The 57,183-nt window shown below is 59.9% G+C and carries 54 protein-coding genes and 8 pseudogenes (2 of these 62 cut by a window edge); 37 read left to right on the forward strand and 25 right to left on the reverse strand.

Annotated features, from left to right (window positions below; translation table 11 throughout):
- On the reverse strand, positions 1–1,964 hold the 5' portion of the coding sequence (locus GR212_RS22940; RefSeq protein WP_163989833.1) for a TonB-dependent siderophore receptor. The gene continues 505 nt to the left of window position 1, outside the view; only the first 1,964 of its 2,469 coding nucleotides appear in the window; its start codon is at positions 1,962–1,964; its stop codon lies off the left edge, out of view.
- A 709-nt stretch (positions 1,965–2,673) separates the two neighbouring features.
- Here GR212_RS22940 and GR212_RS37770 point away from each other — a divergent pair.
- On the forward strand, positions 2,674–2,991 hold the full coding sequence (locus GR212_RS37770) for a transglutaminase N-terminal domain-containing protein (protein WP_163989836.1): 318 nt from the start codon (positions 2,674–2,676) through the stop codon (positions 2,989–2,991).
- Between the two features lie 28 nt (positions 2,992–3,019).
- Here GR212_RS37770 and GR212_RS22950 read toward each other — a convergent pair whose 3' ends face one another.
- The 4 genes from GR212_RS22950 to GR212_RS22965 form a co-directional block, all read right to left on the reverse strand.
- On the reverse strand, positions 3,020–4,630 hold the full coding sequence (locus tag GR212_RS22950; protein ID WP_163989839.1) for a GMC family oxidoreductase: 1,611 nt from the start codon (positions 4,628–4,630) through the stop codon (positions 3,020–3,022).
- Positions 4,631–4,678: 48 nt separating this feature from the next.
- Positions 4,679–5,671: a Gfo/Idh/MocA family protein gene (locus GR212_RS22955; RefSeq protein ID WP_163989842.1), complete on the reverse strand. Its 993-nt coding sequence runs from the start codon at positions 5,669–5,671 to the stop codon at positions 4,679–4,681.
- Positions 5,672–5,740: 69 nt separating this feature from the next.
- Complete coding sequence (locus GR212_RS22960; protein ID WP_163989844.1) at positions 5,741–6,493, reverse strand: alpha/beta fold hydrolase; 753 nt, start codon at positions 6,491–6,493, stop codon at positions 5,741–5,743.
- 66 nt (positions 6,494–6,559) lie between these two features.
- The gene (locus GR212_RS22965) at positions 6,560–7,624 is read right to left on the reverse strand and encodes an aminopeptidase (protein WP_163989846.1); all 1,065 of its coding nucleotides are present in this window, start codon (positions 7,622–7,624) and stop codon (positions 6,560–6,562) included.
- A 498-nt stretch (positions 7,625–8,122) separates the two neighbouring features.
- On the opposite strand from GR212_RS22965, the gene GR212_RS22970 reads away from it, so the two are divergent.
- From GR212_RS22970 to GR212_RS23025, 12 genes are all read left to right on the forward strand, one after another.
- The gene (locus GR212_RS22970; RefSeq protein ID WP_163989849.1) at positions 8,123–8,878 is read left to right on the forward strand and encodes a glucose 1-dehydrogenase; all 756 of its coding nucleotides are present in this window, start codon (positions 8,123–8,125) and stop codon (positions 8,876–8,878) included.
- 17 nt (positions 8,879–8,895) lie between these two features.
- Positions 8,896–9,315 carry a GlcG/HbpS family heme-binding protein gene (locus GR212_RS22975; protein ID WP_163989852.1) on the forward strand — a complete coding sequence of 140 codons (420 nt, stop codon included), beginning with the start codon at positions 8,896–8,898 and terminating at the stop codon, positions 9,313–9,315.
- Between the two features lie 68 nt (positions 9,316–9,383).
- The gene (torT, locus tag GR212_RS22980) at positions 9,384–10,463 is read left to right on the forward strand and encodes a TMAO reductase system periplasmic protein TorT (RefSeq protein WP_163989854.1); all 1,080 of its coding nucleotides are present in this window, start codon (positions 9,384–9,386) and stop codon (positions 10,461–10,463) included.
- 151 nt (positions 10,464–10,614) lie between these two features.
- Complete coding sequence (locus GR212_RS22985) at positions 10,615–10,932, forward strand: DUF4286 family protein (RefSeq protein WP_163989857.1); 318 nt, start codon at positions 10,615–10,617, stop codon at positions 10,930–10,932.
- Positions 10,933–11,043: 111 nt separating this feature from the next.
- Positions 11,044–12,549 (forward strand): sugar ABC transporter ATP-binding protein, encoded by a 1,506-nt coding sequence (locus tag GR212_RS22990; RefSeq protein WP_163989860.1) that lies wholly within the window; start codon positions 11,044–11,046, stop codon positions 12,547–12,549.
- Between the two features lie 16 nt (positions 12,550–12,565).
- A complete protein-coding gene (locus GR212_RS22995) occupies positions 12,566–13,579 on the forward strand; it encodes an ABC transporter permease subunit (protein WP_163989862.1) in 1,014 nt (337 codons plus the stop codon).
- A gap of 11 nt (positions 13,580–13,590) precedes the next feature.
- A complete protein-coding gene (locus tag GR212_RS23000) occupies positions 13,591–14,592 on the forward strand; it encodes an ABC transporter permease (RefSeq protein WP_163989865.1) in 1,002 nt (333 codons plus the stop codon).
- A 14-nt stretch (positions 14,593–14,606) separates the two neighbouring features.
- On the forward strand, positions 14,607–15,926 hold the full coding sequence (gene larA, locus GR212_RS23005; RefSeq protein WP_163989868.1) for a nickel-dependent lactate racemase: 1,320 nt from the start codon (positions 14,607–14,609) through the stop codon (positions 15,924–15,926).
- The gene (locus tag GR212_RS23010; protein WP_163989870.1) at positions 15,919–17,223 is read left to right on the forward strand and encodes a LarC family nickel insertion protein; all 1,305 of its coding nucleotides are present in this window, start codon (positions 15,919–15,921) and stop codon (positions 17,221–17,223) included. The genes larA and GR212_RS23010 overlap by 8 nt, the downstream gene beginning before the upstream one ends.
- The gene (locus tag GR212_RS23015) at positions 17,220–18,014 is read left to right on the forward strand and encodes an adenine nucleotide alpha hydrolase (RefSeq protein WP_163989873.1); all 795 of its coding nucleotides are present in this window, start codon (positions 17,220–17,222) and stop codon (positions 18,012–18,014) included. Before GR212_RS23010 ends, GR212_RS23015 begins: the two co-directional genes overlap by 4 nt.
- Positions 18,011–18,724 (forward strand): nickel pincer cofactor biosynthesis protein LarB, encoded by a 714-nt coding sequence (gene larB / locus GR212_RS23020; RefSeq protein ID WP_163989876.1) that lies wholly within the window; start codon positions 18,011–18,013, stop codon positions 18,722–18,724. The genes GR212_RS23015 and larB overlap by 4 nt, the downstream gene beginning before the upstream one ends.
- A complete protein-coding gene (locus GR212_RS23025) occupies positions 18,688–19,956 on the forward strand; it encodes a glycerate kinase type-2 family protein (protein ID WP_163989879.1) in 1,269 nt (422 codons plus the stop codon). The genes larB and GR212_RS23025 overlap by 37 nt, the downstream gene beginning before the upstream one ends.
- 126 nt (positions 19,957–20,082) lie before the next feature.
- Here the strand turns inward: GR212_RS23025 and GR212_RS23030 are convergent, their stop codons facing one another.
- The 5 genes from GR212_RS23030 to GR212_RS23050 all read right to left on the reverse strand — a co-directional run bounded on the left by GR212_RS23030 (position 20,083) and on the right by GR212_RS23050 (position 24,606).
- Positions 20,083–21,213, reverse strand: a complete 1,131-nt coding sequence (locus GR212_RS23030) for a sugar ABC transporter substrate-binding protein (RefSeq protein ID WP_163989881.1) — start codon at positions 21,211–21,213, stop codon at positions 20,083–20,085.
- A 447-nt stretch (positions 21,214–21,660) separates the two neighbouring features.
- On the reverse strand, positions 21,661–22,074 hold the full coding sequence (locus GR212_RS23035) for a GlcG/HbpS family heme-binding protein (protein WP_163989884.1): 414 nt from the start codon (positions 22,072–22,074) through the stop codon (positions 21,661–21,663).
- 105 nt (positions 22,075–22,179) lie between these two features.
- Positions 22,180–22,908, reverse strand: coding sequence for a GntR family transcriptional regulator (locus tag GR212_RS23040; RefSeq protein WP_163989887.1), 729 nt, complete (start codon positions 22,906–22,908; stop codon positions 22,180–22,182).
- A 100-nt stretch (positions 22,909–23,008) separates the two neighbouring features.
- Positions 23,009–23,788 carry an alpha/beta fold hydrolase gene (locus GR212_RS23045; RefSeq protein ID WP_246725903.1) on the reverse strand — a complete coding sequence of 260 codons (780 nt, stop codon included), beginning with the start codon at positions 23,786–23,788 and terminating at the stop codon, positions 23,009–23,011.
- Positions 23,789–24,015: 227 nt separating this feature from the next.
- Positions 24,016–24,606, reverse strand: coding sequence for a hypothetical protein (locus GR212_RS23050; protein WP_163989891.1), 591 nt, complete (start codon positions 24,604–24,606; stop codon positions 24,016–24,018).
- 457 nt (positions 24,607–25,063) lie between these two features.
- Here GR212_RS23050 and GR212_RS23055 point away from each other — a divergent pair, with 457 nt between their 5' ends.
- The 5 genes and pseudogenes from GR212_RS23055 to GR212_RS23075 all read left to right on the forward strand — a co-directional run.
- Positions 25,064–26,617 (forward strand): sugar ABC transporter ATP-binding protein, encoded by a 1,554-nt coding sequence (locus tag GR212_RS23055; RefSeq protein ID WP_163989894.1) that lies wholly within the window; start codon positions 25,064–25,066, stop codon positions 26,615–26,617.
- Positions 26,617–28,650, forward strand: coding sequence for an ABC transporter permease (locus GR212_RS23060; protein WP_163989896.1), 2,034 nt, complete (start codon positions 26,617–26,619; stop codon positions 28,648–28,650). The genes GR212_RS23055 and GR212_RS23060 overlap by 1 nt, the downstream gene beginning before the upstream one ends.
- A 66-nt stretch (positions 28,651–28,716) precedes the next feature.
- Positions 28,717–30,345, forward strand: coding sequence for a GMC family oxidoreductase N-terminal domain-containing protein (locus GR212_RS23065; protein WP_163989899.1), 1,629 nt, complete (start codon positions 28,717–28,719; stop codon positions 30,343–30,345).
- Complete coding sequence (locus GR212_RS37215; RefSeq protein ID WP_163989702.1) at positions 30,317–30,694, forward strand: hypothetical protein; 378 nt, start codon at positions 30,317–30,319, stop codon at positions 30,692–30,694. Before GR212_RS23065 ends, GR212_RS37215 begins: the two co-directional genes overlap by 29 nt.
- Positions 30,695–30,993: 299 nt before the next feature.
- Positions 30,994–31,605, forward strand: a pseudogene (locus tag GR212_RS23075) (hypothetical protein); the annotation flags it as partial.
- 93 nt (positions 31,606–31,698) lie between these two features.
- Here GR212_RS23075 and GR212_RS23080 read toward each other — a convergent pair.
- Positions 31,699–32,391 (reverse strand): DUF72 domain-containing protein, encoded by a 693-nt coding sequence (locus GR212_RS23080; RefSeq protein ID WP_163989902.1) that lies wholly within the window; start codon positions 32,389–32,391, stop codon positions 31,699–31,701.
- A gap of 132 nt (positions 32,392–32,523) precedes the next feature.
- Between GR212_RS23080 and GR212_RS23085 the strand changes: the two genes are divergently transcribed.
- From GR212_RS23085 to ligD (GR212_RS23095), 3 genes and pseudogenes are all read left to right on the forward strand, one after another.
- Positions 32,524–32,670, forward strand: a complete 147-nt coding sequence (locus tag GR212_RS23085) for a DUF3072 domain-containing protein (RefSeq protein ID WP_204326716.1) — start codon at positions 32,524–32,526, stop codon at positions 32,668–32,670.
- Between the two features lie 75 nt (positions 32,671–32,745).
- A pseudogene (locus tag GR212_RS23090) lies at positions 32,746–33,208 on the forward strand (SOS response-associated peptidase family protein); the annotation flags it as partial.
- Positions 33,209–33,660: 452 nt separating this feature from the next.
- Positions 33,661–36,324 carry a DNA ligase D gene (gene ligD / locus GR212_RS23095; RefSeq protein ID WP_163989905.1) on the forward strand — a complete coding sequence of 888 codons (2,664 nt, stop codon included), beginning with the start codon at positions 33,661–33,663 and terminating at the stop codon, positions 36,322–36,324.
- An 18-nt stretch (positions 36,325–36,342) separates the two neighbouring features.
- Here the strand turns inward: ligD (GR212_RS23095) and GR212_RS23100 are convergent, their stop codons facing one another.
- From GR212_RS23100 to GR212_RS23115, 4 genes are all read right to left on the reverse strand, one after another.
- A complete protein-coding gene (locus tag GR212_RS23100; RefSeq protein ID WP_163989907.1) occupies positions 36,343–36,618 on the reverse strand; it encodes a hypothetical protein in 276 nt (91 codons plus the stop codon).
- A gap of 126 nt (positions 36,619–36,744) precedes the next feature.
- Positions 36,745–37,116 carry a DUF6481 family protein gene (locus tag GR212_RS23105; protein ID WP_163989910.1) on the reverse strand — a complete coding sequence of 124 codons (372 nt, stop codon included), beginning with the start codon at positions 37,114–37,116 and terminating at the stop codon, positions 36,745–36,747.
- Positions 37,117–37,148: 32 nt separating this feature from the next.
- A complete protein-coding gene (locus GR212_RS37220) occupies positions 37,149–37,334 on the reverse strand; it encodes a hypothetical protein (RefSeq protein ID WP_348643512.1) in 186 nt (61 codons plus the stop codon).
- A gap of 169 nt (positions 37,335–37,503) precedes the next feature.
- Complete coding sequence (locus GR212_RS23115; RefSeq protein WP_003504088.1) at positions 37,504–37,713, reverse strand: cold-shock protein; 210 nt, start codon at positions 37,711–37,713, stop codon at positions 37,504–37,506.
- Positions 37,714–38,033: 320 nt separating this feature from the next.
- On the opposite strand from GR212_RS23115, the pseudogene GR212_RS23120 reads away from it, so the two are divergent.
- The 4 genes and pseudogenes from GR212_RS23120 to GR212_RS23135 form a co-directional block, all read left to right on the forward strand.
- Positions 38,034–38,537, forward strand: a pseudogene (locus tag GR212_RS23120) (sensor histidine kinase); the annotation flags it as partial.
- A 92-nt stretch (positions 38,538–38,629) separates the two neighbouring features.
- Positions 38,630–38,950, forward strand: a pseudogene (locus GR212_RS23125) (response regulator).
- Positions 38,951–39,106: 156 nt separating this feature from the next.
- On the forward strand, positions 39,107–40,216 hold the full coding sequence (locus GR212_RS23130) for an AI-2E family transporter (protein ID WP_163989915.1): 1,110 nt from the start codon (positions 39,107–39,109) through the stop codon (positions 40,214–40,216).
- An 86-nt stretch (positions 40,217–40,302) separates the two neighbouring features.
- The gene (locus tag GR212_RS23135; RefSeq protein WP_163989918.1) at positions 40,303–41,166 is read left to right on the forward strand and encodes a transglutaminase family protein; all 864 of its coding nucleotides are present in this window, start codon (positions 40,303–40,305) and stop codon (positions 41,164–41,166) included.
- Between the two features lie 79 nt (positions 41,167–41,245).
- Here the strand turns inward: GR212_RS23135 and GR212_RS23140 are convergent, their stop codons facing one another.
- The 5 genes and pseudogenes from GR212_RS23140 to GR212_RS23160 all read right to left on the reverse strand — a co-directional run.
- Positions 41,246–41,545: a DUF982 domain-containing protein gene (locus GR212_RS23140; RefSeq protein WP_163989922.1), complete on the reverse strand. Its 300-nt coding sequence runs from the start codon at positions 41,543–41,545 to the stop codon at positions 41,246–41,248.
- Positions 41,546–41,612: 67 nt separating this feature from the next.
- The gene (locus GR212_RS23145; RefSeq protein WP_163989924.1) at positions 41,613–42,086 is read right to left on the reverse strand and encodes an Hsp20 family protein; all 474 of its coding nucleotides are present in this window, start codon (positions 42,084–42,086) and stop codon (positions 41,613–41,615) included.
- A 171-nt stretch (positions 42,087–42,257) separates the two neighbouring features.
- A complete protein-coding gene (gene ligD, locus GR212_RS23150; RefSeq protein ID WP_163989927.1) occupies positions 42,258–43,289 on the reverse strand; it encodes a non-homologous end-joining DNA ligase in 1,032 nt (343 codons plus the stop codon).
- Positions 43,286–44,033: pseudogene (locus GR212_RS23155) on the reverse strand (Ku protein). The gene ligD (GR212_RS23150) and the pseudogene GR212_RS23155 overlap by 4 nt, the downstream one beginning before the upstream one ends.
- Positions 44,034–44,112: 79 nt before the next feature.
- A pseudogene (locus GR212_RS23160) lies at positions 44,113–45,015 on the reverse strand (Ku protein); the annotation flags it as partial.
- A 197-nt stretch (positions 45,016–45,212) separates the two neighbouring features.
- Between GR212_RS23160 and GR212_RS23165 the strand changes: the two are divergent.
- From GR212_RS23165 to GR212_RS23180, 4 genes are all read left to right on the forward strand, one after another.
- On the forward strand, positions 45,213–45,392 hold the full coding sequence (locus GR212_RS23165) for a hypothetical protein (protein ID WP_163989930.1): 180 nt from the start codon (positions 45,213–45,215) through the stop codon (positions 45,390–45,392).
- A gap of 6 nt (positions 45,393–45,398) precedes the next feature.
- Entirely contained in the window at positions 45,399–46,187 is a 789-nt protein-coding gene (gene xth, locus GR212_RS23170; protein ID WP_163989933.1) for an exodeoxyribonuclease III, read from the forward strand.
- A gap of 73 nt (positions 46,188–46,260) precedes the next feature.
- The gene (locus GR212_RS23175; RefSeq protein ID WP_163989935.1) at positions 46,261–46,506 is read left to right on the forward strand and encodes a hypothetical protein; all 246 of its coding nucleotides are present in this window, start codon (positions 46,261–46,263) and stop codon (positions 46,504–46,506) included.
- Between the two features lie 13 nt (positions 46,507–46,519).
- The gene (locus tag GR212_RS23180) at positions 46,520–46,762 is read left to right on the forward strand and encodes a hypothetical protein (protein ID WP_163989938.1); all 243 of its coding nucleotides are present in this window, start codon (positions 46,520–46,522) and stop codon (positions 46,760–46,762) included.
- Positions 46,763–47,193: 431 nt separating this feature from the next.
- Here GR212_RS23180 and GR212_RS23185 read toward each other — a convergent pair whose 3' ends face one another.
- A complete protein-coding gene (locus GR212_RS23185; protein WP_204326717.1) occupies positions 47,194–47,355 on the reverse strand; it encodes a cold shock domain-containing protein in 162 nt (53 codons plus the stop codon).
- A gap of 61 nt (positions 47,356–47,416) precedes the next feature.
- Positions 47,417–48,040: an alpha-ketoglutarate-dependent dioxygenase AlkB gene (locus GR212_RS23190; protein WP_348643509.1), complete on the reverse strand. Its 624-nt coding sequence runs from the start codon at positions 48,038–48,040 to the stop codon at positions 47,417–47,419.
- Positions 48,041–48,371: 331 nt separating this feature from the next.
- Between GR212_RS23190 and GR212_RS23195 the strand changes: the two genes are divergently transcribed.
- Positions 48,372–48,623: a ribbon-helix-helix domain-containing protein gene (locus tag GR212_RS23195; RefSeq protein WP_163989941.1), complete on the forward strand. Its 252-nt coding sequence runs from the start codon at positions 48,372–48,374 to the stop codon at positions 48,621–48,623.
- A 2-nt stretch (positions 48,624–48,625) separates the two neighbouring features.
- Complete coding sequence (locus GR212_RS23200; protein ID WP_163989944.1) at positions 48,626–48,985, forward strand: type II toxin-antitoxin system RelE/ParE family toxin; 360 nt, start codon at positions 48,626–48,628, stop codon at positions 48,983–48,985.
- A gap of 194 nt (positions 48,986–49,179) precedes the next feature.
- Here GR212_RS23200 and GR212_RS37775 read toward each other — a convergent pair.
- From GR212_RS37775 to GR212_RS23215, 3 genes and pseudogenes are all read right to left on the reverse strand, one after another.
- A pseudogene (locus tag GR212_RS37775) lies at positions 49,180–49,284 on the reverse strand (hypothetical protein); the annotation flags it as partial.
- Positions 49,285–50,528: 1,244 nt separating this feature from the next.
- The gene (locus GR212_RS23210; protein WP_163989946.1) at positions 50,529–51,575 is read right to left on the reverse strand and encodes an IS110 family transposase; all 1,047 of its coding nucleotides are present in this window, start codon (positions 51,573–51,575) and stop codon (positions 50,529–50,531) included.
- A 120-nt stretch (positions 51,576–51,695) separates the two neighbouring features.
- Positions 51,696–52,242 (reverse strand): annotated as a pseudogene (locus GR212_RS23215) (gluconolactonase); the annotation flags it as partial.
- A gap of 442 nt (positions 52,243–52,684) precedes the next feature.
- Here GR212_RS23215 and GR212_RS23220 point away from each other — a divergent pair.
- The 6 genes from GR212_RS23220 to GR212_RS23240 all read left to right on the forward strand — a co-directional run.
- Entirely contained in the window at positions 52,685–52,999 is a 315-nt protein-coding gene (locus tag GR212_RS23220; protein ID WP_163989949.1) for a plasmid stabilization protein, read from the forward strand.
- A 49-nt stretch (positions 53,000–53,048) separates the two neighbouring features.
- Positions 53,049–53,345, forward strand: a complete 297-nt coding sequence (locus tag GR212_RS23225; protein WP_163989952.1) for a DUF3175 domain-containing protein — start codon at positions 53,049–53,051, stop codon at positions 53,343–53,345.
- Between the two features lie 127 nt (positions 53,346–53,472).
- On the forward strand, positions 53,473–54,801 hold the full coding sequence (locus tag GR212_RS23230; protein WP_163989955.1) for a zinc-binding dehydrogenase: 1,329 nt from the start codon (positions 53,473–53,475) through the stop codon (positions 54,799–54,801).
- Positions 54,802–54,820: 19 nt separating this feature from the next.
- On the forward strand, positions 54,821–55,027 hold the full coding sequence (locus GR212_RS23235; protein ID WP_163989958.1) for a hypothetical protein: 207 nt from the start codon (positions 54,821–54,823) through the stop codon (positions 55,025–55,027).
- Positions 55,028–55,107: 80 nt separating this feature from the next.
- Positions 55,108–55,251, forward strand: a complete 144-nt coding sequence (locus GR212_RS37780; protein ID WP_432444398.1) for a hypothetical protein — start codon at positions 55,108–55,110, stop codon at positions 55,249–55,251.
- Positions 55,252–55,351: 100 nt separating this feature from the next.
- On the forward strand, positions 55,352–57,183 hold the 5' portion of the coding sequence (locus GR212_RS23240) for a membrane-bound PQQ-dependent dehydrogenase, glucose/quinate/shikimate family (protein WP_163989961.1). It continues 574 nt past the right edge of the window; 1,832 of the gene's 2,406 nt are visible here — the first part of the coding sequence; it begins with the start codon at positions 55,352–55,354; its stop codon lies off the right edge, out of view.

Here is a 57,183-nt window from a genome sequence, read left to right on the forward strand (position 1 = left end):
TTTTGCGTAATCTGGAACACCGCCGCCGAAGCGATCAGGTCACCACCGAAGAATTCGCCTTTTACGCCTGCTTCGAACTGATCGCCCTCGATCGGAGCAATCACCTGGTTGCTGCTGTCACGATCCGATTGCGGCTGGAACACCGTCGAGTAACTGCCGTAAAGCGAATATGTATCGTTGAGCTTGTAGACAAGGCCGGCATAAGGGGTGAACCTGCCGTTGTAGCGGTCCGAGGTCGAGGTATAGCCATCATAGTTATAGACAGCGTCCGGCCCGAAATCCGAATTCCACCATGTGACGCGACCTCCGAGGATCGCTGTGAGTGAATCTGTCAGGCTGATGCGCGTATTGCCGTAAATGCCATACTGTGTCGTGTCGGTCGTGCCCTCGTCGGTGTCGGTCGGCAGGCCGAGCCATACGGGCTTGGCATAGATGAAGTTGAAGACATCGATGACCTGGCTATTGAAGTCATCGCCGCCCGCTCCGTAGTAAGTCGTCTGATGCTCATCCATGCGCGCGTAGTTCGCGCCGATCGTCAATTGATGCGTGCGGCCAAGAAGCGAGTAGGGGCCGGTCGCGTAAAGATCGAGAGACTTGTTACTTTCGCTTCCGTCCTTGCGGTTGGACCCGATTGTCGCAAGGTTTGTCGTGGGATCGACGAGAGTGTAGATGTCGGTCTGGGTAATGCTGTTTTTCAGATAGGAATAGTCGCTGGAAAATTTAATCTTCCAGTCATTGTCAAACTTGTGCTCGATCGAGGCATAGACATCGGTCGCTTCATACGAGTCCCTGTTCCAATCGCTGCCGAAGTAGTCCGAACGGTTTCCAACCGGCGTCAGGTCGGTATAAAGGGGGCTTCCGACCCACGTGGTGTGCTCGGTCCGCTTGCCATAGCTCGCGCCCAGCCGCAGCAACGTATCCGGCGTCAGATCAGCCTCGATCGTGCCATAAAACGACCGGTCTTTTTTCCAGGTGGTGGCCTGCGTCAGATCCTCGTTCGAAAAATCGCCGACGAAGCGGGCGCGGACAGTTCCATCGGGGTTCAGCGGTCCGCCGACGTCAAATACGCCATGGCGACCACCTTCGCTGCCGATTCCCAGTTCGGTAGAGGCGCTGAATTCATATTGCGCCCGTTTGCGAACAAGGTTGATGGCGCCGCCCGGGCTTCCGAAACCGTTGTAGAGACCAGCGGGACCATCGAGAACTTCCACGCGATCGAACATTGCGAGATTGGGCGCGCCGGTGCTTGATGTCTGCGACAGGTTGGGATTGGTCGAGATCGGCAAGCCATCGACCTGGATGTTCGAAATCGGAAAGCCGCGGGCGTAATACTGATAGCGCGAGGAGTCGCTTTGAAGAACCGTCACCCCCGGCGTTTTCTCAAGCACCTCATTTAGCGACTGAGCGCTTTGCTCGCGAATTTGCTTCTGGGTTACAGTCGACAGCGTCTGGGGAATTTCGCGCTGTGTCAACGGCTCTTTCGAACCAATCTCGGTCGACGGATTAGGTTGACTGGCATATGGATCACTCGTCTCGGACGAGGCGCGATTGCCTTGGACGACAATTGGCGCAAGCGTCGTGGCATCGGTAGTCGTGGCACCGTTGCCCACCTGCGTCGCGCCTAGGATGGTCACGGTGTTGGAATTGGTGAAACTATATTGCAGACCGGAGCCGGCGAGGAGCGTTGCGATCGCTTGCGCCGTGCTCATGGAGCCGCGTACTGGCCGACCGATATTGGATGCCGCCGATGTTTCCGTGAACACGACATTAATGCCGCTGGCCCTAACGATATCGTTCATACCCTGCCGGATTGGTTTTGCTAAGATATCAAAGTTATGCACCCGCTGATCAGAAGCCGCTTGCGCGAATGCCGGTTTGTAAGCGAGGCTATTTCCGGCGATGCCCGCCATAACCGTTGCCGTGAGCAAAACCAAGGTTCTGCTTTTCAATGTCGTGCCCCTCATGCGTCGCCCCTGCTGTATTCGATATGTGAGCGAAGGCGGCGAGCCATCTTGCCAGCCTTCTCATAGTGTCTATCGCGCGAGCCGGTGGCGTACCCTCACATTTTCTGGAATTATTTCCCGGGCGCCGACTTGGATCGCCTCAGGAGCCAACCGAGGTCACCTCGCCAAGACTGCAGATCGGGAAATGGACGGATGACTGCACAGCAGCGAGGGCGTTTTCGGTGTCTGGAGGGAGATATTGCCATTTACCCTCAGGTCGCCCAATGCTGCACGCAAACCATGATAGGTCCATCTCGGTATCGTCCTATGTGGGTAAGCACATCGGCAAGACGAGCGTTGTTGAAGATGAACCGGCCCTGACGCCACGGCATCTCGCCTTCGATTATGGTTTCTCGCACAGATATCAATCCCGTATCTCGGTAGTCGATAATCTCTCCTGGCTTCAACATAACCTCTGCGTGCTGGCTGATGGCACCGACCTCGACGCTTCCTTTCGCGAGCATGAATGTTATCAACGATGCGCTTCGCGCGGCTGGGTTGATGCGGTAATTAGCTGGGCGCGGCACGCAGACGATACGCTCTTGTCCCGGGTCGGGGGCAGCGGCCTCACCATTAGCATTCAGGGATCCGTTTCCATGCCGATGCTCAACATTCATCACTGTACGACCTACAGGTTTCGAGAGACTGTGTCGCTGTCGCCCACCGGCTTATGCTCAGGCCCCGCGAGGGTCGGGAGCTAAGGTTGCTCGATCATAAGGTTTCAACGTTCCCTCAGACTGAACTGAGCTGGTCGAACGACGTGTTCGGCAACGCGATCGCTTCCGCGACATTCCAGACCCGAAGCGACAGTCTCGTGGTAGATAGCTCGGCGACCGTAGACCTGACCGCGTCGGCATGGCCCGTATTCGACATTGCGGCTTCCGCGATCAACTATCCATTCCTGTACGCTCATGATCCGCATCGGCACCCCCCGAAACGTGCGAGAGACGACATGCAGTCGGCCACCGTTATCGCGATTTCGCGATAACGGTGGCCGAGGCAGATCTTCGCGACCCTCAGGCCCGTGCATCCGCCTTGATCATGTCCGCCGCCTTTTCGCCGATCATGATCGTCGTGACATTAGTGTTGGCCGAGGTGATCTGCGGCATGATCGAGGCGTCAGCGACGCGCAGGCCTTCGATGCCGTGCACCCGCAGCCGCTCGTCGACAACCGCCATCTTTGCCGAAGCCATGCCCATGCGGCAGGTTCCGGAGAGATGATAGCAGGAATCGCCAGTCTCGCGGGCATAGGCGAGAATTTCGTCGTCGCTCCGCACGTCCTTGCCAGGCTTCATCTCATGCATAACGAAGGGCTTCATCGCCGTGGCGCCGAACATCTGGCGCAGGAACTTGACGCCTGCGACTAGGGTGCGCTGGTCGAGCTCCTCCTTGAGGTAATTGCCGAGAATGGAGGGATATTCGCGCGGATTGCTCGAGCGGATCCGGACATGACCGCGGCTTTCCGGCACATGCTGGTTGACGATCGCCGTCACGCCCGAAAACGGATGCGGCGCCACCGCCAGATTGTCGCCGGAAAACGGGAAGAAATGCACCTGAAGGTCCGGAACCTCAAGCTCCGGGCGGCTCTTGGTGAAGACGCCGACAACGCCGGCGGCAACTGTGAGGGCACCGTCGCGGAACAGCGCGTAGCGCAACGCCGCCTTTGCCTTGGCCGGGAAATTCTTGACATGGTCGTTGACCGTCAGCGGCCGGCTGATCCGGGTCGACACCTTGCAATTGTAGTGGTCTTGGAGGTTTTCGCCGACACCCGGCAGTTCGTGCTGCACCGCCACCCCCCGCTGCGACAGCAGTTCGCCGGCGCCGATGCCCGAGAGCTGCAGGATCTGCGGTGAATTGATCGCGCCGCCGCTGAGAATGATGTCGCATCCGGCGCGTGCCTGGCGTGTCTGGCCGCCCACACTGTATTCGACTCCCACCGCGCGCTTGCCGTCGAGGATGACGCGCTCGACCAGTGCTTCTGTAACGACATGCAGGTTGGGGCGGTTGCGGGCCGGCTTCAGATAGCCGCGGGCGGTGGAATTGCGCAGGCCGCGCTTCTGCGATAGCTGGAAATAGCCGACCCCTTCCTGGACCGGACCGTTGAAGCCGTCATTGCGGGGTAGTCCGAGCTCGCGGCCGGCGGCGATGAACGCTTCTGTTAGATCGTTGCGCCAGGCGGCATCGGTGACCTCGATCGGACCGCTGCGGCCGTGATAAGTGCTGTCTCCCTCAGGGTAGGTCTCGAGCTTGCGGAAGAAGGGTAGCACGTCGTCATAGCCCCAGCCGACGGCGCCCATCTGCCGCCAGTGATTGAAATCGGTCGGCACGCCGCGCAGGTAGATCATGCCGTTGATGGAACTGCTGCCGCCGAGCGTCTTGCCGCGTGGCGTGAACATTTGGCGACCATTGATTGACGAGTCCGGATCGGCGGTGTACATCCAGTTGTATCTGGGATTGGTGAAGTTCTTAGCGAAACCGATCGGCACATGGAGCCAGATGCTCTTGTTGGGCGGCCCGGCCTCCAGCAGAAGTACCTTCCAGGCCGAATTTTCGCTCAGCCGCGCGGCGACGACCGCGCCTGCTGAACCCGCACCGACCACGATGAAATCGTAATAGCCCTCGGCCATATTTTCCTCCAATTCCTCCACGCCGCGCGCCCGGCGACGCCTAAATGTTTAGATGACCTGTCCGTGAAAAGCTGCCCGACCGGCCCGCGCATAGGCCTGCTCGACCAGATTCATGACCGGCACCATGTCGGCCAGCGTTGCCAATGGCGTATCCCCCCTCCGCGCCCGTTCGAGCACGTCGAAGACGAAGGTGCGATAATGCGGCACGTTGGTGGTCACCGATTGCCATCGCTGCGACCGGCCCTGGTTGTCGAGGCTCTCGACGGTGCCCGGATCGTGGGCGATGACATAGTTCGAGGGGCCGCGAAACGCATAGTGCATGTCGAAATTGCTGGTCGGCGCCGGATAGAGATAACCCGTCTCAACCGTGCAGAGCGCACCATCGCGCTCAAGCGTCACCAACGAATAGTCCTCGACCGGCTCCCCCCAGGCCTTGTTGGCCATGTTCGCGCTCAGCACGCGCGTGCCCGGTCCGAGCAGCCGCAGACCGAGATCGAGGAAATGGACGGAGAGGTTGATGGTCGACCCGCCGCCTGAAAGCGCGGGATCCAGCATCCATTCGCAGCCGGCCGCGCGATAGCGCTGCGGAAAGCCGGCAATAAAGCGGAACGACATGTAGTGAAAGCCGTCGGAACGGCTTTGCTCGACCAGGTATTCGGTGAAATCACCGTTGCGGAACACCAGCGGCACTGCGGCGAAAACGCCAGCACGCTCGGCCTTCTCCGCAATCGCCGCCACATCCCTGGAGCTGACGCCACAGGGTTTTTCCAGCGCGAAGGGAATGCGCTCGCCGATCAGGAAGTCCGCTTCGTCGGGCATATCGGCATGGCGGCCGAGCGCAAAGACGAAATCCGGCTTCAGCTTGCGGCAGAGCCTTTTGAAATCGACGTCGCCTTCGCAGCCGTACCTGGTCGCAAGCGTCTGCACGGCGACCGGATCGGGGTCCGAAATACCGACGAGCTCGGCGCCGGGCACATCCAGGAACGGGACCATATAGAGGTCCAGATGCCAGTGGGACGCCCCGATGAATACAACTTTCATGGACAATAGATCTCCACCCGGCAACGGCGCCAGGCCGCAGCAGGTCATTTCAGTCCGCCTTGGGCGGCGCTATGCTAGGAATTCGGCCACCGCCTCGACGAAAGCCGGATTATTTTCGATCTGCATCATATGCGGGGCACCCGGCAGGATGCTCAGGCTGGCACCGGGAATGGCCGCCGCAAGCGTGGTCGACGCTTCGCGTGACGTCGCCTTGTCATGTTCGCCAGCAATGACCATGGTTGGGACAGTGATGGAACCAAGCCGCGGCAGGGCCCAGAAGCCGGCAATCGCGTGCCAGCCGTCCGACCAGAGCTTCGGATCGTCGCTGAGCAGACGCTGTCTGACCCGCTCTACTCGGGGGTCGTCCATGAAGGCCGGCGTAAACCAGCGCTCCAGGGTGGTCTCGACCACCGCAGCCATACCACGGCGCTCTGCCGCGAGGCCACGCTCGCGGATCATGGCGTGCGCTTCCGGAGGTAGACCGCCGGGGCAGGCGCAGACAATGAGGCGCGACACGGCCCCGGGATACGAGAGCGCCAGCGTCTGGGCAACCATGCCACCGAACGACAGGCCGAGCACGGCGGCACGTTCCATGCCATGATGCCGCATCGTGGCATGGACATCCTCGGCATAGACTTCGATCGGAGGCCGCTCGTCGGGGGCTCCGGACTCGCCGTGCCCCCTGAGGTCGAGCGATAGCACCCGCTTGCCGACCAAAGAGGCTAGCGCCCCCCAGAATGTGTGATCGAGACCGACCGGGTGAAGGAGAACGAGATCCTCGCCCTCCCCTTCGATCGTGCCGTTCAAAATAAGCGTCTTCATGATTGCGAACCGTTCCCGCCCTGTCACAGCAAGGATCATGCGGCGCAGACCGCCGCATGTCCATTCTCAGCCGGCATCGCCTTCGATCGGCACGAGGAAATTGCCGTTTTCGATGCGCTTGACGCCATCGACATAGAGCGTCGGCTCAAGGATCACACCATCCATGTGGATCTTCGAATAGATCGAGCCGCCGACGTCGATATTGGTGCCGAGGCCGAAATGCATCGTACCCATGATGTTCTTGTCCTCGCGCTGGATGCCGCGCACCACCGCCTTGGCATTGACGCCGACCGACGCTTCGGCTGGGCACATATAGGCATTCTCGTCACCATAAGTGGCGAGGAAATCGCGCAGAATGCGGGCATCGACGCCGCCGTCGATGCTGACGATGCGACCCTTCTCGACTGTCAGTTCGATCGGGCTGCCGAGCAGGCCGAGATGGTGCATGGTCAGGTCAATGACCAGTTTGCCATTGGCCGTGCCTTCGATCGGGGCAACGTTGAACTCGCCGGTCGGATAGAGGTAGTAGTAGAGCTTGCCGGCCGGGCGGTTCTCGTCCTTCTGGAAGTTGATCACCTTGTAGGGATCGAAACTGTCAGACGGTAGCGGCGGCACCCAGATCATGTTTTCGACGCTATAGGTGAAATCGGTGCCGTAGCGCGAGGTGACGCGGCAGGTCTTGGCGCCGGCGCCGAAAACGTTCTTGCCGACATAGTGCTTTCGCACGGCGATCTGCTTCATGTCGTCGGTAATTGCGCCGGACTGCAGCCATTCGAGCTTCATGCCGCCATCGAGGCAGATGGAAGGAATGCCGGCTTCCATCGAGCGAAGGCTCGCGCGGCAATGCAGCATTCCTGTAGAAGCGATCAGGATGTTGACATCCGATTTCATCATCGCCTCACAGACCGCTTCCGGCGGGTCATAGTAGTCTGCCGGGCGCCGGCTGAACAGCGTTAGCGTCGCGTCGGCCTTGATATCGGCGAGGATGGTCATCACCGCCTGCCAGACACGCGGATCATGCTCGGTATCGGACAGGACGAGCACGCGCTGTCCCTCCTTGATGTTGCGGACAAGCGGCCGCCGCAAATAGTCCAGCGTTCCAGTAAGAAGGCTGTTCGCTCCCATCGTCATTCAATTTTCTCCTGCGGGCATTGTCTTGACGCAACCGCTTGCCTTTGCTTCATCCGATTGCGAACCTATTCTGTCGACATTTTGGAAAATGTGTCAAGATGATAGGTAGCCGATTTTCCATGTAAATGTACATATATGCATGATATATATGGAATATTTTTAATTGATCGGCATCCATACTGATCTGCACTTACAGTTAGTGTCGACATATACTCTCTGAAATTGAACTTGGCCGCCAGTGTCGATGTCCCGTGACGCAACGAACCATCGCCATCGCTAGTGTCGACAGATCCCAAATATTAGCTAGACGGCAAACCGTGCACCAGAATTTCAAAAGCGCAGTATATTCAATCATATGTGCCGATATTCCACGCAAAATATCGGATTCTTTTTCACTTTCCCCGCATTTTCCCTCGTGACAGACGCAGAAACATTCGCTAAGTGTCGACACATAAAGCTTTTAGCAGCCTTTTTAACATTGCCGGGAGGAGTAGAGACGTGTCTGAGCGGCTCTCAGGGAAACTTGCGCTTGTCACAGGCGGCGCGACGGGTATCGGCCGGGCCACCGTCGAACGCATAGTGGTCGAGGGTGGCCGGGCAATGATTGCCGACATCAACGAGATTGCGGGGCGGCAGTTAGTCGAGGATCTGGGATCGTCGGTCGACTGGATCCGCTGCGACGTCACCAGTGAGGACGACGTCAAGGGCGCTGTGGAGGCCGCCGCGGCACGGTTCGGCCGGCTCGACATCGTCGTCAACAATGCCGGGATGATCGCACACAGGATGCTGCCGGAGATCGACCTGACGCTCTGGACCAAGGTGTTTGCCGTCAACGTCCAGTCCGTTTTCCTGATGATCAAGCACGCGGCGCCGCATCTCAAGGCGGCCGGCGGCGGCTCGATCATTAACATGTCGTCCATGGCCGGCCTGCGCGGCGCGCCAGGACTGGCGGTCTATTCATCGTCTAAGGCTGCAATCAACGGGCTGACGGTGGCGCTGTCACTCGAACTGGCGCCTGACCGGATACGCGTCAACGCCATCTGCCCTGGCTGGGTCGATACGAAATTCAACCAGCCGGTAATCGATTTTCTCGGCGGCCCCTCCGGCACCGACAAAGTGGTCCGGGACAGCATTCCACTACAGCGCCAGGGCAGGCCCGAGGAGATCGCAGCACTTGCCGCCTATCTCGCGGCGGATGAATCGGCGTTCGTCACCGGGCAGACGCTGTCGATCAACGGTGGCGCCTACAACTGATCAACGGAGTTTGCGATATGCGTGACACTATCTCGGCGGACCTGGCACAGGCGGCCCTGCAGGCGGCGGCGAAGCGCGCCGGCGAAATCGGCGTTCCGATGAGCATCGCCGTACTCGACGCCGGCCGCGCCCTCGTCGCCTTCCTGCGCATGGACAAGGCACTGCTCGGCAGCATCGAGATCGCGCAGGCCAAGGCCTACACCGCCCGCACCGTCAACAGCCGCACCGCCGACCTAATGGCCGGCGTGCAGCCAGGCGGGCCTTTCTACGGCCTGGAAGTCTCGCACCGGCAGCCACTCGTCGTGTTCGGCGGCGGCGTACCGGTTACCATCGGCGGCGAAGTCGTCGGCGCCATCGGCGTTTCGGGCGGTTCCGCGGAGCAGGATGTCGACGTGGCAGAGGCCGCCGTCCTGCATATCGAGAGTCTTTGCGCCTGAATGAGTTCGCGGCCGGATACGGGTTGGTTTTCCGGTCCGTGCGATCTGTAATCTAAAGGGAGGCATGAATGCGATTTAGACTTGGAATGACGATCGGGCTAATCCTGTCGACGCTTGCGGGCGCGAATATGGCCCGGGCCGACGATGTCAGAGAATGGGGCTGGGCGCCCTATCCGGTCAATGCCTGGGAGGGCGACAAGCAGACGCCGAAAAAGTATGAACTTCTCAAGCCGTCGGACGTGAAGAAGAAGTGGCACCTCTGCGTGCTGATGCCGACGCTCACCGACAGCGTGTTCATCGGCATTAATTATGCCTTCGTTCAGGAGGCAAAGCGACTCGGCCTCAAGATGACGATTTTCGACGCCGGCGGCTTTGAGAACCTGACCAAACAGATTTCGCAGTATGACAATTGCGTAGCACTCGGCGCCGATGCGATCCTGTTCCAGGCGATTTCAGAAGAAGGCCTTCGCCGCAAGATCGAGGAAGGCAAGCAGGCCGGCATCGCCCAGATCGCGGTCGACAACATGGTGTCGTCCAATATGCCCTACGATGCCGGCGTGTTCCCCGACAACTATGCCCAGGCTAAGGCATCCGCCCAGTTCTTGATCGATCATTTTAAGAACGAGAGTGGTGAGATCGGCATTCTTGATTTCCCCGGCCCGCAGGCCGCCAATTGGGCAGCCGTTTCGGCCCAGGGTCATCAGGACGCGCTGAAGGGCCAGAAGATCAAGATCCTCGCGACCATCTGGGGCAACACCACCAAGAACGAACAGCAGCGGCTGGTCGAGGATGCGCTCCACACCTATCCGGACGCCAAGGCGATCATCGGCAATGCGGTAATGAACGAAGTAGCGCCGAACGCGATCAAAGAATCGGGCCACGAATCCATTCCCGTCGTTGGCGATTATCTCAACACCGGTAGCCTGGCCGGCGTCCAGTCCGGCGTCGTGACCGCAGCGCCCCTGCAGGGTAGCGTCGCGACCACGGTTATCGGCGTCGACCAAGCGGTGCGCGTGCTGCAGAAGATGCCGTTCGACAAGCGCCTGACCGCCATGCCAATCACAGTCACCAAGGACAATCTCAAGGACTACGACCTCACCGGCGAGTTCGGCCCGAGCGACTGGAAGCCTGTCTTCTCGGTGGAATAAGCGAGCGACGCATGCGCGCCCACCCGTAGTCAGCGGGCGCACATCGGAATGAACACGGCCTCCCGAGGCTGCAGCGACCGGCGTGGACATGGCGGGACCAATCCGCGCCGGTCGGGTCCGCGGACCTGATCGACGAAACAGGAATTTCAATATGGACGTCACACAACGCGAGCGTGGCCTGCTTCTGGTCATGATCGAGATCGACCCTGCCTATGAGGACGAATTCAATCGCTGGTATCGCGAGGAGCATTACCCGGAGCGTATGGCCTGCTCCGGCTTCATCAGCGGTAAGCGCTACATGGCCCTGGAGGGCGATCCGAAATATCTGGCGGTCTACGAACTCGAGTCGCCTGCAGTGCTGGATAGTCCAGAGTATGCCAGGATCGCCGGTCCGTCCGAGTGGACCAAGGAACTGCTGCCACACTTTCTAAAGCGCGTCCGCAATATCTATGTCGAGATCGATCCATGAGAAACGACCCTTACCGTGCCGTCGCAGCCTGCGGCGCAGACCCAGCGGCGCACGGGACTGCCACAGACCGTGAAAATCGGTTTCCGAGGAAACTCACGAGGGCCTAACCTCATGTCCAGTCTGATCCGTCTCAACGGCATAACGAAACGATTTCCGGGCGTCGTCGCCCTGGACAATGTCGATTTCCAGATGCATCCTGGCGAAGTTCATGCGTTGATCGGCGAAAACGGCGCCGGAAAGTCGACGCTGATCAATATCATCGGTGGTTCTCGCCGCCCCGATACCGGCGAATTTCACTATCGCGGCCAGCCGCTGCGCAATCTTACGCCGCATCGCGCTCGCATGCTGGGAATCAGCCCGGTCTTTCAGGAATTCAGCCTGATCCCGGATCTCGACGTCAGCTCAAACCTGTTCCTCGGCCGCGAAATGACCGGCAAGGCCCTGTTGCGGGTTTCGGAAATGCATGCCCGCGCGCAGCGGCTGCTGGACGACCTGGGCTTCGAACTCGATGAGCGCTCGCTGGTTCGCGACCTGTCACGCGCGCAACAGCAGATGGTCGAGATCGCCAAGGCGCTGCTGCAGGATGTCCACCTGCTGATCCTCGATGAACCAACAGCGTCGCTGACCGATCGCGAGGCGGAAAAGCTGTTCGAACTGGTGTTGGCGCTCAAAGCGCGCGGCGTCGGGATCATCTATGTTTCGCACCGCATGCCGGAACTGCGCCGGATCGCCGACCGCTTCACCGTCCTGCGTGACGGCCGGTGCATCGCATCCGGCGCGATGACCGATGTCACCGACATGCGCCTGGTCGAACTGATGACCGGCCGCAAGATCGACCTGCTGTTTCCGCGTATCGAGCAAAAGCCCGGCGCGCAGATGCTGGCCGTCAAGGGCTTGTCGACTGCGGATGGTCGTGTCCGCGACGTCACGCTCGATGTCAGGGCTGGCGAGATCGTCGGCATAGCCGGGTTGGTCGGATGCGGTAAATCCGAGGTCGGCCGTGCCGTTTACGGCCTGGATGCGATTTCGGCGGGAGAATTGCGTGTCAGGGGTAACACCGTGGCGGGATCTGTCCCGGCCAAGATGCTGGCGCGGGGACTGTGCTATTTTCCCTCCGACCGCGGCGCCGAAGGTCTCGCGCCGACCCGCGCCATTCGCGAGAACGCCTCGATGGCATCGATCACCGAGCCTGCGTTCTCGAAACTCGGCATGCTGAGGCGCGGCAACGAACGCAAGCTGATCGGCACGGTTGCCGCCCAGCTGCAACTGCGCCCGCCGGACATCGAACGTGCCGTCTCGCTTCTGTCGGGCGGCAACCGGCAAAAGGTTATGCTGATGCGCGGCCTGGCGCGCGACACCCAGATATTCATCTTCGACGAGCCGACCGTCGGCATCGACGTCGGCGCCAAGGTCGAAGTCTACGAACTGATGGCCAAGCTTCTGGCACAGGGCGCGGCGATCCTGCTGATCTCGTCCGAACTGCCGGAAATCCTCAACCTTTCGAACCGGGTCTACATCATGCGCGAAGGGCAAATCGTGACGGAACTGGCAAAGAGCGAAATTTCCGAAACGGCCGTACTCAACGCCTTCTTCAACGTCGAGATGGCACAGGCCTAGTCCAGGAGAACCACCGGTGCAGAACCGCACGCAACCAATGGCCCGCCGGGCCTCGCATGTCGGCACAGGCGGCATCGTCGACAGGCTCGGCATCTCGTCGATCCTGATCGTCTTACTGCTCCTAGCACTCGCGCTTTTCAGCCGCAGCTTCTTTGCGCCGACGAACCTCATCGACGTGGTGCGCAATGCCGCCAACCTGATGATCATTTCCATCGGCCAGGCGATCGTACTGATCGTCGGCGGCTTCGACCTCTCGGTCGGCGCCGTGGTGGCCCTAGCCAGTGTCACCTGCGCCCTGGTCATGGCGGCGCTAACACCATTGCTGCCCGACAGTCCCTATCTCGTGGTGACGCTCGGCATCCTGGCGGCGCTAGCTGCCGGCGGCCTGATCGGGCTGATCAACGGCCTTTGCGTGTCGCTGCTCAAGGTCTCGCCCTTCATGGTTACGCTGGGGACGATGATGATCGCCGGCGGTATCGCGCTCTATGCCGCCGGCGGTACTCCGATCTACGGCATGCCCGAGGCCTTTACCGACGATTTCGCCCGCCTGCGCTTCGCGGGCCTACCGACCAATATCTACCTTGCCATGCTGACGGCGCTGATCGTCTGGCTGGCGCTCAAGCGCACCGCGTTTGGCCGGCATCTCTATGCGGTCGGCGGCAATGCGGAAGCCGCGCGCGCCTCCGGCGTGCGTTCCGCCGCCTGCCTAGTCTCAGCCTATGTCATCTGCGGCTTCTTGGCCGCGCTGACCGGGGTGCTGCTGACGGCGCGCGTCGGTTCCGGAGAGGGCACACTTGGGGCGGAATATATGCTGCAGAGCCTTGCAGCAGCGGTCATCGGCGGCGTGTCGCTACGCGGCGGCGTTGGCCGGATCGAACGCGTGGCCCTAAGCGCATTACTAATCGCCATCCTGGCCAACGGCATGAATCTCAGCCGGGTCGACACGCGCTTCCAGGCCATGGTGATCGGAATACTGCTCGTCGCTGCCGTCGCAGTCGAGGGCTATGGCAGATCGAGGTCGCGGACATGAATGCGAATGTTATGAGAACAAATACCCCCGCGAAGCGCAGCCATGGCTGGATACGCAGCTTCGCCTCACGCGGCCTGCTGCCACTAGTCCTGGTACTAATCTGCCTGTTCTTCGCCTATTTTCAACCGCTGTTCATCGCGCCGCGCAACATCAGCAATATCCTGACGCAATCGAGCTATCTTGTCCTGTTGGCAGCGGGGCAGATGATCGTGCTGATCGTGCGGGGCTTCGACCTATCGATGGGCACGGTCCTGTCGGCGATCAGCGTGGCGATGGGTTTGGTGATGTCCGGGATATTGAAAAGCGACCCGAATGCGGTCGGCCTGTCGATCACGCTCGCCATCGTCGTTGCCATCGGCTTCGGCATCCTAGCCGGCCTGATCAATGGCGCCTGCGTGGTCTTCCTCAAGGTCAATCCCTTCGTGGTGACGCTCGGAACCCAAGGCGTCGCAGCCAGCTTCGCCGCCACCGTCTCCGGCGGCTTCCCCGTCTTCGGCCTACCGGTGGAATTCACCGATATCTTCAGCCGCGCCAGCCTGTTCGGCATTCCGGTGGCGGTGCTGGCAGCGGTCATCACCCTTGTGGTCGTCCATGCACTCCTCAACTACACCACGTTCGGCCGTGGCATCTATCTCTACGGCTCCAATCCCCGCGCAGCCGAGGTGGCGGGATTGCCGACCCGGAAATATGTGCTGACGGCTTATGTCGTCTGCTCGGTCTTCATCGCTGTTGGCGCCATGCTGCTGACCGCGCGGACCGGTTCGGGCGAGCCGAATATCGGCGGCGGCCTGATGCTGCAGAGCATTGCGGCAGCCGTCATCGGCGGCGTGTCGCTGCGCGGCGGCCAAGGCAATATCTGGCATTGCATTCTGGGCGGCGTGTTCCTGACCGTACTGTCGAACGGCATGGATCTGCTGCAAGTCGACAGTTTCTTGCAGATGGTGATCCTTGGCGTGATCTTCATAGCCGCCGTCTTCGTCGATCGGCTCTATGCCGCGGCGGCAAGGCTCTAAAGGAGATTGCCGGCATGGATGCGAACACCGTCTCACTGTCCTATGGCCGCGGCCACCTGCAGCTCGATCTGCCGGCGAAGGCACGGCCGATGCTGATCCGCAAGCAGCCGCTGGCCAAGATCGCCGATCCGCATGCGGCAATTGCCGAGGCGCTAGAAAACCCCGTCAACGCATGCTCGCTTGCGGCCCTTTCCAAGGGCCGCAAAAGCGCCTGCATCCTGATCTGCGACATCACCCGGCCGGTCCCGAACCGGCTGTTCCTGCAGCCAATGATCCGCACCATGTCCCAGGCAGGTATTCCGCTTGCCAATATCTCGGTCCTGATCGCAACCGGCCTGCACCGCCCCAATCTCGGCGACGAACTGGCCGAACTGGTCGGCGATCCTTGGGTGCTGCAAAACGTCCGGGTCGAAAACCATTTCGCACGCAATGATGCCGCCCATGTCGATCTCGGCCATACGCCGACGCGCAACACGCCGGTCAAGATCGACCGCCTGTTCGCCGATGCCGATCTCAGGATCGCCACCGGCCTGGTCGAGCCGCATTTCATGGCCGGCTGGTCCGGGGGCCGCAAGGTCATCGCCCCGGGTGTCGCCCATCACGAGACCATTCGCACCTTTCATTCCGCCCGGTTCATGGAAGATCCCCTCGCCGTGCAATGCAACCTGGTCGGCAATCCGCTGCATGAAGAACAGCTGGAGATCGTCAGGATGCTCGGCGAGGTCTACGCGCTCAACACCGTGATCGACGAGGATCGCGACCTTGTGTGCGTGACCTTCGGCGACATCATCGCCAGCCATCAGGCCGCCGTCGATTTCGTAGGCGCCTCGACCCATATTGCGACGCCGCGCAAGTTTGCCACTGTCGTGACCTCGTCCGCTGGCTATCCGCTCGACAAGACCTATTACCAGACAATCAAGGGCATGGTGACACCGCTCGATATCCTAGCCCCCGGCGGCACGCTGATCATCGCGTCGGAATGTTCCGAAGGCTTCGGCTCGGAGGAATTCCGCGAAGCGCAGGCGAGGCTGGTCGAGCTCGGGCCGGACCGCTTCCTGGCAACGCTGACAGCAAAAAGCCTGGCCGAGATCGACGAATGGCAGACGGAAATGCAGCTTAAGCCTATGCGCGTCGGCCGCGTCGAGCTCTACACCACCGGCCTGTCGGAAGACGACCGGCGGCTGACGGCCGTGACCATGATCGACGACATCAAGGCCGCGGTCGAGCGCAGCATTATCCGCAGCGGCGATGATGCCGTCGCCATCATTCCAGAGGGCCCCTATGTTGTTCCGCGTCACGTCGCCCCAGACGAACGGAGGACGGCCGATGCTTGAACTGCATCTCGATCCGGTTGGCGGGATTGCCGGCGACATGTTCGCCGCAGCCATGCTCGACCTGCGACCGGAACTCGAGGCGCCGCTGCGGGCCGCGCTGGCGCTCTGCCCGCTGATCGAGGATGTCCGCGTCCGCGTCGTCACCCACAATGATGGCGTGCTGACGGGGAGGCGTTTCATCGTCGAACGTCCGTCGGGTCACGCCGGACAGGACATCGGACTTCACGATCACGGCGACCATGATCACAGTAATGAAGGTCACGGACATGTCCATGCCCACCGGCATGCCGAAGAACACCATGATCCCGATGCCGGACATCATCATCACCATGTCGACTGGCGGCTGATTAGCGACGCCTTGTCGGCCTCGGCGCTCGATCCTGAAACCATCCGGCATGCGCTCGGCATCTTCTCGCTGCTCGCCGAGGCTGAGGCAAGAGTGCATGGCAAATCCGTCAACGACGTGCAATTCCACGAAGTCGGCGCCTGGGATTCGATTGCCGACATCGTCGCGGCCGGATGGCTGGTACAGGCGCTAGGGGCGCTGCGATGGACGGTCGGGGCTATTCCGCTCGGCAGCGGCCGGATCAGATCCGCCCACGGCCTGCTCGCCATTCCCGCCCCCGCAACGACCCTGCTTCTCGAGGGCTTCGCGACACTGGACGACGGGATTGCCGGCGAACGGGTCACCCCCACCGGAGCGGCGATCCTGCGCTATCTCTGCGATCGCGGTACGGCGCATGCTATGCCGCGGAGGCTGATCGGCTCGGCGCACGGCTTTGGCACCAGGCGCCTTGCCCGCGTCAGCAACTGCCTGCGAGTGCTAGCCTTCGACAACCAAACGCGGGCGATGGCCGAACAGGATCATATCGCGGTGCTCGAATGCGAGATCGACGATCAGACCGGCGAAGATCTGGCGCAGGCCGTGGAGCGCCTGCGCGCCCACCCCGCCGTGCTCGACGTCGTCCAAGTGCCCGTGTTCGGCAAGAAGGGTCGGATGATGACGCATGTCCGTGTCTTGGTCAGCCCGAATGCTGTCGATGCCGTGTTGGCGCTGGCCTTCGACGAAACCACGACGATCGGCATCCGCCACTCGATCGTCCAGCGAACGAAACTCGGCCGCACCTCCGGCACCATGGTCGTCGACGGCCGGACTGTGGCGGTCAAGCAGGTCGAACGGCCCTCGGGACCGACAACAAAGGTCGAGGCGGACGATATCGCCGATATCGCCGGAAACGCCGGGCGCAGCAGATTTCGCCTGCTCGCCGATGCCCAGTTGGCGGTCAGGAGCAGATGATGCGGGAACATCTCGACGCCGTGCTCGCCACCGCAGCCCCGGCAGCCATCGCCGTCAGCGGTGGGGTGGATTCGATGACGCTCGCGGTTCTCGCCAACCGCCTGCTGGGAGATACGGAGATCGCGATTCTGCACGCCGTGTCGCCGGCCGTGCCGTCCGCAGCGACGGCGCGCGTCCGGCAATGGGCAGATCGCGAAGGATGGGATCTCCGGTTGATCGACGCCAACGAATTCGCTGATGAAAACTATCGCAGCAATCCCGTCAACCGCTGCTTTTTCTGCAAGGTAAATCTTTACGGTACGATTGCGCGCCATATCGACCGGCAGATCCTGTCGGGCGCCAATCTCGATGATCTCGGCGACTATCGTCCGGGGCTGGAGGCAGCCCGCGACCACCATGTCCGCCACCCCTATGTCGAGGCCGGCTTCAACAAGGCCGCCGTGCGTGCTTTGGCCCGCGATCTCCACCTCGGCGCGCTGGCCGAGTTGCCGGCTTCACCCTGCCTGTCGAGCCGGATAGAAACGCGGATTGCCATCGATCCCGAACTGCTCTCGTCGATCGATGCGGTCGAGGCCATGCTAATGCAGGAATTACGGCCCGAAACCGTGCGCTGCCGTATGCGTCACGATGGCGTGGTGATCGAGCTCGATGCGAAGAGCCTTGAAGACGTGGAAGATAGCGCTTCGCTGATCGCCGCCATAGCCCGACTTTTGCCGGCCGCGCTGGCGGGGAACCCGGTTCGCCTCGAGGCCTATAGAAGAGGCAGTGCTTTCGTCGGACCCAAGCCATGACAACTCCGGATGTGGTGTTCGATTTTGCCCGCGCCGAGCGGATGGGGCTCGACGAAGCGGTGCTCTGTGCCGGCAAGTCCAGCGGCCAGATCGCCACGATCCTCAGACAGGCGCAGCACCGGGGCGTCGGCCTGCTGCTCACCCGCCTGAGCGCCGACGTTCATGCCACCCTACTCCCAGAATTCGCGACACAGATCGACTATTGCGGCATCTCCCGCACCGGCTTCTTTGGACCAATGCGGCCCGTCACATCGACGGGCATGGTCGCCATCGTCGCCGCTGGCACGTCCGATGCCCCGGTTGCGCGCGAAGCGGAGCGGACGCTGCGCCATGCCGGCGTCGAAGCGACCGTGATCATCGATGTCGGGGTCGCAGGCCTGTGGCGGCTAATGAACCGGGTCGAGGACATTCGCCGTTACCCGGTGGTCATCGCCGTGGCGGGCATGGATGCGGCGCTGGCCAGCGTGCTCGCGGGCCTCGTCGCCGGCCTCGTGATCGGCGTGCCGACATCGGTCGGTTATGGCGCCGTGGAGGCCGGCCGCACGGCGCTCAACGCCATGCTGGCCAGTTGCGCGCAGGGCCTTACGGTTTGCAACATCGACAACGGCTTCGGCGCCGCCAATGCGGCTCTGCGTGCTCTGGCGATTGCCAGCAACAAGAAAGACTGCACCCCATGGGAAACCCAACCATCCAGCCACGCAAACTCCTGAAGGATCTGTTTGCCGCCGCCGTCCAGGCTGCCGATCCGATGCATTGCCTGCACGCACATCTGCCCACGCCGCCCAAGGGGCGAACCGTGGTGGTTGGGGCGGGAAAGGGCGTCGCCCAGCTGGCGCGCGCCTTCGAGCAGCTCTGGCCCACGCCCGTCGAGGGCACGGTGGTGACGCGCTATGGCTACGGCGCCGCCTGCGAGCGAATCGAGGTGCTGGAGGCCGCCCATCCCGTGCCCGACCGAGCCGGCCTTAAGGCATCCGAGCGGCTGTTCGAGCGGGTTTCAGGCCTGACCGAGGACGACCTAGTCGTGGCATTGATCTGCGGCGGCGGTTCGGCCTTGCTGCCGGCGCCCCCGCAAGGCTTTAGCCTCGAAGACGAAATCGAGCTCAATCATATCCTGCTCAAATCGGGCGCGCCGATCTCGGTCATGAACGCGCTGCGCAAGCAGTTTTCTCGGATCAAGGGCGGCAGGCTTGCCGCTGCGGCTGTGCCGGCGCGGGTCTCAAGCCTCGTCGTCTCGGATATTCCCGGCGACAATCCCGCCTTCGTCGCCTCCGGGCCGACCATTGCCGATGCGGCGACGCCGCTCGAGGCATTGCAGGCGGCAAACCAGTACAATATCAGCCTGCCGTCGCGCATCCACGCCCATATCGAGCAGAATGCACTGAAATGGACCGGCGGCGAGCCCCAATCGACGCAAAATACCATCCGCATCATCGCCTCTGCCGGCGTCTCGCTTGAGGCTGCCGCGGCAAAAGCGAGAGCACACGGCCTAGAGGCTGTCATTCTCTCCGACGGGATGGAAGGCGAGGCCCGTGAAGCGGGTCTCTTCCATGCGGCGCTGGCGCTGGAAATCGAAAAGGCCGACCGGCCGTTCTCACGGCCGGTCGTGCTGCTATCGGGAGGAGAAACCACGGTCACGGTCCGCGGCGCCGGCCGGGGCGGACGAAACACGGAATTCCTATTGTCCTTCGCCAACCGCATCGCCGGCGCCCGCCACATTCATGCGCTGGCCGCCGATACCGACGGTATCGACGGCACCGAGGACAATGCCGGCGCCTTCGCCGACGGGACGACGGCTGCGCGCCTGCTGCAAAAGGGGCTCCAGGCCGGAACGCTGCTCGCAGGAAACGATGCGTGGAGCGGTTTTGCTGCCATCGATGACCTGTTTGTCACCGGTCCGACCGGCACGAATGTCAACGATTTCCGCGCCATCCTCATCGCGTGACAGGCAAGGAATCGGTTTCGTCGATCTTGTCATCGGACGAGATCGGCGTTTTCATTGGGACATATATATATAAAGAGGCGTGGGCTGCCACGCCTCTTTCCTGCATTCTATCGAATTGACTGGCTATTACTTCTCGGGCTTGCCATTCAGCGCGGCTTCGAGACCGATTTCCGGAAGTTCCGGAGAATAAATGTCGGAGAACCAGCCGGGATTCTTGATCACGCTCGGATCGAAAGCATTGCAGCCCGTATCGTGCATTTCCTGCCAGGAACCGGTCTTGCAGAGCTTGATATGTTCGCTGGTGAAGGTCGGGATCGGTACGGTGGTCAGTTTCTCGTGCTTCTTGCCTTCGAGGATATCGACGGCATATTTCAGCGCTAGCGGGCCTTCGAAGGGCGGCGAGGCAAGCGAAATGCTCGGATATCCCATCGGCCGGTAGGCGCCCTGCGTGCCGGCGATCTTCTGGTCGGCGGGCAGCATCTGGATGCGGTGACCGTTCGGCGCCTCGCCGGCACAGGGCTTCTTCTTGTCGTCTGGAACGCCGGCTTCGTCCTGCATGGCAGCAGCCGTGTAGCAGCCGACTTGGATCCACATGCCATCGATATCATCCCAGGAACGGACGGCGAGAAACTTGGACAGTTCCGACCGCAGCACCGACTCGCTCCACATATTGGCGATCGTGCCAACGATCTTGATGTCGGGATACTTGGAGAAGACGCTCATCGCACCCTTGATGCGAGCCTGGTCGGACGATGCGCCGGGCACACCGTTGACCATCAGCAGATTGCCCTTGCCATTCATCTCCTTGACCAGCCATTCGGCGCTAATGCGACCGAATTCCTGGGCATCCGTCGTGATATTGTAGGCGCAGGGTGCCGAGACGAAGGAGTCATAGGCGATGACTACGACACCGCGGTCACAGGCATTCTTGATGGCGCCGTTCAAAAGCGTTTCTGAGACGCCATACATGACGATGGCATCTGCGCCAGCTTGCGCCATGGCGTTGATCTGCTGGCTTTGCTTCTGGGCATCCGGACCGGCGATCTGCACTTCGAGCTTAACCTTGTCACGCATGGTTTCCGAAGCGGCGAGTGCCCGGATCATGTTTTCCGCCTCGGTCTGCCAGTCGTTGCCACTGAAACTCAGGCTGAGATAAATCTTGTACGGCTTGTCGCGACCGAACGCGTCGATGGTGACCATGCCGAAAGTGACAAGCGTCATCATCAGCACGGCACATGTCTTGAGCAATGTGCGCATATTTCCTCCTCAGGCTCTCAAAACCTTGCTCCCGATGACCGCTGGGTGCACGTCTGCGACGTGGACGCCGCCGAGAGCAATCTGTGTTCAAGATTGCCGGCCGTCAGTCAACATGTCGACACTTTAATAATTTCAAAGCCAAGTCAAGCATCTGGATAAAAAAATTAGGGCCATCTGTCGCCACTTTGACTTTAACGACCAGCACGTGGCAAGCCGACTATCGATAGCGCATCGGCATCGAACGCGATGGACTAGCCATCCATCTCGCTTCATGGGAACGCCGATCAAGGCACTCGATTTATTGGATAAATGGTTTGAGAACGTCTGCCCGACCCACCCAAGGCTGACCGCGCGTCGAATATCGTTAAAACAGACTGTTCCCCAGCTGACAATAGAATCGCGCCCACAGCAAAATGGTTGATGTCGACATCTTGCAGCAGGGCGATGTTAGTCGGCCTGTTCCAAAGACCGCACCGCGGCAGTTGCCATGGCGATGTCCTCGTCCAGCGAGCCGCCGGAGACCCCGACCGCGCCGCAGAGCCTGCCGCCGCGCCGGAACGGTATTCCGCCGCCGAAGGTGATGAAGGGATGATGGTGCGCCTGCGGCATGCCATAGAGCGCCGCCCCGGGCTGGACCAGGGGATCGATGTCCTGTGTTGCCATTCCCAGCGAAGCGGCGGCATAGGCCTTACCCTGGGCGGCTTCGATCGTCCCTAGCGGCGCACCCGGCAGGCGGGCAAATGCGATCAGGTTGCGGCCCGAATCCAGAATGGCCATGCTGAAGGCGCGGCCGATCTCCTGCGCCTTGCTGCGTGTCACCTCGATCGCGGCGCGAACGTCGTCATAGTTGATTTCATCCATTGCAAGTGCCTTTCCCGGACATCCCCATCCGGCGCTAGAAGAGAACAGCCACCTCAACCGCGGCGTCGAAAATGATTGAGCTGGAAGATGATTTGGGCCGGCCGGCTACGCCTGCGCCTTGTCGTCATCGACGGACATCAGCCGTTCGAGCTGGCGCAGGGCCGCCAGATGGTTGGCGCGGACCAGCGCGGTCGCAAGCTGGTCGTCGTGGGTGCGATAGGCATCCACCAGTCGCCGGTGGTCATCCAGCGACTGCTCCATTCGGCCGGGCTGCGACAGGCTCCAACGCCGCAGGCCGATCGTCCTAAGCAGCAGCGATTCGACGATACGCTTTGCCGTCAAGTTCTTCGAGGTCCGGGCGTTGAGATCGTGAAAATCGATATTGGCCCAGACGTAGGCCTTGATATCGCCGGCTCGACAGGCCGTTTCCATATGGTCGACCTGCTTGCGCAATTCGTCGATCTCGCTCTCGGTGCCGTCCATGGCGACATCGGCGGAGATCAGGCCCAGCAAACTGGCGCGGGTGCGGTAGATCTCGCGGATCGTCTGCACATCGTGCAGGGCAGCGCGCGGACGGCGGCGCGGTGGAATATCCACCAGCCCCTCCTTCTCAAGCAGCATCAGTGCTTCACGGATCGGTGTGCGGCTGGTGTCGTAGCGGCGCGCCAGTTCCACAGAATTGAGGTCGTGGCCAGGCGGGATCATGTCCTCGATGATCTCACCGCCGACCTCGACGGCGATCTGGGTCACGAGTGACGGGCTGTCGTCATGGGCGGCCACGATACGGCGGATAGCATTGCGCGCATTCGCCAACGATTCTTCGTTCGTCATCATTTCAGCCGCCCTCCTCAAATACCCGATATTGCCGACAGTCTCGAAACACCCGTCTCAATCCGCGTCTGCCGGGGGAAACGGAGACCGCGACATCCGACCGTCAAGATTTCCCCAGGTAGCGCACGAACAGGTTAAGCTGGTCCGCAAACCATTCCGGCTCCTGGTAAGGCATGAAATGCGCGCCGCGTTCAAGCGTCACCAGCTCGCAGGCGTGCAATCGCGCCATACATTTTTCCGCCTGGGCTACCGGCAACAGGATATCCTGCCCGCCCGCCAGCAACCGCACGGGGCAGGCGATCGTATCAAGGTCCTGCGCTACGGAGGCGCCGACGACACCGAGGACCGCGAGCGCATAGCCTTCGGCCGGCTGGGCAATGAAACGGGCTTCATAGTCGCGCCGCCGCCCTGTCTCCAGATAGCCGCGAAAGGCATTTTCGATCGCGTCGGGCAGCAAGGCAGTCATTCCGCCGCGCCGGACGGCCTCGGCGCGCATCTTCAGATTGACGCCGGCTGCTTCGGTGATTTCGATCGCCGGATTTGACAGCAGCATGCCTGCGACATGCTGCGGATGACGCGCGGTGTAGGCCGCTGCCGCCATGGCACCCACGGCGCATCCCACCAAGACCATGGACTTGAGATCCAGAGCGCTGCGCACGGCTTCGATGTCGAACACTGTCTGTTCAAGGGTGACGGGTGCGGCCGGTAGGGGTGTACCCGCAGCACCCCTGAGGTTGACGCTGATGCTTCTTATATTTAGATCGAAGCTATCCCGTGTCTCGTCCCAAACCGAATGATCGGCGCCGAGCGGATGAATGAGCAGGACCGGCACGCCATCGTCCGGGCCCTGGACATGAAAAGGTATGATATCGCTTGCAATCATGTCAGCCACTGCTGTTTTCATTACGGGGAGACGGCATATGCCAACTTGCTGAACTGCCCCATGATAAAGTCGACAATAATACATTTGTCAACGCCGACATGAGCACGGCTCAGTCCGTGGCCCTGTGAATGTTGTGATTTTAAACGACAAATTTCGACATCGTCTCTAGCTGGAAAAACTGAGACCAAAAAGTGTCGACTCTTATATCGTTTTCGCCGGTCATGTGCTCACCGATAGGGCGCATAGAGCGAGACTGTATCGATATGATCCGCCGCATTTCCATAGGCTGCGGGATCGACCTGCAGATCCAAGCTGCCATGCCCCTCGACCATGACGAAAACGTCGACCCCGGCCTCGCCGTCCTCAGAAGCGAATACCCGCAATTGCCTGACGTTCGGACTAATGGGGAAATTGCCCTCAGCGCCTGAAATGATCGCCGACATCGACTGTGAGGCGACGCTGGAAAACCGCATTAGCAGCAAGCGCGACGCGACTGTCGTCACCGCATCGCCAGGATAAAGTTGCACCGTCGGCCATCGGCCGAACTGGCCGCGGCCGATGACTCGCCGCGTCCATGGCGTGACGTTCTCCCCGGAAACCGCGAGATAGGCCGGCGATCGAAACACGTCGATCGCCTCGACATCGTAGAGCGCCAGATAACGGCGCGGCAAGCCGATCATGACGAACCGGCGGCCGGTTTCGAAACCGGGCACGGCCAGGCGCTCGGCGATATGATCGGTATCGTACCAGGCATTCAACTCCTCCTCGAAATCTGCCGGAGGGTTCGTGGTGACGATCAGCATGCCCTTTTGTATCATAATCCGCCATTCCTGCAGCCATTTGGCGAAAGCCGCGACCATTTGTCGAGCCCTCCCCTTGCCGGCTAAACGGGTTTCACCTCTCGGAGAGCCAACCTCCACGTATCTTTCGGCGTCCATTTACAGCGAACCGAAGCTAGCCCTAAAATGCACGTAATTCGCAAAGTGTCCACACAAATCGAATTTTTTCTCCTCAAGCTCCTCCTTAGCAAACCACTGACGCTGCGCTTCAGCATAAGACACCTTGGGCGGGGTCGATCCGATATTCTCATGAATTCTCATATTTTTCAGGTGTTACGGAAAATGAATATGGAAAAATTATGATATTTTCGTTGACATCAGCCCAAACTGCGCTTGACACCGAAATGATTTGCTTGGAAAAATCTGTCGACACTACGGCTAAGTGAGGTGTCCGCTGGGCCCCCGGTCTCGAACCGGTCCATCGGCGGGAGGAAGCATGGTATCGGAACAAAAATTGGCGCTTGAGGTCAAGGACCTCACAAAGAATTTCGGCGCGACGAAAGCGCTCGCCGGCGCGAACTTTTCAGTGAGGGCCGGACGTGCCCATGCGCTGCTGGGAGAAAACGGCGCCGGCAAGTCCACGACCATCAAGCTGTTGAGCGGTCTGATCAGGCCCGATGCAGGCACCATCCATATTTTTGGCGAGAAGGCTGAGCTTCACACGACGCGCGACGCCCATCGCCACGGTCTGCAGACGGCGTTTCAAGAACTGACGCTGGCGCCCGACCTTACCGTGCTGCAGAATATGACCCTGGCCTACGAGCCCGCGGGATTTCTCGGCCAGATCGATCGCCGCGCGGCGAAACGGGAGGTGGAGCAGCATTTCGAGCGATTGCAACTGACCGATATCGACCTCAGGTCCGACATTCGCGATCTTAGCCTCAACCAGCGCCAGCGTGTCGAAATCGCCCGCGCCCTGTTCCGCAAGCCGAAGATCCTGTTTCTCGACGAGGCGACGTCGACACTCTCCGGCCGCGAGATCGAGTGGCTCAGCGGCATCATCGCCGATCTCAAGGCCAGCGGCGTAACCATCGTGATGATTACGCATAAGATGCTTGAAGTGCGCGACTATTGCGAACATGTGACCGTGCTGCGCAACGGCCGGGACGTCGGCAGTTTCGAGACCGCGTCGGTAGGCGACGAACAACTGGTGGAGCTGATCATCGGCCGATCGCTGGATGCGACCTATCCGACCAAGCTGGTCCCGCGTTCCAGCGCCAAGCCGCTGCTCTCGGTACGCGGCATCGCTACCGAGCGGCGCCTTTCCGATTGCTCCTTCGACCTGCATCCCGGTGAGATCCTCGGGATCGCCGGATTGCAGGGCATGGGCCAGGCGGAGCTGTTCATGGGCCTTTACGGTGCAACCCCGATCTTCAGGGGCGAAATCCGTGTCGACGGCGCCGTCACCCGGCACGCCTCGCCGCGGCAGGCCATCGACCAGGGCATCGCCCTCGTGCCGGAAGAACGCAAGACGGAGGGCCTGTTCCTCGAATTATCCGGCCAGGACAATATCGCCGCCTCGGCGCTCGACCGCATGAGCCAGTTCGGTTTCATCGACGCCAGCCAAGAAGTGCGCGATGTCGCAGCCGCGATGGAAATCGTCCATGTCGACAAGCGGGCGCTCTATACGCGAGCGGGCGCCTTCAGCGGCGGCAACCAGCAGAAGATGGTGCTGGCGAAGGCGCTGCTGACTAGGCCGCGGATACTTCTTCTCTTCGATCCCTGCCGCGGGGTCGACGTCGGCACCAAGCACGAGATCTACCTGCTGATTAAGGCCTTCGCCGCGGCCGGCGGCGCCGTGCTGCTCTATTCCAGCGAAACCCCGGAACTGGTGAACCTCTGCAATCGCGTGATCGTGCTCTACGGCGGGCGTGTGGCGGAGATCCTGTCCGACCAAGGTGACCAAATGACCGAAAAGACCATCATGCGCGCGGCCCTGGGCCACGCCACGGCCGGCCGGCCGCAGACAGTGACCGCTGGAGCCGCCTAATGGTGCCCGCGCCCGCAAGCAATGCAAGCTACTTCGTCCGCAAGAACCGCAACGTCCTGCTTGCCTCCTTTCTCTATGTTGTCGTTTTCATTCTCGTCAACGGCGCCAATTCCGACGCCTTCAGCTATTTCAACCTCAAAACCACGATTGGCGGCGGCGGCACACTGGCGCTTGCGGCGATGGGCCAGACCCTGGTCATCCTGGCCGGCGGCTTCGACCTGAGTGCCGGGGCCGTCATCTCGCTCGTCAATGTCACGGTCGGCACCCTGATGACCGACGCGATCGGCAACCAGATTCTCGTCGGCCTGCTCGCCATCGGCATCGGCGGTGCGGTCGGCATGGTCAATGGCCTGCTCGTGGCCTATCTGCGCATGCAGCCGATCGTCGTCACCCTGGCGACATTGTTCATCGTGCAGGGATTGGCGCTGCTGGTCAGCCCTACGCCCGGCGGCTATGTCGCCGAGCCGTTCATAAATTTCTTCGGCGGGAATGCTATCGAAAACGTGTTGCCATCGGCCCTGATCGTGATTGTATTGGCCATCCTTGCCTGGCTGTTCATCAAGAATTCCCGCTTCGGCACGGCGATCTACGCCGTGGGCAGCGACGAGGCGGCTGCGCTCGCCGCCGGCATTGCCGCCCGCCGCGTAAAGCTGACCACCTATGTTATCGCCGGCCTGTTCTACGGCCTGGCTGGGGTTTTCCTCAGCGCCCAGAGCGGTGGCAGCGACCCGCTGGTCGGCGACCCGATGCTGCTGCAAATCTTCGCCGCCGTTGTTCTCGGCGGCACTTCGCTCGGCGGCGGCCGCGGCGGCCTGATCGGTTCGGTCGTCGGGGCCTATCTGCTGATGATGTTCATCAACATCCTGCTGGTCTTTAACCTGCCGGCCTTCCTGTCGCCGATCGCCGATGGCCTCGTACTGATCCTGGCCGTGCTGATTGGTATGATCGGCGCCCGCGGCTCCTTCATCCAGAATATCGCCGACGTCGCGCGCCGGATCCGCGGCGCGCTGTCCAATGGCCGCATAGCACGCAACTGGGATCTTGCGATCGCCGCATCCTCCCGATCGCCGGTGGCCGCCATACCCAATATCCGCTGGCTCGACCGTAATCGCGATAACCTGCGGCTTGCATTGCCCGCTTATATTACCTTCGCGATCGTGGTGGTCGTGACATGGTTCTACATCGGCGATCTCGGCAACAGCTACATTCGCTCGCTGCTGCTGCTGTCGACCTTTCTCGGCATTCTCGCCCTTGGCCAGACTGCAGTGGTGCTGTCCGGCGGACTCGATCTCTCCATTCCCTGGATGATCCCGCTCGCCGGCGCATTGTTTGCCGGCCTCGCCGGCGGCGACAATGGCGCGCTGGCCTGGGCCATCCCCGTCGTACTGATTTGCGGCATGGCCATCGGCGCCATCAACGGCTTGGGCGTTGCCGTGCTCGGTCTGCCGCCGATCGTCATGACCCTTGCCGCAAACGGCATCCTGCAAGGCCTGACACTCTACTATACCGGCGGCACCTCTGCCGGCATGGCGCCATCTGGCATGCTGTGGCTCATGAACGGCTCGATACTGGGCCTCGCGCCGCTGATCTGGCTGATGTTCGCATTCGTGGCAGTCGCGGTGGCCGTGCTGAAATGGACCTATCTCGGACGGCGCATCTATGCCGTCGGCAACAGCGCCAGCGTCGCCAACCTGTCCGGCATCGACGTCCGCGGGACTTTGATCACTGTCTATGCTATCAGCGGCGTCTGTGCCGCCGTCGTCGGCGTCCTGCTGGTCGGCTTCAACGGCGCGGCCAATCTCGACATGGGCTCCAACTACCTGCTGCCGTCGATCGCGGTCGTCGTTGCCGGCGGTGTGCTGATCACCGGCGGTCGCGGCAGCTATGTCGGCGTGATGGGCGGTGTGCTGCTGTTGATCGCGCTGCAGATCCTGATCACCGGCACCATGCTGCCGGACGCGATGCGCAGCATCATTTTTGGTTTCGTGCTGCTCGGCGCACTGATGGCGCTGCAGCAACGGCGAACGGCATAGGATTGCAGCTCACCGCCCTGCCCGGCACGGCCGACGGCAGGCGGAGCTCATTGAGGAGGTAAAAACGTGTCTTCAGCAGAATATGATTTCATCATCGTCGGCGCGGGCTCGGCGGGCGCGGCGATTGCCGGCCGCCTGAGCGAGAACCCGGCATGGCGGGTGCTCCTGATCGAGGCCGGTCCGCGTGATCGCAGCCCGTGGATTCATATTCCCATCGGCTATGCCAAGACCTTCTACGATGCCCGATACAATTGGAAATATATGACCGAGCCGGAGCCCTATCTCGGCGGTCGCACCATCTACGAGCCGCGCGGCAAGACGCTCGGGGGCACCAGCGCCATCAATGGCATGGTCTATGTCCGAGGCATTGCCAGCGATTTCAACACCTGGCGGCAGTTGGGCAATGCCGGTTGGGCCTATGACGACGTCCTGCCCTATTTCAAGAAGCTGGAATCGAACGAGCGCGGCGAGGACCGTTTTCATGGCCGAGCCGGCCCGGTCAAGATCGGCGAGCCCGTCTGGCGTCCGCAACTGGGTGACGCCTATATCCAGGCCACCGTAGCTGCCGGCCTACGCAAGACCAACGACTTCAACGGCGAGCAGCAGGAAGGCGTGTCCTACTACCAGGTGACCGCCAAGAACGGCCGGCGCAGTTCCACTGCGCGTAGCTATCTCATTCCGGCCCGCAACCGCAGCAATCTGCACATCGTCACGGAAGCGCTGACGGAGAAGATCGTGCTCGAGGGCAAACGGGCCACAGGCGTCGTCTACCGTCAGGGCGCCAACACGATCACCACAAAAGCGCGCCGCGAGGTGATCATTTCGGGCGGGGCCGTCAATTCACCTCAACTGCTTCAGCTCTCGGGCATCGGCCCAGGGCAGCTGCTCTCCGAAAACGGCATCGCCGTACAGCATGACCTTGCCGGCGTCGGCGAAAACCTGCAGGACCACTATGCGGGGCGGTTGATGTACCGCATCAACAAGAACTGGTCGCTCAATGAACGCGTGGCGACGCTGCCGCAGCGGATCATGCTCGGCGCGGAGTACCTGCTCACCCGCAGGGGCCCGCTCGCGGTCGGCGCCAGCACGATCGCCGCCTTCTTCCGATCCAGTCCCGACCTTACCGAGCCGGATTGCCAGCTGCAGTTCTTCGCCTTTTCGACAGATGGTTTCGACAAGGGCCTGCATCCGTTCCCAGGCTTCAGCGTTCTGGTCAACCCGCATCGGCCGGAAAGCCGTGGCTTCATCCGGATCAAGTCGAACAGCCCGCAGGTGCATCCGCGCATCCAAGGAAATTATCTGCAGGCGGAAGCCGACAAGTTACTCGGCATCGCATCCATGAAATTTGCGATGAAGATCCACGCGACCGACCCAATCAGGAGCCTGATCGACAAGGAGCTGACGCCGGGCGTCAACGTCCGCTCGGACGACGAGATCCTCGCCTATCTCACCCAGACCGGCGAATCCTGCTATCACCTTTGCGGCACATGCGGCATGGGGCCACAGGAAAACATTATGTCCGTGGTCGACAACCGGCTGCGTGTGCACGGCATCGAGGGCCTGCGCGTTGCCGATGCTTCGATCATGCCGCGTCTTGTCTCCGGCAACACCAATGCCACGAGCATCATGATCGGCGAGAAATGTGCCGACATGGTAAAGAAGGACCATGCGGCGGCCGGTGCGCAGGCGGCTTGATCGCAAGCACGGTCGCAAGATCGTGTCCGCTACTGCGGCAATTGTCCGCAGTGCACCCGAGCTGAATTTGCCGCCAAAAACGCATTATCGGACATCTTTGTCATTATGTAGAATGGTCCAGATCAGCGAGCAAAACAGTGAAAATCACGTCGAGGGAATCTCGGCGCCGCCTCTCAGTACGAATCCGAAGGTATTGGGCGAAAGCCCCCTCCCCTCTTTCGTCGGCGAGGACCACGCACCAGCATATCTCGCCAGTCTTGGTAATCGCGCCTGCGTTTATGGCGAGGCTGCCAGTTTCGCCAACATGCGCAAAGCCTACGCCGGCGACTGGGGGCATTTTTCTGCATGATGCCGGCGGTCCAATCTTGCTCCCGTTCCCCCGCATCCGCAAGCTGTCGGGCTTGACATCACAGCCTGCGCTTCCGGCACGGCTGAACGAGCGCCAAGGTCAACCCTGTCTTAACCATCGAACGACGCGTCTCCTCTCTCAGTTGCAACTCACAGCGCGGTCCTTCGTTCGATCGCAAGCAGCGACATATTTCCACTGTGATGGCCGGCATTCGCAACAGCGATGCCAGGCCATCGGTCCAGAAGGAGGCGGCCGAAGATATCATCGCCATGGTCGAGATGCTTGATCGCGCTCCGCGCGGCCTGCGGGATCGGGCCATGCTGCCCGTCGCCTTTGCCGGCGGTCCGCGATGCTCCGAGATCGTCAGTCTCGATCTGAAGGCCGACCAGACCGAAGACGGACACGGCTGGGAAGTTTTGATCCCCTCTGTTGCCTTCAAGAATTCCGGCTCGTCCTTCTTCGGGCAAAAACCGTTCCGGCTGATCCTTCCGGATCTGCTCGATCTCTACAAATACCTCGAGGCCTACATCGACCGGCACCGCGGTGTGCTGCTCGGCAGTGCGCAAGATCCCGGAACGTTTTTCGTGAAGACCGTGAAGACGACCAGCTACGATGCGGCTTATGACTCGACAAAGTTTTATGAGGCCTGGAGGACGATCATCCAGCGCTACGGGATCTATAATTCCTACACCGGTCGCGGCGCGATCAAGGGCTTGCTGCCGCATGGTCCGCATAACCTGCGGGATATCCTGGCAACGCACATTCTAAAGCAGACCGGATCCTATGAGCAGGCAAGCTATGCAATCCAGGACACGCCTGATGTCGTACAGCAGCATTACGGCCGCTTCCTGCCGCAGGACAAGGCAGCACTCGCGGCAAAAATCTTGAATCAAGTGTGGGAAGCCGCTTAGTCAGAAAGAGTGGAGCGCTCTGGTGCTCCACCCGCCTCGCCGAACAAACCGCCTCGGATGCTGCTTCGAAATAAGCTCGTGGCGCAAGAAGGATCAGCGCATTTCGAGCATGGTCAGCGCATTTTCGATCGCGGCTCCTGAAGCGGTATTGTCGAAGACGCACCAACCATCCGGCGTCAACAGGTCTGAGAACGACCTGATCTCGTCGTCGGTATAGCTGGAATAGTAGATCTTTGGCTTTCCATGCAGTCGAACGTATTTCGGCGGCGTTTCGAAATCTTCCGCCGGCCATACCGGCGCCGGATCGGCAAGAACCCGGTCGATCGCATAGGTCTTCAGCAGATCCAGTGCTTCGGCCGATGCCCAGCTCTTGTGCCGCACCTCCACGACGATCGGTCCGCCGTCGGCATCCCGTATTGTTTTGAACGCGGTTTCGAGCGCATCATCATCGAACGCAAGCGACGGAGGCAGCTGGCAAAGCAGTGGTCCGCGGTTTTCTCCAAGGGGTGCGATATCTTCAAGGAAAATGTCGAACGGCTCGGCGATGTCTTTCATCGCTCGGATGTGAGTAATCTCTCTGGGGATCTTTACCGCGAACCGAAATCTGTCCGGGACGGATTCCGCCCACCGTGCGAAGGTCGAAGTCTTGTGCCGACGGTAAAAGGTCGAATTGATCTCGACACCGTCGAAGACCGAGGCGTATCGGCTTAAGCCACTTCCTTCCTGCGCAAACCGGCCGGCCACCTTTTTCGGGATGGACCAGGCCGCAGTGGCAATGATCGGCAATCATCTTCTCCTCGGTTTGCAAACGCGCAAGCGAAACGAAGAGGCCGACATCACAGTTCCCGTCTGATTGAGCAACGTCCCGGAACCATCAGCCACCAAAGAATGTTTGCAGAACGAATTCAGGAGATCGCTATGAGTGACAACAACCCGGAAATCGATATCTCTTCCAACACGCAGAAAGACCCGGGCGACTGGGCCAGCGGTGACGAGCCGATGACCAGCGCACAGCGCCCCTATCTGAAGACCCTGTCGGAGCAGACACATCAGCCCGATGCCTAACCCGAGGATCTGACAAAGGCGGAAGCCTCGAAAAGGATCGACAAACTCAAGCAGTCGCTAGACCTGGAGTGACGCAATATGGCGCCGATCATCCGGGGGATCGAAGGAACGCGTGCCGAGGCGGACCTCGTCTCGCGTCGGTGGAGCTGGCCAGGACAAAACAAGCGGCCGGTCTACAATTTCCGCTCCGACGGACGCGAGCTCAACTCCAATCGCTGCCTGATCATTGCTGACGGCTTCTATGAGTTTACCAATCCGACGGAAAAGGGAAAAAAGCGCAAGGACAAGTGGCTCTTCACCAAGAAGGACGAGCCGATCTTCTGCATTGCCGGAATCTGGCGCGATACACCCGATGTCGGTGAAGCCTTCACCATGCTGACGATGGATCCCGGCCCCGATATCGCAACCCTATCACGACCGGCAGATCGTCATCCTTGAGCGAGACGCCTGGGCGGACTGGCTCGATCCGGCCGTCTCGGCGAAATCCCTGATCAGGCCGCTGCCCGCCGGCAATCTGCATGTGGAACAGGTTGGCTAATGCGATTTTGCTTTCCCTACAGCCACGCCTTCCCAAATGAACGCGTCACCGTCGAAGACGATGGCACGAGCGAGCCAGCATGCCTGGTCGAGTTTGCCCACGGTATGACGGTGATCTCGGCGTGGCGGCGCGAGAGGAGACCATTGCTCTCGATATCACGATTGCCGCCAGGCACTGGCGATTGGTACATGGGCTCGGATGGAATCTGGCGGACGAAGCGGAGGACTTGAACCGCCCCGCAAACCGATCGGGAACAAAATATGCGTTGGACGCTTCTCTCTTCCGAGGTCGCGTGTCGTGTCAACCGGACGTGACAGGGATGACGAACGCAGGGATTTTTCCGGTTTCTCCTTGCGGCCAACGAAATGGCAGTCGAGCGTCCCACCTGTCCGGCCCGCGCCTCAGCTCCGTCGTCATTCGACGCGGGGGGCGGATGTGTATCGGGGACTGCCATGGCCAGCGACAAGCTCTCAACTTACAAGCAGAAGCGCGATTTCCAGAAGACACAGGAGCCGAGCGGCCAGGCGACGCTGAAGGCATCGAACCGTCGCCGGTTCGTCATCCAGAAACATGACGCGACCCGGCTACACTACGATCTCCGTCTTGAGCTTGATGGCGTGTTCAAATCCTGGGCGGTGACCAAGGGACCGTCGCTCGATCCGCATGACAAGCGCCTTGCCGTAGAGGTCGAGGACCATCCGCTCGACTACGGCGATTTCGAGGGCACGATCCCGAAAGGTCAGTATGGCGGCGGCACGGTCATGCTCTGGGACCGCGGCTATTGGGACCCGGAAGGCGATAAGAGCCCGGAGCAGGCTCTGGCCAAAGGTGATTTCAAGTTCACCCTGGAGGGCGAGCGTCTGCATGGCAGCTTCGTCCTCGTGCGCATGCGCAACGACCGTGACGGCAGCAAACGAACCAACTGGCTGCTGATCAAACATCACGACAGCTTTTCAGTCGAGGAGAATGGTGCGGCAGTCCTGGATGAGAACGCAACCTCCGTCGCATCCGGCCGGACAATGGAAGCGATCGCCGCCGGCAAGGGCCGGAAGCCGAAGCCGTTCATGGTTCAGAGCGGCGACGTTCAGGCAGACGCGGTGTGGGACAGCAACCACGGTCTCGCCGCCGAAGAACGCAAAGCCGAAACGAAAACCAAAAAGAAGCCGGCGGCGGCCAAGGCTGCCAAGTCCGCAATGCCGGACTTCATCGCGCCGCAACTCTGCGAAATGCGCGAGCGCCCGCCCTCGGCAGATGGCTGGATCCATGAGATCAAGTTCGACGGTTACCGCATCCAGATGCGCATCGAAAACGGCGAGGTGACGCTCAAAACCCGCAAGGGCCTCGACTGGACGACAAAATATCCGGCGATCGCCGTTTCCGGTGCCGCGCTTCCTGACGCCATCATCGACGGCGAGATCTGCGCCCTCGATGAGAACGGCGCACCAGACTTCGCAGCACTTCAGGCAGCGCTCTCCGAAGGAAAGACCGACGAGCTGGTATTCTTCGCCTTCGACCTATTATTCAGTGGCGATGAGGATTTGCGGGAACGCCCTTTGACAGAGCGCAAGGAATGGTTGCAGCAACTACTCATGGACGCTGGCGAAGATCCGCGGTTGCGCTTCGTAGAACATTTCGAAACTGGCGGCGACGCCGTTCTGAAATCGGCCTGCAAGCTCTCGCTCGAAGGCATCGTGTCCAAACAGGCGGATGCTCCCTATCAATCCGGCCGCACCGACACCTGGGTCAAATCGAAGTGCCGGGCCGGCCATGAGGTGGTGATCGGCGCATATGCCAAGACCAACAGCAAGTTCCGCTCGCTGCTTGTCGGCGTCAACCGCGGCAGCCATTTCGTCTATGTCGGCCGCGTCGGCACGGGCTATGGCGCCGGCAAAGTCGAGGTCCTGCTGCCCAAGCTGCGCGCGCTCGAAACGGCCAAGTCACCGTTCACCGGTATTGGGGCGCCGAAGAAGGATGCCAACGTCGTCTGGGTGAAGCCGGAACTCGTGGCGGAGATCGAGTTTGCCGGCTGGACCGCCGACGGGCTTGTCCGCCAGGCAGCGTTCAAGGGGCTGCGTGAAGACAAGCCAGCAGGGGAAGTCGTCGCCGAAAAGCCGGTTGAGCCGGCTGAGGTGGAAACGCCTGATCCAGAGAAACAAGCCAAACCCAAACGACCGACGCCGCCGCCGCGCAAGGGCGGCAAGGAAGATGTTATGGGCGTGTTGATCTCCAACCCCGACAAGCCGCTCTGGCCGGACGCCAATGATGGTGAACCGGTGACGAAGGTGGAACTGGCACGTTATTACGAAGCGGTCGGATCCTGGATGATTGACCACATCAAGGGGCGGCCATGCTCGATCATCCGAACGCCGGATGGCATCGGCGGCGAGCAGTTTTTCCAGCGCCACGCGATGCCGGGAACCTCAAACCTGCTCGAACTGGTGACCGTATTCGGCGAAAAAAAGCCTTATCTGCAGATCGATCGCGTCGAGGGCCTGGCCGCCATCGCCCAGATCGGCGGCGTGGAGCTGCATCCGTGGAATTGCGAGCCGAAACAGCCCGGGGTTCCGGGTCGCCTCGTCTTCGATCTCGATCCGGGTCCGGACGTTCTCTTCTCGACCGTTATCGAAGCCGCCCGCGAGATGCGCGATCGGTTGGAAGAACTCGGCCTCGTCAGCTTCTGCAAGACCACCGGCGGCAAAGGCCTCCACGTCGTCACGCCGCTTGCTATAGCGAAGGGCAAGAAACTGGCGTGGCCCGAGGCAAAGGGTTTTGCCCACGATGTTTGCCTGCAGATGGCGCGCGACAACCCGGATCTCTATCTGATCAAGATGGCGAAGAACCAGCGCAATGGCCGCATCTTCCTCGACTATCTGCGCAACGACCGGATGGCGACGGCGGTTGCACCTCTGTCGCCGCGCGCCCGTCCCGGCGCCACGGTGTCCATGCCGCTCACCTGGAGCCAGATGAAAGCGGATCTTGACCCGAAGAGGTTCACGATCCGGACCGTTCCGGCCTTACTGGAGAAGACGACCGCATGGCAGGATTATTGCGACGGACAGCGCTCACTCGAACAGGCGATAAAACGGCTTGCCAAATCGATGAAGCAGGCAGCCTGAGAGGCGCGGCTCTTTGCTTCAGGCACGGTCAAATGTGAAGGATGTCAGTAGTGTCGTGACGAAGTTGCTCGCCTTTTCTTTAACGAGCATCTCGGTCCATTCGTCGGTTCCGCGCAGCCGCAGGTCCGTATAAATGCTGTCGACCGCTCCCTCTTCAATGCGCTTGATGTGGTCCATAAATGCCTGCTCCCCGCCCGTATGATACATGTCCCGAATGACCATCCGCAGGATTTCCTGAATCGCAATTTGCCAGGCCGTATTGATCGCCTGTATCTCACCTGTATTTTCTGTCATGGAGACTCCTGTGAGACGAGATGGCATATGCCAACCCGGAAAGGGGCCTGGTCGCTCATACGGCGATGCCGCGTCGACCAGCCTTGAGTGTTCGATCGGTCACGTGCATGCCGCCGATCCAAGAACCTAAGCCTGTCTTGCTTTGCGATTGGCGTAGCGCCGATCGCGTTCAGCCTTTCGCGCCGCCTCATCCTCGATCACGTGTGCGATTCGGTTCTTCTCGCGTGCCTCCGTCTCGGCTCGCGCCTTGGCAGCCACGGCTTCCAGCTGCTCCGCTGCCTCGGTCACCAGGCGCTCCGACTCCGCGAGTTTCACCCGCTCGCGCTCAAGGCGCCGCTCTTCCCTGGCTGCTGCAACGGCGATGCGTTCCCCCTGCCTTGCTAAGCTGGTTGGCTCGGCTGCGGTCTTTGCAGAGCGATAGGCACTCAGGAGAGCGGTCTTTGCATCCGCCGATGCCATGCGGCGATCGGCGAGTTCATTGTTTCTGGCGTTCTTCAAGCGTTTGTCCTTAGATCGTGTTGCTGGAGAGGTCAGCGGGTTTTCGCTCGTCTGGTGAGCAGAGAGGCAGTCGCTGTCGCGCGGTCGTGCGCTTCCTTTGCCAGCCGTGCTTCGCGAAGGCGCAGGGTCTTTTCCTCGCGGGAGCGGACGATGGAATCAAGCTCTTCGACCGCGCTGTTGCGGGCGAAAAATTGCGATTGCGCATTGCCGAAGGCGATCTCGGCCTACTGGCGAGATTTGCTATGTGTCTGTGACATGGGTTTTCCAGATCAGGCCGCCAGATACGGTGGCAACAAAAAAGGCCAGGCAATTTGCCTGACCTCGGATGGTATCATGCTCTCCACAGTGCCAGTACATCCGTGGTCAAAGGAAAGCGGATATCGGGTGTTAGGCAGCCTGGAGATTGCAAGCCGACATTTTGCCCGACTTGTTGTCGCGCTCAAGTTCGAAGCCAATCTTCTGGCCTTCGACCAGTTCACGCATGCCTGCGCGTTCGACGGCAGAAATGTGGACGAACGCATCGGCACCGCCATTGTCAGGCTGGATGAAGCCGAAGCCCTTGGTGGAATTGAACCATTTTACTGTGCCTGTGGTCATGATGAACCCTTTCAAAGCATAGAGAGAAGAACCGCGAAGCGATGCTCCGAGGACGGCGATAACGACTATTTTTGAAAGGAAGTTCGTTTAGAGCGCGGTGCCAATCGCGCGGTAGACAAAGCTCGGCAAGCAAAAGATCGATAACCGATGTATAGGCTGACCGCAGCTTGATGTCAACTTTTAGTTCTAGATATATTTTGACTCTCTTTGTGGTTGTGGTTTCGAATCTTACATCCGGCTTAACCATCACGCTGTGAGATCGCAAACGGCATAAAGGGCAGAACGCCCTATAAATAAGGCCATGCCATTTAAGTGGGGGAGCGCGCGGACATCGTCACAACGCTCATAACCGGGTCATGTCGATCGCGGCCGTACAGCGACAACTCTCGACATCACCTGGCGGCATCGTCGAACTGCGCAACTACTTCACGCAACTTTGCGAAAGCCTCGGCGCATTGATGATCGCGGACGAGGATCGGCTGTCGATATCGGTGAGCATCGACGATAGTGCCGTCGAGGCAGACATGTCCGTGAGCCTGGGGCTGATCGTGACGGAATTGGTGATCAACGCCCTCAAGCACGCCTTCCCGAACCAGGACACCGGCAGGATCGTGATCGACTATCGCTCGGCAGGCACTGACTGGACCCTTACCGTCATTGACAACGGAGTCGGTATGCCAGCCGGTAGCGATGCACTCAAGGCTGGTCTTGGCACCGCCATCGTCGAAGCGCTTGCAAGGAATCTGCAGGGCGAGATACAGTTGAGCGACGCCAGCCCTGGGACCACCGTGACAATCAGTCATCGCGGTGACGCCGACCACTGAACCAGAATTCCGGCGGTGGCATAGGACCGATTTCTCTCTGAAACGCTAACCCAAACCCGGGCTTCCCGGCTCACACGAAAATCGAGCGACATATGTTTAATGGCAAGGCGGTCGTCCTGGTGGTCGAAAATAGCGCGATTATTCGAATGGGCGCTGTCGATCTGGTGCAATCTGCGGGCTACGAGGCGATCGAGGCGAACAATGCCGACGAGGCAATTCGTATCCTGGAATCCAGAGCCGGCATCGACCTGGTGTTCACCGACGTAGAGATGCCGGGAACGATGGACGGCATCAAGCTGTCCCACTAAATCCGCGATCGATGGCCGCCGGTAAAGTTGATCGTCGCTTCCGGCATTGCACTCCTCGAAGAGACCAGCTTTCCCACGGGAAGCCAGTTCTTTTTAAAGCCCTAAAGCATGCCAGCCATCGCCGCTGCGATGGCTGGCATGCTTTAGGACGACTATAAGCTTCCGCAGCTTAGGCAGTCGCCCCAGTCGCTGACACTGCCATGCGGTCAATTCTGTTGTATAGATGGTGGGGGAACGAGACTGGCCAGGAACGAAGCAGGCATGTCGATTCAGCGTACGAGTTTTTACGTTCTTCTGGCGGTGGTGACAATTGCGTTCATCTGGCTGCTTATTCCCTATTATACCGCTGTCTTCTGGGCCGTTATCCTCGCGATCATTTTCTTTCCAGTTCATAAGCGACTGGAGCGTTTGTTAGGGGGCAGGCGCAGCATTGCCGCCCTGCTGACCGTGTTGATGAGCATATGCCTCGTCATCGTACCGGCAATGATCATTCTCGGTTCGCTTATCCAGGAAGGAACCAGCCTCTACCAGCGGATTAGCAGCAACGAAATCGACCTCAATGGATATCTCGTCCGGATCCAGAATGCCTTGCCCGCCTTCATCGACAACTGGCTGAACTCACTAAAGCTCGGCGGCTTTTCGGAATTGCGTGCGAACATCTCCTCAGGCATCGTGCAGGCAAGCAGATCGGTCGGCGTCAGCCTGCTGAGCCTTGGTCAGAACACCCTGCAGTTCTTCATCAGCTTCGGCATCATGCTATACCTGCTCTTCTTCCTGTTCAGGGATGGCGCTGACCTCAGCGGCAAGATACGCCATGCAATCCCTTTGAGCGACGACTATACGCGGCAGTTTCTCGACAGGTTTTCCGCTGTCGTTCGCGCCACCGTCAAGGGAAACATCATTATCGCGATCATCCAGGGCACGATCGGCGGTGTGGCATTCTGGGCTTTGGGCGTCGAGGCCGCCCTGCTATGGGGTGTGACGATGACCTTCCTGTCGATGCTGCCTGCAATTGGAGCCGCACTCGTATGGGCTCCGGCAGCCATCTGGCTGGTTCTCACGGGCGCCTGGCTGAAAGCAGCGATCCTAGTCCTCATCGGCGTATTCGTGATCGGGCTGATCGACAATCTGCTGCGTCCGCCGTTGGTCGGCAAGGGAACGCGGCTGCCCGACTATGTCGTGCTGATCTCGACGGTGGGCGGCATCTCCTTGTTCGGCATCAACGGCTTCGTCATTGGCCCCTTGATCGCCGCCTTGTTCATCGCCGCGTGGTCAATTTTCGCCGAACAGCAGAATACCGAGAGATCAAAGTCCAAATTAGTGAATGAGAATTCACCGGCTTCCCGGCACTTTAATGCAGGACGGGAGTGACGAATTGCAGGCGATGGACGAGCGAGCCTGTCCGATAGATGCGGTGGCTCGTTCCCACGCTGACGCCCACAGAACCGGAAACAGTTATGGCACAAATTCGCATCCACCACCGCACGATCTATCATTATCGTGATGCGGTGAATCTCGGCCCTCACCGGCTGATGTTGAGGCCGCGCGAGGGCCGCGATCTCCGGCTATTGTCGCATGAAGTCTCGGTAGCACCACAGGCCCAGATCAGTTGGGCAACCGATGTCTTCGGCAATGCCGTTGCCACTGCGGTTTTCAACGAGATGGCCGATGTCCTGACTGTCGATAGCGTTGCCTCGGTCGACCTCACCGCCTCGGCGTGGCCGGTCTTCGCCATAGCAGGCTCAGCCCTCACCTTCCCCTTCCGTTATTCGGATGGGGAATGGACCGATCTCGGCGCGCTGACGGCTCGGCAGTATGCCGACCCGTCCCAACAACTTCAGCAGTGGGCACAAGGGTTTGTCGCGGGAAATGCGACGGACACGCTCTCGCTTCTGAAGGACATAAGCGCTGGGGTGTCGTCATCGATCTCCTATCAAAGCCGTGAGGCGGAAGGCACACAGACACCGACCCAGACGCTGGAGCGCGGGTGGGGATCGTGCCGTGACTTTGCAGTGCTGTTTGCCGAAGCCGTTCGTTCTCTGGGTTTTGGCGCACGCATCGTGTCGGGATACCTGTTCAATCCCGATCAGATATTGCTCGGTTCGCAGGATCAGGGCTCGACCCATGCCTGGGTCGAGGTATTCGTCCCCGGCGCCGGGTGGATTACGTTCGATCCGACCAACCGTAGCATGGGCGGAGCCAATCTCATCCCTGTCGCCGTAACCCGTGATATCGCGCAATCTGTTCCGGTCGCCGGCAGCTTCGTCGGCGCGTCCGATGCCTTCCTATCGATGGACGTGGAGATCGCGGTGTCCACATGAGCCTCGGTAGACAACGAGGATTCTTGTCGTCAGCCATTCGCATGATGACTCGACGGGGTTCTCGCGATCAACACCGCACTCACCGCATGTGCGGATCTCTATCTCGGCGCTGCCGAGACGCGGCGATAGCACTTGCCTCCGGGGCCAGCAAATCGTGTTTCTCGGCAAAGGCGGCAAACAGGCCGCGCGCGGTCTCGGCTTCGATCTCACCGCGCAGCGCGGCACTGCATGCCTTGAGCGCGACCGTGTGCGCGACGTCTCGCATTGACACCGGCCACTCGGAAAGATGCCGGTAGGCCTCCACTACGCTGCGAACTTCCGTCGGAAAGCCGAGGCCGACGAGAATGGAAACAGGTCGCTCGAACATATCGGGTTTCATTGCTCTCTCCTTCCCAACCCGGGATGGGCGCCGTAGCCACGGCGCCCTCGATAGCGGACAATGCAGGTTAAGCCGCCTTCTGCGCTTCGATTTGCGCGGGAGCAGCAGGGGTCAAAGCGGGAGCGCTCTGGATGGAAATTTTCCGCGGCTTCAGTGCCTCGGGAATCTCGCGAACCAGATCGATCGACAGCAGACCGCTGCTGAGGTCCGCCCCGTTCACCCGGACGTGGTCGGCAAGCTCGAACCGGTGTTCGAACGGCCGGCCGGCAATGCCGCGATGCAGGTAGCCGTCATCGGAAGCCTCCTGCTTCTTACCGGTCACGGTCAGAAGATTGGATTGGAAGGTGATGTCGAGATCGTCCTGGGCAAAGCCGGCCACCGCAATCGAGATCCGATAGCTGTCATCGCCGGTCTTGACGATGTCATAGGGCGGCCAGTCGCTGATCGAGCGGGCGCGCTGGGCGTTTTCGAGAAGATTGAAGACCCGGTCGAAGCCGATGCTCGAACGGAACAGCGGTGCATAGTCATAAGATGTTGCCATAGCCATATCCTCCTTGAAGCAACATGGGTACGGAAGCGCCGAAAGGCGGCGCTCCCAGCAAGGCCGGCCCTGTCATCAGCGGCTGGCGGCAATCGATTTGGTTTTTGAGGATTACGGATTCAAGGGCATCCACCGGAAAAATTCGGCACGTCTTTCGTCATCACCACCGGCTCAATCAAGCTCATAGACTGCGGCATTATCCTGGACCTCGCGCAGGCCCTTGTAGGACGCGTGCCGCAGATTGCCGTCGTCGGTCCAGCCCCGGAATTCGATCTCGGCAATCAGCGTCGGCTGCGCGAAGACATAGTTCTTGCCCTTAAGCGGCACGACAGGTGTCTTGGTCTTCAACATATCCAGCGTCTTTGTCAGGTATGCGGCGTCCTTTTCCTTGAAGCCCGTGCCGACCGCGCCGACATAGATCCAATCGTGTCCGCGGCGGGCGGCAAGCAGCAGGCTGCCGATGCCGCCACGGGCGGTGGCGGACTGCTCGTAGCCGACGACCATGAAACTCTCGCTCTGCACGCATTTGATCTTGAGCCAGTCACCGGTCCTGCCGGAGCGATACGGGCTGTCGCGGCGCTTGGCGATGATGCCTTCCAGTCCAAGCGAGCGAGCATTTTCCAGAAGCTCGGCGCCGTCACCCTGTACTTCCTCTGAAAGCTGTATCGCACCAACCGCACCATCAAGGAGGTCCGTCAGCAGATGCCGGCGGGCCGACAGTTCTGTTTTCGTCAGATCGTGCCCGTCAAAGTATAAGAGATCGAAAGCAGAGAGGACGGATTCCGTCGAGGCACGTTTACCGCCTCTTCCGCCGAGCGAACGTTGGAGGGCTCCGAAGTCGGAGCGGCCCTGCGCATTGAGAACGACGGCTTCGCCATCCAGGATCGCAGTCGCAACCCCAAGCTCTTTCGCCGCTGCCGCTATCGTTGGGAACCTATGTATCCAGTCGTGGCCGCCGCGGGTGATGATCCGCACGCCTGATGGTTCGATGTGGATCGCTAAGCGATAGCCATCCCACTTGATTTCGTAGGCCCAGTCCGGCCCGGTTGGCGGCGCTGTTTTCAGCGGCGCGAGGCAAGGCTCGACCCGATCGGGTATTGGATCGAAGGGAAGGTTCGGCTGCGCCGGATCGCGCCTGCGTCTTGGCTGCGATTTCGCGGTGAAGCTATCGCCCCGGAGGAGCGGCTCGGCGAGCCTTTTCATTTGCCGGTCCGGGTTTCCGCAGCGACCGACTTCTTCAAGGCATCCATGATATTGATGACATTGCTCGGAGCGGGCGCTGTTGCCGACGCTTTAGCTTTGGCCTTCGACGGCTTCTTCAGCGCTTTCTTTTTGTCGGCGATGATATCGAGCAACCGATCCTGCACCGGATCGATGACCATCTTGGGATTCCAGTGCTGGGTCTGCTTTTTGATCAACTGCTGCACCAAGGGCATCATGTCGGAATCCGCTGTCTCATCGCCGATGCCCGCAAAATAGGTATCCTCGTCACGGACTTCATCCCCATAGCGCAATGTCCAGAGCACGATACCTTTGCCGCGTGGCTCCAGCATGACGGCGCGCTCGCGGCGCGTGATGACCAGCCGGGAGATCCCGACCATGTCCTGGGATTCCATCGCGTCGCGAATGACCGAGAAGGCCTCCTGACCAACCGAATCGTTCGGCGACAAATAGTAGGGTGTATCGAGCCAGATCCACTCGATGCTGTCTCGCGGTGTAAAGGTGGAGATATCGATGGTCTTGGCGCTGTCGAGCGCGACGTTTTAGAGCTCCTCGTCTTCCAGCATGACATAGTCGTTCTCGCCACGCTGGTAGCCTTTGACCTCGTCTTCGTCGTTCACCTCCTTGCCGGTGATGGAATCCACATAGTGGCTGACGACGCGGTTCTGGGTCTCGCGGTTGAGGGTATGAAAGCGAACCTTCTCGTTTTCCGAAGTCGCTGGTCATCTGCACCGGGCAGGTGACCAGCGACAGCTTGAGATAGCCTTTCCAGTAGGGGGCGGAGTGCCATCGTATCCTCCGATCGGCCGGCGCGGCGGGTGGGTGCAGCGGCCTGTTTCGCCTTGGCGGCGGCCGCAGGCTTTGCCGCCTTCTTTCGGGCAGCACCTTTATTGGCGTTGGCGTTGGCGGCAGTGGGCTTCGATCCCGCCTTGCCGCCGATACCGGCGCTCTCGCGCAGGGCCTGGAGCAGATCGCTCTGGTTGGAAACCGCCGGCGCCTTCTTCTTTGGAAGCGACCGACCCTCGATCTTGGCTTTCACCAGTTCGGCGATAGCCGCCTCATAGCGGTCGTCGAATGTGCTGGCGTCGACGCTGCCCTTCTTGGTGCCAATGATGTGCTCGGCAAGCTCCAGCATTTCGCCTTCGATCTTGAGGTCGGGAAGTTCCTCGAAGGCCTCCTGAGAGGAGCGGACTTCATAGTCGAAGTTGAGCGTCGTGGCGATCAGGCCCTTGCCGTGCGGCCTGATCAGTACCGCGCGCATGCGGCGGAAGAGAACGGTGCGTGCGATCGCCGCGACCTTTGCTTGTCTCATGCCGTCGCGCAACAGCACGAAGCCCTCGGTGCCCATCTTGTCGGGAGCAAGGTAATAAGGTTTGTCGAAATAGACGCCGTCGATTTCGTTGCAGGGGATGAAGGCGTCGACCTTCAGCGTCTTGTCGCTGTCAGGAACGGCCGCCGCAACCTCATCCGGCTCGAGGATGATGTACTGACCGTTCTCGATCTCGTAGCCCTTGACCTGATCGTCACGCTCGACGGGATCGCCGGTTTCGCTGTCGACGAACTCGCGCTTGACGCGGTAGCCCGTCTTACGATTGAGCGTGTTGAAGGCGATGCGTTCCGACGATGATGCTGCGGTGTAGAACGCCACCGGAGAGGCGACCTCTCCGAGCTTGATAAAGCCTCTCCAATTCGCTCGCGGGACAACCATGACGCAGACTCCTGACACAGCCAATGCGATTCAAGCGAATCGACATGTAATTTTTCCGACTCGAAACGAATCATTTTTCAATGACGTAGCCGCTCGCCCCCGCGCGTTTTGCGAGTCATCCGTAGGCATCTGATTCACATGCATCTTTTGGAGGCGACGCGCGTTTAGCCATGCAGCAACCATAAAGGAGTCCTGCCATGATCAAGCGCGAACTAATCGATACCGGGACTGACAAACGTTACGTCCGCCGCGATGAAGAGGGCAAGTTCAAAGAAAGCGTCGATGTCTCCTGGTCGCTGTCGGCCGATGCTCGCCATGACGCCAAGCATGATGCGAAACCCGGCCAGGGTGACAAGGGCGACCACAAGCGCCGGTAAAAGCGGGTGAAGCTCGCCACGTACAACGTCAATGGCATCAACGGCCGCCTCGACGTGCTGCTTCGGTGGCTCGACGAGGCGAAACCCGATGTCGTCTGCTTACAGGAACTGAAGGCGCCGGACGACAAGTTTCCGCGTCGCGAGATCGAACGCGCTGGTTATGGCGCCATCTGGCACGGCCAGAAGTCCTGGAACGGCGTGGCCATCCTCGCACGCGATCAGGAACCACGCGAGACGCGCCGTGGTCTTCCCGGCGATCCCAACGACAGTCACAGCCGCTATATCGAAGCGGCAGTCGACGGCATCGTCATCGGCTGCCTCTATCTCCCGAACGGCAATCCAGCCCCCGGCCCGAAGTTCGACTACAAGCTGCGTTGGTTCGAGCGGCTGCAGTCCTATGCGGCCGAACTGTTCGAACTCGAGGTGCCGGTCGCCCTTGTCGGCGACTTCAACGTGATGCCGACCGATCTCGACGTCTACGCCCCGGAACGATGGCGAGATGATGCTCTGTTCCGGTCAGAAGTACGCGCTGCCTATGCCGAGCTCATCGCCATGGGATGGACAGACGCCATCCGCCTGCTTCATCCGGACGAACGGATTTATACGTTCTGGAAGTATTTCCGGAACGCCTTCGCGCGTGATGCCGGTCTGCGCATCGACCATTTTCTGCTGAGCCCGTCCTTGCGCGAGAGGCTGAAAACGTGCGGCTTCGACAAGTTTGCGCGCGCTTGGGAGCATACAAGCGATCATGCGCCGGTCTGGATTGAACTGGATGACGGGGAACTTATCTCATGACCAGATATCCCGTCTCGACGAGTTCCCTCTGCCGAGTGTCTCTGGCGAAGATATCAATAGAAGGAGTGACGGCATGCCCGCTCAAGCAGACTTCGATGTTGGTGATTTCGCCGATCGTCTCGCGGCGATGAGCGACGACGAGCTGTTCGAAACCATGCAGAGGCTCGAAGACGAACGCGAAGACATCCGTCCCGACGAGCGCGATGGCAGCGATGTGTTCGCGAAAATCACCCTGGTCGAGACGGCCATCGAGGATCGGTTTCCAGGCCAGCTCTTGGCACGTTACAAGGATTGGCAGCAGCGTCGAGCCGCAAGCTGAAGGAGCGCCTATCATGACCGAACGATCCGAAAGCCCGGAACGGCTGTTTAAGCAGCTCGACGACCTTGTCGCCGACATCATCGACCAGTTCGCAAGCCAAGGACATGGAACCGCGGTCGTCATCGAAACACTGCAGGACGTTCTGGCAAAACGCCAGGTCGCTCATGAGCGTGATCCCGATCCGGCAGAAGACGCGGTCGATGAGCCCGCTAATGACTGGTCCGGCGCCGATGACCGGACCGGGGCGAAGGAGTAGCGAATATGGTTCCACCCATGGATCATCGCGGAACAGTCGATATAGCGCGAAGCCTCACCCGCACGCAGAAGCCCTCAGAGCGATCGCTTTTTTGCCGGTGCAAGAAGTCGGCAAGGGCTGGCTGGTCGGTGACAGGTGGCCTCTCGGAAAAGATCGTCGAGCGGCTCGAACAGCTGGAACTGGTGGAGGAAAGTTTCGTGCGGGCAAACCGGTGCTGCAATTGACGATCGACCGACAAGCGACTAAGGCTCGCCTGCTGCATTAGCCGATCAGGCCCATCATCGCCTTCGAAGGCCGCATTCTTTCTCGAACTCCGACTCGAAATTTGAAGCTGAACTGTCCAGTCCAGGCTCCCGCCGAGGAACCTTTGGCTTCGAAACGATCGAGAGGCCTTCAGCAAAGACTTTCCCGTTCCTGGAGCCTATAGAATATTAAAGCGCAGTGCCGCTTTCCAATGTCGGTAGATTGGCTTCCTCAACCTTTGAAAGATGCAGGAAGACGTCGGCGCTACCGTCGTCAGGCGCAATAAAACCAAAACCATTTGCTGCACTGACCATTTCACCTTGCCGCCGACATATATGACTTTCCTTCATGAGGAGAAATTCCTGCATTTTGCCAGCGTCTTTTTCCGAACGCAACCGGCATTGGCTGCCTTTATGTCCCGGTATTTAGTTCGCGGAAGGTGATCGAATAACGAAGCTGGTCGACCGGCGGGATGGAATGCTCCCAAAGGGTTCTTGCGTCGCCAGCCATCACGTAGGCCGATCCTGGTTCAGCAATGATCGAGCTACGCTGCCACCTGTCGCCGTGGCGTCGCCTCAGCCTGAAGATGCAGGGAGAGAGAAGCGAGATACCGACCACGCGACCAAAGACGAATTTGTCTTTGTGCCAACCGATCGGAGCGCCGGGACCATATTCGGTCACCAAGGCCTGTTCCAACCGGTCGGGGTCGATGCCAGCGAAACTGCCTGCCATCTCGCGCAGGGGCAAAAGAAACGGCGGAATATCGTCGCCTTTTCGGACGCGCTCCGTACCCTCATCGAAAACCGGCGCGCAAGCCGTGCAGTCTCGCTGGAGGCTATCAAAATGGCTATCGCGTATAGCGTTTTGCCTGCTCATCCTCATGGCTTTGAAGGCGTAATACGGGAATTCCAAGCCGCGCAATATGAAGTGGAGGATAAGGTCGACAACATCGCTCCATCCGTAATTGAGAGCGCGAACTCTTATTGGCCGCAGCGGCGCCAAATTTACCTTGAACGAATAAGGATAGCCATTCACCTTGCTCCGGTACCGACGGGGTTCAGGGGTGTCCCCTGACGCACCTGCCAGTTTTCTCCAGGCGCCGTGCGGTGGTCAGAAAACCGTGCAGAGCATCGCCCATAGCCGATGTGTACGCGTTGGGCGATGCGTAGGTGCGCTGTACGCATTGATACACGCTTGCATTGCTCAATCAAGCTAAGGGCTGTGTGGCGGGCGCTTGGCCTGATGGTGAGTAATAGAACGAGATTCTATAACTCACCGCCCCGGTCAACGCAGTCCTGTCACGTGATGAATATTGACAATATATGTCACGCCTTCCATAATCTAGGAGAAACGAAGGGATAGGCCCATGCCGTCAGGCAGCATTCATGTCAAGGTCAGCGGCGCGCTGCAAGACCACATCCAGCAACAGATCGGTGACGATGGCCTCTACGAGAATGCCAGCGAATACATCCGCGCGTTGATCCGCCGCGATTTGCAGACCCGCGACGAGGCATGGGAGGCTCTCCAGCGGGAACTTGCACCCGCCATGCACGCCGATGATAGCGAATTCGTCGCCGTTACCGCCGACGATGTCATCCGCCGCAACAAGCGCCCCTGAGCATGGCTGGATATCGCTTTTATCCGCGCGCTGATGCCGCGCAGGACAAGATTTGGCACGACACTTTGGACGAATGGGGCGAGGCGCAGGCCGATAGCTACATCCGGGGCCTGCATACCCACTTGCAGCGCCTGTGCGACAACCGTCTTATTTGGCGGAGGCTCCCGCAAAGGATGGCGGTTACCGCCGATGTGAAGCGCATGGCGTATTTCAGCCGCTACGAGCATCACTACGTCTTCTTCCGTGAACTTGGGAACGGTGATCTTGGTGTCATGAGCATCCTGCATGAGAGGATGGACATGGCGGTACGCCTCAAGGAAGACTTGGCCGCCCTGCATGCCAAGAGCAACGACCCGGAATAACCGACAAACCCATTCACTCCACAGGTGAATGGGTTTCCTTGGCGACCTTCTTTACCCTCCGCACGTTGAACTGCGGCTGCCTGCCATCGGGACGGCGCAACGGTTTGCCATCGGTTGACGACAACGTTCTTTTCGGCCTGGGTCGACGGATCGTCGCTGAACACGCGCCATGACTTGTCGGACTGAAGATTGAGCACGACTAGGCCGCCAGGAGACCCAGAGTCGGTGAAGTAGACGAAGGCGCCGTCCGGCGCTTCTCTAATCGGCGGGCTGAGGTCAAGCTCTTTTCCGACTACCAATTAGCCGCCGAGGCAAGCGATCGCCCGCAATCGGCCCAAAGCGGACATGTCGAAAATACAAATGGTAGGAATCAGCTGCCGTTAACGACTCGGAGCTTACAAATCCAGCCTGGGAGATCGTCTCGGGAAGCATTCGTCCAATAGATCACTAGGTTAGCCGTTGCTTGCACATCTAAAGTTTATCGTTGCGCTTCTGCTCTTGTTCGCATTAGGCGTCTTCATGATAGTCTCAACTCTATCGAGTTGGAATTCTGGAATCATAAAGAGCCATGGCCGGGCGGGCCTCGACGGCGTGACTACATACGCGCACAGCCCGGTAACGTTCATCATAGTGATCGCTCTTCTGGGCACAGTGGGCGTTTCTCTGGTTTGCTTCGCGTTATGGCGAGCGGCCGCTTATATTTCCGGTCTTCCCGAACGGTGAACGTCATGCTGTGTCCGCAATCGGCCCAAATCGGTCATCCTTGGTAAAGCAAGTCTATAAGACCGGGCAGGTGCCACTGGTTTAGCGAAGTTTTGCTTGGATCACCAATGCTGGGCAGTATATCCAACTGCCGTCAAAGGCAGTCCACTTGACCTACTGCCGCGTAAGCTGCCAACGGAGATGCCTGCAATCCGACGGCAAGAACTAGGCCATGGCACGCGGTCAAAAACCATCCACTTGTTCGAAGTTGCGGGCGGGTGATCGCAGCGATGAGGAATGCGAAACTGGTAAATCCCACTGCCAGCCAGAGAAAGCCGAGCGGAGGAATGTAGAGCATAATGATCGACCAGCAGCTTGCAAAGTATAGCGACCTGCTGTCATGTAGGACCATGTAGCCAGTGCTACCCATAGCAGTGTGTGAATGAGGACTGAACTCGCTCTCCACAAGTAGCTGTATCGCACTGGCTGTCTCCATTGTTCTACCTTCGACATCAATACAACCCAGCCGTTATTCGCGCAATGACTGCAGGTGGCGGCTTCCAGCCAAAAGCGCTGTTGCAATTAAGCACTCGTCTCCTACGTCCAGCTTGCCCAGCGTTCAACGTCTTTTCGCGGCCCGCGCTTCTCTTCGGGATCGGCACTTGGCCCTCCCATGATAGCGTCCAGTAGATGATGTGGTCCAATCTATGCTGCATCCTGATGACGGGTCATCGGAATAAACGCCGCCACGAACTCACATCACCATCGTCCTCGAAGGACCTCTTCCGCTGCTACGCGGAACCTTGGATTCCAATTTCCCTCTCGCCTCTATGGCTGTTCGTTATGCCGCGACAGTTGAGACAGTGTCCTCCCTCGTCCAGCGAAACTCCGAGCCATCCACCCACATGCGATGCATGACGACAGCGAGACGACGGGCCAGTGCGACCTTGGCTTTTTTACTGCCATTCCGTTTGGCGATGTTCATAGCCCATGCCTTCAGCCAGCACCATTTCGCCACGCGCGTCATCATCGATTGGGCGGCTTCATACAGCAGTCGCCGCATCATGGCATCCCCGCGTAAAGAGACGTGACCGACCCGCCTCATTTCGCCGGACTGTTTCACTACGGGGGTCAGACCCAATATCGCTCCAACAGATCGCGAATGTCGGAACCGGCTGGGAATATCGATCGCCGAGACATAAGCGAGCGAGACAATCGGTCCAACGCCGGGTATGGTCATCAGCCGCCTGCACACCTCGCCCTGCTTTGCCTCGGCTAAAACCCTCTTTTCCAGTTTGGCGAGCCCTTCTCGCAACTTGCACCGTCCAGCGAGCAGTGGCTCCATGATTTCCGCCAGCTCAGCGTCATGTTCAACAAGTTCGAGTATCCTTCTCTCGAACGTGCCGCCAGAGGCATGGCCGACCTTCAGGCCGAAGTTGCGCAGAAGCCCACGCATCTCGTTCTCCAGGTCGATCGCCTTCTCCTGCAACAACGATCGGGCCGTTAACAAGGCGCGGCGCTTCTGGCTGGTGAGCGTCTTCACATGCACGTCCTTGAACAGGCCGACCCGCATCATATGGGCGATGCCGCGGGCATCGTTTCGATCACTCTTATTCTGCTGCAGAGCATCCAGAAACGCCTTTGTGTGGCGCGTCTCGATGCAGAAGACGGGCAAGCCAGCTTTTGCCAGGCCTTCGACGAGCCATTGTGACAGCGGGCCGGCCTCCACACCCACCCTCTCCAAGCTGAATTTCGGATCACTCAGGATGGCAACAAGGTCCTCTGGGTGAGAGACCACCTTCCGCTCACGGCATAACTTCCCGTTTTCATCGACGATACAGACGCTGGTTTCTTTGACCGAGACATCGAGGCCGACATAATGTTTCATGGCTGCGCTCCTCAGCATGATGGTTTTGCCTGTTCTGACAGGCTACCTCTATCGTCGGCGGTGCGGTGCAGCTCCTTCTTCCTGATGGATGAGATAGGGCACGAAGCCGATTAGCCCATCTATGCTGACGTCATTGAGGTAACTGGCCGGCCCAGCAACCTCCGACGAGAAAGGATAGACCTTCTTGACCGCATTCGTCTTCAGATCGACCTGAACAAGCTTCGGCCCGTCCTTGACGGTTTTCTCGCTGTTCGGTGCCGCAGGATCGACGATCCAAAGCGACCCTTTACCGTCGGCCACGGCACTCTGCACCGTCACGAAGTGATCCTTGGGGGAGATTTCCGACATCTTGGCGTTGCGCCAGGAATTCCATTCATCGTTCGGATACGGCTTGATCGTCCCATCCTTCAGGACCTCTGCCACCGACACTGGAACGTCCTCGGACCAGCGCGGAAAGTTCACGAAGATGCGGCCGTCTTCCGAAACGGGTCACGCCCGTGACCTGATGGTCGAACGTGGCGACACTCTCCAGCCAGTCGTCGGACTTGCCCGTGATCGGCGCCGCCAGTTCCTTCGCCTTATTCGTCAACTTGTCGAGGGTCTGGGCACCGGCAGGGTGCGCGAAGGCTATGAGCGCTGTCGCGATGGCAAGGCCGGAAACCGTCATCATGCGTCGGGACATTGTAATCTGCTGTTCAATTGCCGAGGCAAACTTCGGGGCGGAACAGAAGTTCCGCGCCCGTCGCCGGGAACCAACGACGCGCGGCCGGGTTCAAATCTTCAAAGGAACGCCTCATGTCCAAGCTTTAAACCGACGACGTCCGCATTCATTTCACCGAACACGGCAGCGCGAATGGCGAACCGGTGCTCTCGCTGCACGGATGGCCCGACGACGCTTCTACCTGGGACGACATCATCGCTCAGCTCCCAAGCAACCGATATCGATTGTGTCGTGCCGACGCGGTCCGTGCCTGCAAACGACAGGTTTCAAGTGTTGTTCCTTTGAAACGGTTCCTACGAAATCACCAAACCCACCGTTTGCGACCGCCAGGAACATTAACGGCGTGACGGCGTTTTGTTTATTTCATCCAAGCAAGAGGAGATATTCCGTGCCACAGGGCGACAAATCCGCATATACCGACAAGCAGAAACGCAAGGCCGAGCATATCGAGGAAGGCTACGAAGATCGTGGCGTCTCCGATAAGAAAGCCGAACGCCGTGCCTGGGCCTCCGTCAACAAGGAAAGCGGCGGTGGCAAGAAATCAGGCTCGGGCCGTGGCCACGCCGAAAACCACGCCTCCTCCGAAAAGGGTGAACGCAAGGGTGGTGGTGCTGCTGCGTTTCGCACCAAGGAAGAGCGCTCGGCCTCAGCCAAGAAAGCTGCAGCTACGCGTAAGCGCAACGAGCACCACGCGCTTCATTGATAGGACAGGCGTCACGGCAGCGGCGCCGTTTCTTCTAAGAGGAACGCTCATGTCGACGAAGAAATCCGAACAGAAATGGTCGCAGGATGTGACCGACAACAGCGGCGCGATGGATCTGAAAGGCGGCGTCTTCAAGCAGCGCAGCGCCAAGAAGATCGCCGACTCGCTTAAGGCATCGGCCGAACATAGCGACCGCGCCAAAGCCGGTCCTTTCCAGTCCGCCATGTCGATGCTGAATTTCTATATTAATCGCGCCGGCAAGCAGCTTTCGAAGTCGAGGTTGGCGACGCTCGACAGGGCTAAGGACGAGCTGCGCAAGGATTTTGGTAAGGAGCCGAAACGCTGATTATTCGGGCGCATCACAGCAGCCAATAATCTTGTCACGGCTAAGCGATTCCCGCCGAAAAATGAGGGGCCACATTGCGCAGCGGCGTATTTTAAAAGTTACTCTCCAGCTCTCAAAGGAACCGATCATGCAAGCCGTCCGTATCCACCGCTTCGGCGGTCCGGAAGTCATGGCAATCGAGGAAATCGATCGGCCGACCCCGTCTGCCAACGAAGTCCTCATCAAAGTCTTTGCCGCAAGCGTCAATCCGGTCGATGCGAAGATGCGCGAGGGCAAGTATCCTGTGGTCACCGAGAAGGACCTGCCCTATGTGCTCGGGCGCGATGTCAGCGGACAAATCGCCGCCGCCGGCGACGACGTCTCCAGCTTCCTCATCGGCGACGAGGTTTTTGCCTTTCTCTCGCCAGAACATGGAGGTTACGAGGAATTCGTGCTGGCACGGGCTGACGAGGTGGCTGCGAAACCAAAATCACTGGACCAGGTCGGCGCGGCCGCCGTGCCGCTCGCCGGCATCACCGCGTGGCAGGGTCTCTTCGACCATGGCGGTCTTCGGCAGGGCCAGCGGGTTCTGATCCACGGCGGCGCTGGCGGTGTTGGCCATTTCGCCATCCAGCTCGCCAAGGCAAAGGGCGCATGGGTTGCAACAACCGTGTCGTCGGCGGACACGGAATTTGTGACCGATCTCGGTGCTGACCAGGTGATCGACTACAAGGCGGAAAAGTTCGAAGACGTGATTGCGCCTGTGGACCTGGTCTTTGACCTGATCGGCGGCGAGACACAGGAGCGTAGCTTTAGCGTCGTAAAGACAGGAGGAGCGCTGATCTCGACGCTCCAGGAACCCAACAAGGCGCGAGCAAAAAAACTGAACATTCGGGCGGGACGATACACTGCTCAGCCGAACGGCGCTCAATTGCAGGAGATTGCGACGCTGATCGATCAGGGCAAGATGAAGGTCGTCGTTGCCAGCACCTTCGGGCTTCGCCAAGCCGCAGAAGCCCAGTCCGCCCTCAAGGAAAAGCACATCCGCGGCAAAGTTGTCCTGAAGGTCGTCGAGCACCAAGCAACGACCGTGATTGACGACGACACACGGAGATTACGGGCATACCAAATCTGGGAAGACGAGGGCCGTCCAGAGGGTCAGGACCTCGCGCACTGGTATAGAGCCGGTGATGCCGGCACAACGGAGGAGCGTGCCAACTATCGGCGGTACTCTTCCGGTGTCGCGCCTGCTGGATCGCTGGTGATCAAATTCTATCATTCCGGCGATCAGGTTCGCGGATATGTGCGCAAGGTCTCGGCCACAGATACGGATGATACGATCTTTCCGGGCGAGGAGATGGAGCCGGAAGCGGCCTTCAAGCTGGCAGACTCGCACAAGTCCGATAGCAGCGAACCCGTCTTCGTCGAGCTTGTGGAAGGCGTTAAATGGAATCCCGCCTGGGGCCGGCTGGGATGACCGAGGAAGGAAGTCGACAATGACGAAACGCGAAACGCCGCCGGAAGCCATCCCGGCCGAGACAGATGATGCCCGCTCGATAGATAGCCCCGCTGCAGATCGTCAGCGCAACGATCTGGCCAAGGCCGCGGCGAAAGAATTGCACCGTGCCATGAAAGAAACAGACCGAGCATCAGGCCATCACACATCGACAACTAAGGAGCGCCAGCAACATGGAAGAAAGTAAAATGCCGTCAGAGGCAGAAATCGAGCGCGACGCTGGAGGACAGTCCGAAAAGCAACCATGCCGGAGCATCCAACAACGGCGTGAGCAGCGCCAAGCCACATGTCATCACGCATTCGGACGATGCTACCGTCAATAAAAAGGCACCGGGCGAAGATGAAGATGCCAAGGATTGGGACCTCAATTACGACGAACGTGACATGAACGAAGGCGAGATTCAGGGCTGAAGGCCACCGGCGGTGTTCGGCAATTTGTCGCCCAGACAGGGATGGCCAGTGCGCCGGTGGGGCTATATTTGACAGACGATCGATTTGATGGGCCATCTCCATGAACATTAGACCCCCCCTTCTCGTTCTTCTCACCGGCATCGCGACCGCCCTGATCGGTTTGGCCCTTGCCGGGCTTGGGACATGGTTGGTGCTTCTCGATGGCAGTCCTTATTATCTCCTGGCTGGCTTGGGGTTGCTGGTATGCGGCATCCTGCTCGGGCTGCGAAGATATTTGGGCGCTTGGGTCTATACGGCCGTTCTCGTCGCAACCGTCGTCTGGGCTGTCTGGGAAGTCAGTCTGGACGGATGGTCGCTGATCCCACGCCTCATTGCGCCAGCTGTGCTTGGCATCTGGATCTGGTCGCCTTGGATCGCCGGCCGCCTCGGGACCGATCGCAGTCGGCGTTGGCGGTGGGCGAATATCGGCCTTTCCTTAGCTGTAATTGTGTTGGTCTTCGCCATGGGATACCGCGTCAGTGAAAGCCGCTATCTTGTCATCAGTACCCCGTCAGGATGGGAAAACAAGGACAGCGGAAGCGATCCATCAGTTGCTGACGATGCGTGGAATTTCTATGGTCGCACGCCGGCCGCCGATCGTTATTCACCTCTCGATCAGATCAATCCCACCAATGTGTCACAGCTGAAGCAGGCTTGGTCCTTCTCCACCGGTGATCTCCCGCGCTCCGGCGAAAACAAGGGCGGCCACGAATTCAGTTTCGAGGCCACACCGATCAAGGTCGGTGATGCCATCTACTTCTGCACGCCCCACAGGGAAGTTGTGGCGCTCGATGCGACAACGGGTGAGCTGAAGTGGCGCTACGATCCCGGCGGAGACATGTCTCACAATGTCTATCAGGCCTGCCGCGGTGTCTCCTATTTCGAGGCACCCACAGGCACGCCTTGCCCGCATCGGATCATCTCCACCGCATCGGATCTGCCCCGATTGTTCGAAGTGGATGCCGATACCGGAAAACTTTGCGACAGTTTTGGCAATCACGGCATGGTCGATCTTCGCGAGCACATGGGCATCGTGCCGGCAGGGTTCCACTTCATTTCGTCGCCACCCATGGTCATCAATGGAAGGGCGATCCTCGGTGGATGGGTTTATGACAACCAGGCAGTGGGTGAACCCTCGGGCGTGATCCGTGCTTTCGATGCGACAACCGGCGCATTGTCGTGGTCGTGGGATATGGGCAGGACGCCGGCCAACGCGCCGCTCGGTAAAGACGATATCTACACTCGGGGAACACCCAATGGGTGGGGCGTCTATTCCGCCGACCCGAAGCTCAATCTTGTATTCGTACCCCTTGGCAACGCCACGCCGGATTATTACGGCGCGGAGCGGCGTCCCTTCGATGATGCCTATTCCAGCTCGCTTGTCGCGCTTGATGTCACGACGGGTCAGGAGCGCTGGCATTTCCAGACGGTCCATCACGATCTATGGGATTTCGATGTTCCTGTCGGCCCTTCCCTTGTCGACTTGCCTGACGCCGACGGCGAAGCCACCGTTCCTGCGCTGGTTCAGACGACCAAGCAGGGAGAAATCTATCTGCTCGACCGGCGCGACGGCAAGCCGATCTCTCCGGTCGAAGAACGGCCCGTTGCTCAGGGCGATATTCCGAATGAACGGTATTCGAAGACACAGCCCTTTTCGGTCGGTATGCCGGCGCTTCGCGCTCCCAAGTTCCAGGAAAAGGATGCCTGGGGTGCTACGCCGATCGATCAGCTCGTCTGCCGGATCCAGTATCGGCAAATGCGCGACGACGGGCTTTACACCCCACCTGGCCTGAAACCGACACTGGGTTGGCCGGCCTTCGACGGAACCTCCGACTGGTATGGCTCGACGATCGATCCGGTTCGCAAGATGATGTACATCAATACCACCTTTAT

Origin of the sequence: Martinezella lusitana (assembly GCF_010668395.1) — a bacterium.
GTDB classification, from domain to species: Bacteria; Pseudomonadota; Alphaproteobacteria; order Rhizobiales; family Rhizobiaceae; genus Rhizobium; species Rhizobium lusitanum_A.

Bases quoted from the DNA above. Each gene is read 5' to 3' on its own strand.
- GR212_RS37770 (WP_163989836.1), top strand. From the start codon at position 2,674: ATGCTCAGGCCCCGCGAGGGTCGGGAGCTAAGGTTGCTCGATCATAAG.
- GR212_RS22950 (WP_163989839.1), bottom strand. From the start codon at position 4,630: ATGGCCGAGGGCTATTACGATTTCATCGTGGTCGGTGCGGGTTCAGCA.
- GR212_RS22955 (WP_163989842.1), bottom strand. From the start codon at position 5,671: ATGAAAGTTGTATTCATCGGGGCGTCCCACTGGCATCTGGACCTCTAT.
- GR212_RS22960 (WP_163989844.1), bottom strand. From the start codon at position 6,493: ATGAAGACGCTTATTTTGAACGGCACGATCGAAGGGGAGGGCGAGGAT.
- GR212_RS22965 (WP_163989846.1), bottom strand. From the start codon at position 7,624: ATGACGATGGGAGCGAACAGCCTTCTTACTGGAACGCTGGACTATTTG.
- GR212_RS22975 (WP_163989852.1), top strand. From the start codon at position 8,896: ATGCGTGACACTATCTCGGCGGACCTGGCACAGGCGGCCCTGCAGGCG.
- torT (WP_163989854.1), top strand. From the start codon at position 9,384: ATGCGATTTAGACTTGGAATGACGATCGGGCTAATCCTGTCGACGCTT.
- GR212_RS22985 (WP_163989857.1), top strand. From the start codon at position 10,615: ATGGACGTCACACAACGCGAGCGTGGCCTGCTTCTGGTCATGATCGAG.
- GR212_RS22990 (WP_163989860.1), top strand. From the start codon at position 11,044: ATGTCCAGTCTGATCCGTCTCAACGGCATAACGAAACGATTTCCGGGC.
- GR212_RS23000 (WP_163989865.1), top strand. From the start codon at position 13,591: ATGAGAACAAATACCCCCGCGAAGCGCAGCCATGGCTGGATACGCAGC.
- larA (WP_163989868.1), top strand. From the start codon at position 14,607: ATGGATGCGAACACCGTCTCACTGTCCTATGGCCGCGGCCACCTGCAG.
- GR212_RS23010 (WP_163989870.1), top strand. From the start codon at position 15,919: ATGCTTGAACTGCATCTCGATCCGGTTGGCGGGATTGCCGGCGACATG.
- GR212_RS23015 (WP_163989873.1), top strand. From the start codon at position 17,220: ATGATGCGGGAACATCTCGACGCCGTGCTCGCCACCGCAGCCCCGGCA.
- larB (WP_163989876.1), top strand. From the start codon at position 18,011: ATGACAACTCCGGATGTGGTGTTCGATTTTGCCCGCGCCGAGCGGATG.
- GR212_RS23025 (WP_163989879.1), top strand. From the start codon at position 18,688: ATGGGAAACCCAACCATCCAGCCACGCAAACTCCTGAAGGATCTGTTT.
- GR212_RS23030 (WP_163989881.1), bottom strand. From the start codon at position 21,213: ATGCGCACATTGCTCAAGACATGTGCCGTGCTGATGATGACGCTTGTC.
- GR212_RS23035 (WP_163989884.1), bottom strand. From the start codon at position 22,074: ATGGATGAAATCAACTATGACGACGTTCGCGCCGCGATCGAGGTGACA.
- GR212_RS23040 (WP_163989887.1), bottom strand. From the start codon at position 22,908: ATGATGACGAACGAAGAATCGTTGGCGAATGCGCGCAATGCTATCCGC.
- GR212_RS23045 (WP_246725903.1), bottom strand. From the start codon at position 23,788: ATGATTGCAAGCGATATCATACCTTTTCATGTCCAGGGCCCGGACGAT.
- GR212_RS23050 (WP_163989891.1), bottom strand. From the start codon at position 24,606: ATGATACAAAAGGGCATGCTGATCGTCACCACGAACCCTCCGGCAGAT.
- GR212_RS23055 (WP_163989894.1), top strand. From the start codon at position 25,064: ATGGTATCGGAACAAAAATTGGCGCTTGAGGTCAAGGACCTCACAAAG.
- GR212_RS23060 (WP_163989896.1), top strand. From the start codon at position 26,617: ATGGTGCCCGCGCCCGCAAGCAATGCAAGCTACTTCGTCCGCAAGAAC.
- GR212_RS37215 (WP_163989702.1), top strand. From the start codon at position 30,317: ATGCGGCGGCCGGTGCGCAGGCGGCTTGATCGCAAGCACGGTCGCAAG.
- GR212_RS23085 (WP_204326716.1), top strand. From the start codon at position 32,524: ATGAGTGACAACAACCCGGAAATCGATATCTCTTCCAACACGCAGAAA.
- ligD (WP_163989905.1), top strand. From the start codon at position 33,661: ATGGCCAGCGACAAGCTCTCAACTTACAAGCAGAAGCGCGATTTCCAG.
- GR212_RS23100 (WP_163989907.1), bottom strand. From the start codon at position 36,618: ATGACAGAAAATACAGGTGAGATACAGGCGATCAATACGGCCTGGCAA.
- GR212_RS23115 (WP_003504088.1), bottom strand. From the start codon at position 37,713: ATGACCACAGGCACAGTAAAATGGTTCAATTCCACCAAGGGCTTCGGC.
- GR212_RS23130 (WP_163989915.1), top strand. From the start codon at position 39,107: ATGTCGATTCAGCGTACGAGTTTTTACGTTCTTCTGGCGGTGGTGACA.
- GR212_RS23135 (WP_163989918.1), top strand. From the start codon at position 40,303: ATGGCACAAATTCGCATCCACCACCGCACGATCTATCATTATCGTGAT.
- GR212_RS23140 (WP_163989922.1), bottom strand. From the start codon at position 41,545: ATGAAACCCGATATGTTCGAGCGACCTGTTTCCATTCTCGTCGGCCTC.
- GR212_RS23145 (WP_163989924.1), bottom strand. From the start codon at position 42,086: ATGGCAACATCTTATGACTATGCACCGCTGTTCCGTTCGAGCATCGGC.
- ligD (WP_163989927.1), bottom strand. From the start codon at position 43,289: ATGAAAAGGCTCGCCGAGCCGCTCCTCCGGGGCGATAGCTTCACCGCG.
- GR212_RS23165 (WP_163989930.1), top strand. From the start codon at position 45,213: ATGATCAAGCGCGAACTAATCGATACCGGGACTGACAAACGTTACGTC.
- GR212_RS23175 (WP_163989935.1), top strand. From the start codon at position 46,261: ATGCCCGCTCAAGCAGACTTCGATGTTGGTGATTTCGCCGATCGTCTC.
- GR212_RS23180 (WP_163989938.1), top strand. From the start codon at position 46,520: ATGACCGAACGATCCGAAAGCCCGGAACGGCTGTTTAAGCAGCTCGAC.
- GR212_RS23185 (WP_204326717.1), bottom strand. From the start codon at position 47,355: ATGAAGGAAAGTCATATATGTCGGCGGCAAGGTGAAATGGTCAGTGCA.
- GR212_RS23195 (WP_163989941.1), top strand. From the start codon at position 48,372: ATGCCGTCAGGCAGCATTCATGTCAAGGTCAGCGGCGCGCTGCAAGAC.
- GR212_RS23200 (WP_163989944.1), top strand. From the start codon at position 48,626: ATGGCTGGATATCGCTTTTATCCGCGCGCTGATGCCGCGCAGGACAAG.
- GR212_RS23210 (WP_163989946.1), bottom strand. From the start codon at position 51,575: ATGAAACATTATGTCGGCCTCGATGTCTCGGTCAAAGAAACCAGCGTC.
- GR212_RS23225 (WP_163989952.1), top strand. From the start codon at position 53,049: ATGTCGACGAAGAAATCCGAACAGAAATGGTCGCAGGATGTGACCGAC.
- GR212_RS23230 (WP_163989955.1), top strand. From the start codon at position 53,473: ATGCAAGCCGTCCGTATCCACCGCTTCGGCGGTCCGGAAGTCATGGCA.
- GR212_RS23235 (WP_163989958.1), top strand. From the start codon at position 54,821: ATGACGAAACGCGAAACGCCGCCGGAAGCCATCCCGGCCGAGACAGAT.